At 65.8% G+C, this 56567-nt stretch carries 53 protein-coding genes (1 of these 53 only partly in view); 27 read left to right on the top strand and 26 right to left on the bottom strand.

Going from position 1 to position 56567, the window contains the following annotated elements; all coding sequences use genetic code 11:
• Positions 1 to 112: 112 nt before the first annotated feature.
• A complete protein-coding gene (locus tag A9J21_RS04665) occupies positions 113 to 784 on the top strand; it encodes a LysE family translocator (RefSeq protein ID WP_066732359.1) in 672 nt (223 codons plus the stop codon).
• A gap of 111 nt (positions 785 to 895) precedes the next feature.
• Positions 896 to 1528, top strand: coding sequence for a LysE family translocator (locus A9J21_RS04660; protein ID WP_066732358.1), 633 nt, complete (start codon positions 896 to 898; stop codon positions 1526 to 1528).
• A gap of 42 nt (positions 1529 to 1570) precedes the next feature.
• Here the strand turns inward: A9J21_RS04660 and A9J21_RS04655 are convergent, their stop codons facing one another.
• Positions 1571 to 2113 carry a hypoxanthine-guanine phosphoribosyltransferase gene (locus A9J21_RS04655; RefSeq protein ID WP_066732357.1) on the bottom strand — a complete coding sequence of 181 codons (543 nt, stop codon included), beginning with the start codon at positions 2111 to 2113 and terminating at the stop codon, positions 1571 to 1573.
• A gap of 50 nt (positions 2114 to 2163) precedes the next feature.
• Entirely contained in the window at positions 2164 to 3555 is a 1392-nt protein-coding gene (gene ffh, locus A9J21_RS04650) for a signal recognition particle protein (protein WP_066732355.1), read from the bottom strand.
• Between the two features lie 118 nt (positions 3556 to 3673).
• Here ffh and A9J21_RS04645 point away from each other — a divergent pair, with 118 nt between their 5' ends.
• From A9J21_RS04645 to A9J21_RS04615, 7 genes are all read left to right on the top strand, one after another.
• Positions 3674 to 4618 carry an inner membrane protein YpjD gene (locus A9J21_RS04645; RefSeq protein WP_066732354.1) on the top strand — a complete coding sequence of 315 codons (945 nt, stop codon included), beginning with the start codon at positions 3674 to 3676 and terminating at the stop codon, positions 4616 to 4618.
• 66 nt (positions 4619 to 4684) lie between these two features.
• Positions 4685 to 4951, top strand: coding sequence for a PP0621 family protein (locus A9J21_RS04640; RefSeq protein WP_066732353.1), 267 nt, complete (start codon positions 4685 to 4687; stop codon positions 4949 to 4951).
• A complete protein-coding gene (locus A9J21_RS04635; protein ID WP_066732352.1) occupies positions 4948 to 6969 on the top strand; it encodes a PAS domain-containing sensor histidine kinase in 2022 nt (673 codons plus the stop codon). Before A9J21_RS04640 ends, A9J21_RS04635 begins: the two co-directional genes overlap by 4 nt.
• 38 nt (positions 6970 to 7007) lie before the next feature.
• On the top strand, positions 7008 to 8687 hold the full coding sequence (locus A9J21_RS04630) for a sigma-54 dependent transcriptional regulator (RefSeq protein WP_066732350.1): 1680 nt from the start codon (positions 7008 to 7010) through the stop codon (positions 8685 to 8687).
• The gene (gene ampD, locus A9J21_RS04625) at positions 8680 to 9276 is read left to right on the top strand and encodes a 1,6-anhydro-N-acetylmuramyl-L-alanine amidase AmpD (RefSeq protein ID WP_066732349.1); all 597 of its coding nucleotides are present in this window, start codon (positions 8680 to 8682) and stop codon (positions 9274 to 9276) included. Before A9J21_RS04630 ends, ampD begins: the two co-directional genes overlap by 8 nt.
• A gap of 673 nt (positions 9277 to 9949) precedes the next feature.
• Positions 9950 to 12898, top strand: coding sequence for a ribonucleoside-diphosphate reductase subunit alpha (locus A9J21_RS04620; RefSeq protein WP_066732348.1), 2949 nt, complete (start codon positions 9950 to 9952; stop codon positions 12896 to 12898).
• Between the two features lie 131 nt (positions 12899 to 13029).
• A complete protein-coding gene (locus A9J21_RS04615) occupies positions 13030 to 14220 on the top strand; it encodes a ribonucleotide-diphosphate reductase subunit beta (protein WP_066732347.1) in 1191 nt (396 codons plus the stop codon).
• 186 nt (positions 14221 to 14406) lie between these two features.
• Here the strand turns inward: A9J21_RS04615 and A9J21_RS04610 are convergent, their stop codons facing one another.
• Positions 14407 to 15393 (bottom strand): tripartite tricarboxylate transporter substrate binding protein, encoded by a 987-nt coding sequence (locus A9J21_RS04610; RefSeq protein WP_404851344.1) that lies wholly within the window; start codon positions 15391 to 15393, stop codon positions 14407 to 14409.
• Positions 15394 to 15561: 168 nt separating this feature from the next.
• Here A9J21_RS04610 and A9J21_RS04605 point away from each other — a divergent pair, with 168 nt between their 5' ends.
• Positions 15562 to 16527 (top strand): zinc-binding alcohol dehydrogenase family protein, encoded by a 966-nt coding sequence (locus A9J21_RS04605; protein WP_066732511.1) that lies wholly within the window; start codon positions 15562 to 15564, stop codon positions 16525 to 16527.
• A 59-nt stretch (positions 16528 to 16586) separates the two neighbouring features.
• Here the strand turns inward: A9J21_RS04605 and A9J21_RS04600 are convergent, their stop codons facing one another.
• Entirely contained in the window at positions 16587 to 17522 is a 936-nt protein-coding gene (locus A9J21_RS04600; protein ID WP_066732346.1) for a recombination-associated protein RdgC, read from the bottom strand.
• A gap of 174 nt (positions 17523 to 17696) precedes the next feature.
• Positions 17697 to 18296, bottom strand: coding sequence for a YSC84-related protein (locus A9J21_RS04595; RefSeq protein ID WP_066732345.1), 600 nt, complete (start codon positions 18294 to 18296; stop codon positions 17697 to 17699).
• A 272-nt stretch (positions 18297 to 18568) separates the two neighbouring features.
• Between A9J21_RS04595 and A9J21_RS04590 the strand changes: the two genes are divergently transcribed.
• Positions 18569 to 19003, top strand: coding sequence for a hypothetical protein (locus tag A9J21_RS04590; protein ID WP_231906801.1), 435 nt, complete (start codon positions 18569 to 18571; stop codon positions 19001 to 19003).
• Positions 19004 to 19075: 72 nt separating this feature from the next.
• Here A9J21_RS04590 and A9J21_RS04585 read toward each other — a convergent pair whose 3' ends face one another.
• A complete protein-coding gene (locus A9J21_RS04585; RefSeq protein WP_066732342.1) occupies positions 19076 to 19909 on the bottom strand; it encodes an aldo/keto reductase in 834 nt (277 codons plus the stop codon).
• A gap of 130 nt (positions 19910 to 20039) precedes the next feature.
• A complete protein-coding gene (locus A9J21_RS04580; protein WP_066732340.1) occupies positions 20040 to 20438 on the bottom strand; it encodes a 4-oxalocrotonate tautomerase in 399 nt (132 codons plus the stop codon).
• A 152-nt stretch (positions 20439 to 20590) separates the two neighbouring features.
• On the opposite strand from A9J21_RS04580, the gene A9J21_RS04575 reads away from it, so the two are divergent.
• Complete coding sequence (locus A9J21_RS04575) at positions 20591 to 21481, top strand: LysR family transcriptional regulator (protein ID WP_066732337.1); 891 nt, start codon at positions 20591 to 20593, stop codon at positions 21479 to 21481.
• A gap of 36 nt (positions 21482 to 21517) precedes the next feature.
• On the opposite strand, the gene A9J21_RS04570 is transcribed toward A9J21_RS04575, so the two are convergent.
• The 4 genes from A9J21_RS04570 to A9J21_RS04555 form a co-directional block, all read right to left on the bottom strand.
• The gene (locus A9J21_RS04570) at positions 21518 to 22204 is read right to left on the bottom strand and encodes a Fe2+-dependent dioxygenase (RefSeq protein WP_066732335.1); all 687 of its coding nucleotides are present in this window, start codon (positions 22202 to 22204) and stop codon (positions 21518 to 21520) included.
• Positions 22205 to 22279: 75 nt separating this feature from the next.
• Entirely contained in the window at positions 22280 to 24565 is a 2286-nt protein-coding gene (locus A9J21_RS04565) for a TonB-dependent siderophore receptor (RefSeq protein ID WP_066732508.1), read from the bottom strand.
• Positions 24566 to 24975: 410 nt separating this feature from the next.
• Positions 24976 to 25947, bottom strand: a complete 972-nt coding sequence (locus A9J21_RS04560; RefSeq protein ID WP_066732334.1) for a tripartite tricarboxylate transporter substrate binding protein — start codon at positions 25945 to 25947, stop codon at positions 24976 to 24978.
• Positions 25948 to 26118: 171 nt separating this feature from the next.
• Positions 26119 to 26592, bottom strand: a complete 474-nt coding sequence (locus tag A9J21_RS04555) for a DUF2147 domain-containing protein (RefSeq protein ID WP_066732332.1) — start codon at positions 26590 to 26592, stop codon at positions 26119 to 26121.
• 560 nt (positions 26593 to 27152) lie between these two features.
• Here A9J21_RS04555 and A9J21_RS31365 point away from each other — a divergent pair.
• From A9J21_RS31365 to A9J21_RS04550, 3 genes are all read left to right on the top strand, one after another.
• Positions 27153 to 27677 carry a hypothetical protein gene (locus tag A9J21_RS31365; RefSeq protein ID WP_156545662.1) on the top strand — a complete coding sequence of 175 codons (525 nt, stop codon included), beginning with the start codon at positions 27153 to 27155 and terminating at the stop codon, positions 27675 to 27677.
• 526 nt (positions 27678 to 28203) lie between these two features.
• Positions 28204 to 28497, top strand: coding sequence for a hypothetical protein (locus tag A9J21_RS30640; protein ID WP_231906800.1), 294 nt, complete (start codon positions 28204 to 28206; stop codon positions 28495 to 28497).
• A 36-nt stretch (positions 28498 to 28533) separates the two neighbouring features.
• On the top strand, positions 28534 to 29196 hold the full coding sequence (locus tag A9J21_RS04550; RefSeq protein WP_066732330.1) for a histone H1-like DNA-binding protein: 663 nt from the start codon (positions 28534 to 28536) through the stop codon (positions 29194 to 29196).
• Positions 29197 to 29423: 227 nt separating this feature from the next.
• On the opposite strand, the gene A9J21_RS04545 is transcribed toward A9J21_RS04550, so the two are convergent.
• The 10 genes from A9J21_RS04545 to A9J21_RS04500 all read right to left on the bottom strand — a co-directional run bounded on the left by A9J21_RS04545 (position 29424) and on the right by A9J21_RS04500 (position 38532).
• Positions 29424 to 29891 carry a hypothetical protein gene (locus A9J21_RS04545; protein ID WP_066732328.1) on the bottom strand — a complete coding sequence of 156 codons (468 nt, stop codon included), beginning with the start codon at positions 29889 to 29891 and terminating at the stop codon, positions 29424 to 29426.
• A gap of 65 nt (positions 29892 to 29956) precedes the next feature.
• Complete coding sequence (locus A9J21_RS04540) at positions 29957 to 30904, bottom strand: carbohydrate kinase family protein (RefSeq protein ID WP_066732326.1); 948 nt, start codon at positions 30902 to 30904, stop codon at positions 29957 to 29959.
• Between the two features lie 105 nt (positions 30905 to 31009).
• On the bottom strand, positions 31010 to 31510 hold the full coding sequence (tpx, locus tag A9J21_RS04535) for a thiol peroxidase (RefSeq protein WP_066732325.1): 501 nt from the start codon (positions 31508 to 31510) through the stop codon (positions 31010 to 31012).
• Positions 31511 to 31586: 76 nt separating this feature from the next.
• Positions 31587 to 33464, bottom strand: coding sequence for a DUF3426 domain-containing protein (locus A9J21_RS04530; protein WP_066732323.1), 1878 nt, complete (start codon positions 33462 to 33464; stop codon positions 31587 to 31589).
• Positions 33465 to 33473: 9 nt separating this feature from the next.
• Complete coding sequence (gene prmA, locus A9J21_RS04525) at positions 33474 to 34385, bottom strand: 50S ribosomal protein L11 methyltransferase (protein ID WP_066732321.1); 912 nt, start codon at positions 34383 to 34385, stop codon at positions 33474 to 33476.
• 44 nt (positions 34386 to 34429) lie between these two features.
• Positions 34430 to 35797, bottom strand: coding sequence for an acetyl-CoA carboxylase biotin carboxylase subunit (gene accC / locus A9J21_RS04520; RefSeq protein WP_066732320.1), 1368 nt, complete (start codon positions 35795 to 35797; stop codon positions 34430 to 34432).
• 114 nt (positions 35798 to 35911) lie between these two features.
• The gene (gene accB / locus A9J21_RS04515) at positions 35912 to 36373 is read right to left on the bottom strand and encodes an acetyl-CoA carboxylase biotin carboxyl carrier protein (RefSeq protein ID WP_066732319.1); all 462 of its coding nucleotides are present in this window, start codon (positions 36371 to 36373) and stop codon (positions 35912 to 35914) included.
• A 141-nt stretch (positions 36374 to 36514) separates the two neighbouring features.
• Positions 36515 to 36994, bottom strand: coding sequence for a type II 3-dehydroquinate dehydratase (gene aroQ, locus A9J21_RS04510; RefSeq protein WP_066732317.1), 480 nt, complete (start codon positions 36992 to 36994; stop codon positions 36515 to 36517).
• A 240-nt stretch (positions 36995 to 37234) separates the two neighbouring features.
• The gene (locus tag A9J21_RS04505; RefSeq protein WP_066732315.1) at positions 37235 to 37789 is read right to left on the bottom strand and encodes a TlpA disulfide reductase family protein; all 555 of its coding nucleotides are present in this window, start codon (positions 37787 to 37789) and stop codon (positions 37235 to 37237) included.
• 59 nt (positions 37790 to 37848) lie between these two features.
• On the bottom strand, positions 37849 to 38532 hold the full coding sequence (locus A9J21_RS04500; protein WP_066732507.1) for a UDP-N-acetylmuramate--alanine ligase: 684 nt from the start codon (positions 38530 to 38532) through the stop codon (positions 37849 to 37851).
• A 149-nt stretch (positions 38533 to 38681) separates the two neighbouring features.
• Here A9J21_RS04500 and mpl point away from each other — a divergent pair, with 149 nt between their 5' ends.
• From mpl to mtgA, 8 genes are all read left to right on the top strand, one after another.
• Positions 38682 to 40061, top strand: a complete 1380-nt coding sequence (gene mpl / locus A9J21_RS04495; RefSeq protein WP_066732313.1) for a UDP-N-acetylmuramate:L-alanyl-gamma-D-glutamyl-meso-diaminopimelate ligase — start codon at positions 38682 to 38684, stop codon at positions 40059 to 40061.
• A 17-nt stretch (positions 40062 to 40078) separates the two neighbouring features.
• Positions 40079 to 40678 (top strand): YqiA/YcfP family alpha/beta fold hydrolase, encoded by a 600-nt coding sequence (locus A9J21_RS04490; protein WP_066732309.1) that lies wholly within the window; start codon positions 40079 to 40081, stop codon positions 40676 to 40678.
• Positions 40675 to 41325, top strand: coding sequence for a chorismate lyase (locus tag A9J21_RS04485; RefSeq protein WP_066732302.1), 651 nt, complete (start codon positions 40675 to 40677; stop codon positions 41323 to 41325). Before A9J21_RS04490 ends, A9J21_RS04485 begins: the two co-directional genes overlap by 4 nt.
• Complete coding sequence (fabG, locus tag A9J21_RS04480) at positions 41322 to 42062, top strand: 3-oxoacyl-ACP reductase FabG (protein WP_066732301.1); 741 nt, start codon at positions 41322 to 41324, stop codon at positions 42060 to 42062. The genes A9J21_RS04485 and fabG overlap by 4 nt, the downstream gene beginning before the upstream one ends.
• A 164-nt stretch (positions 42063 to 42226) precedes the next feature.
• The gene (locus tag A9J21_RS04475) at positions 42227 to 44365 is read left to right on the top strand and encodes a ribonuclease catalytic domain-containing protein (RefSeq protein WP_066732299.1); all 2139 of its coding nucleotides are present in this window, start codon (positions 42227 to 42229) and stop codon (positions 44363 to 44365) included.
• A gap of 150 nt (positions 44366 to 44515) precedes the next feature.
• Positions 44516 to 45421, top strand: coding sequence for an energy transducer TonB (locus tag A9J21_RS04470; protein ID WP_066732297.1), 906 nt, complete (start codon positions 44516 to 44518; stop codon positions 45419 to 45421).
• Positions 45421 to 46299, top strand: coding sequence for a shikimate dehydrogenase (gene aroE / locus A9J21_RS04465; RefSeq protein WP_066732295.1), 879 nt, complete (start codon positions 45421 to 45423; stop codon positions 46297 to 46299). The genes A9J21_RS04470 and aroE overlap by 1 nt, the downstream gene beginning before the upstream one ends.
• 82 nt (positions 46300 to 46381) lie before the next feature.
• On the top strand, positions 46382 to 47083 hold the full coding sequence (gene mtgA, locus A9J21_RS04460; protein ID WP_066732505.1) for a monofunctional biosynthetic peptidoglycan transglycosylase: 702 nt from the start codon (positions 46382 to 46384) through the stop codon (positions 47081 to 47083).
• A gap of 89 nt (positions 47084 to 47172) precedes the next feature.
• Here mtgA and corA read toward each other — a convergent pair whose 3' ends face one another.
• Together corA and A9J21_RS04450 are read right to left on the bottom strand one after the other, a co-directional pair.
• Complete coding sequence (gene corA / locus A9J21_RS04455) at positions 47173 to 48135, bottom strand: magnesium/cobalt transporter CorA (protein WP_066732294.1); 963 nt, start codon at positions 48133 to 48135, stop codon at positions 47173 to 47175.
• A gap of 475 nt (positions 48136 to 48610) precedes the next feature.
• On the bottom strand, positions 48611 to 49495 hold the full coding sequence (locus tag A9J21_RS04450) for a DMT family transporter (RefSeq protein WP_066732292.1): 885 nt from the start codon (positions 49493 to 49495) through the stop codon (positions 48611 to 48613).
• Between the two features lie 224 nt (positions 49496 to 49719).
• Between A9J21_RS04450 and pyrF the strand changes: the two genes are divergently transcribed.
• Positions 49720 to 50538, top strand: coding sequence for an orotidine-5'-phosphate decarboxylase (gene pyrF / locus A9J21_RS04445; protein ID WP_066732290.1), 819 nt, complete (start codon positions 49720 to 49722; stop codon positions 50536 to 50538).
• Between the two features lie 71 nt (positions 50539 to 50609).
• On the opposite strand, the gene A9J21_RS04440 is transcribed toward pyrF, so the two are convergent.
• The 3 genes from A9J21_RS04440 to thiL form a co-directional block, all read right to left on the bottom strand.
• A complete protein-coding gene (locus tag A9J21_RS04440; RefSeq protein WP_066732287.1) occupies positions 50610 to 51107 on the bottom strand; it encodes a CinA family protein in 498 nt (165 codons plus the stop codon).
• A gap of 51 nt (positions 51108 to 51158) precedes the next feature.
• Complete coding sequence (locus A9J21_RS04435; RefSeq protein ID WP_066732285.1) at positions 51159 to 51740, bottom strand: phosphatidylglycerophosphatase A; 582 nt, start codon at positions 51738 to 51740, stop codon at positions 51159 to 51161.
• Between the two features lie 102 nt (positions 51741 to 51842).
• On the bottom strand, positions 51843 to 52823 hold the full coding sequence (thiL, locus tag A9J21_RS04430; protein WP_066732283.1) for a thiamine-phosphate kinase: 981 nt from the start codon (positions 52821 to 52823) through the stop codon (positions 51843 to 51845).
• 233 nt (positions 52824 to 53056) lie between these two features.
• On the opposite strand from thiL, the gene A9J21_RS04425 reads away from it, so the two are divergent.
• The 3 genes from A9J21_RS04425 to A9J21_RS04415 form a co-directional block, all read left to right on the top strand.
• The gene (locus A9J21_RS04425) at positions 53057 to 55381 is read left to right on the top strand and encodes an NADP-dependent malic enzyme (protein WP_066732281.1); all 2325 of its coding nucleotides are present in this window, start codon (positions 53057 to 53059) and stop codon (positions 55379 to 55381) included.
• Positions 55382 to 55810: 429 nt separating this feature from the next.
• Positions 55811 to 56158, top strand: coding sequence for a ribonuclease domain-containing protein (locus A9J21_RS04420; RefSeq protein WP_066732504.1), 348 nt, complete (start codon positions 55811 to 55813; stop codon positions 56156 to 56158).
• Positions 56155 to 56567: the 5' portion of a barstar family protein gene (locus tag A9J21_RS04415; RefSeq protein WP_066732280.1), read on the top strand. Its footprint extends 196 nt past the window's final position; only the first 413 of its 609 coding nucleotides appear in the window; the start codon lies at positions 56155 to 56157; the stop codon falls past the right edge of the window. Before A9J21_RS04420 ends, A9J21_RS04415 begins: the two co-directional genes overlap by 4 nt.

Raw genomic sequence — 56567 nt, 5'->3', positions numbered from 1 at the left:
GGCTTCAGCCTTCGGGACCACCGCGCGCCCCGCGCAATTTTCTTCAATCCTTGCCGCGCCGGTGCCGCCAGACTGCCCGCCTCGACACGTGTTCAAAGGCAGGGAGGCTGGGATGGGATTCGATCAGGCGTCGTGGCAGCAGTTTGCGATGGTGGCCGGCGCGCATGGGCTGGCGTTGCTGAGTCCGGGGCCGGACTTTTTCCTGGTGGTCAGGGCGTCGATGGTCGACGGCGTGCGCAGCGCCATCGGCGTATGCCTGGGCATCGCGCTGGGCAACGGCGTCTATATTGCGCTGGCGCTTGCGGGACTGGCTGCCACGGCCGGCATGCACGGCCTGTTCGGCGCGCTGCAATGGGCCGGCTGCGCCTACCTGATGTGGATGGGGTGGAAATTCCTGCGTGCGCGTGGCGCCGTGCGGCTGCCCGCCGCGCCCGCGGATATTGCCGATGCACCACGGACATCCGGCGCCATGCCCGGCCCCGCGTATCTGGCGCAGGTTGGCTCGGGCTTTTTGTCGGCTGTCCTCAATCCCAAGAACGGGCTGTTCTACGCCAGCCTGTTTGCCGTGCTGGCGGGGCGGTCCACGTCGCTGACCACGCAGGCCGCCTATGGGGTGTGGATGTTCGCAGCGGTGCTGCTGTGGGATATCGCCGTGGCGGCCGCCGTGCGGCATCCGGTCGTGATGGGGCGTTTTGTGCGCTCGGTACGTACCGTCGAACGGGCTACCGGCGTGGTGCTGTGGGGAATGGCCGTCGCGGTCGCCATCCATGCCGCTGGCCGCTAGCGTGGCTGCGCGACCGATGCCGTACCGGCACATTTCGCCTCAACTGTATCGGTACTGTACTGAGCAGTGTCCCTAGACTGAGCGCCTGTTTCGATTTTCAGGAGCGCCGTCATGGCTCTGACCCTTCCCCTCGAACTTGCCGCCAGTACGGGCGCGTTGATGGCCTATAGCGCCTTCGTGCTGGTCTCGTCGATCACTCCCGGCCCGAACAACACGATGCTGCTGGCTTCGGGCGTCAACTTCGGCCTGCGCCGTACCGTGCCGCATCTGCTCGGCATCTGCATCGGCATGGTGGTGATGATGGTCATCGTGGGGTTGGGCCTGGGCTCGGTGTTCACGGCGATTCCGTGGACGTGGAGCGTGCTGCGCGTGGCGGCCACGGCCTATCTGGTCTGGCTGGCGTGGAAGCTGGCCACGGCCGGCGGGCTGCAGGACCGCGAGGTGGCGCGGCCCATGACTTTCCTGCGCGCGGCGGCGTTCCAGTGGGTGAATCCCAAGGCGTGGGTGATGGCGGTTGGCGCGTGCAGCGCCTATGTGCTGCATCCCAACCTGTGGACCAATGCGGCCCTGATGGCGGTGCTGTGCGGGGTGGTGAACCTGCCAAGCATCACCACGTGGGCGGTGTTTGGCGCGGCGTTGCGCCGCTGGCTGGCGAATCCGCGCGTGCTGCGCGTGTTCAATGTGACGATGGCGTTGCTGCTGCTGGCATCGCTCTGGCCTATCCTGGGCGCCCACCCGCACTGAGCGCAGCGCGGGCAGACGGGGCTTCAATGGCCCCGGTATCGTTCAGACCAGGGCGCGGATGGCGCCGAGGTTGCGCCAGTAGCCCTTGACGTCCATGCCGCAGCCAAAGACGTAGCGGTCGGGCACCTTGAAGCCGCAGAAGTCGGGGTGCATCGGCTTGAGCTTGGTCAGCGTCTTTTCGCACAGCACGGCGGCGTGGAATTCCCTGGCGCCCATGTCCATGATGCGCTGGCGGATGGCCGCCATGGTCTCGCCTTCGTCGAGGATGTCGTCAAGCACCAGCACCACACGGTCCTTGACCGATTCGCGAGGCGCCACGCGCCATTGCATCTCGCCACCCACCGTCTTGTTGTTGTAGCGCGAAAGGTGGATGTAGTCGAATTCCAGCGGAAACTGCAGCTTGGGCAGCAACATGCCCGTGAACACCACGGCGCCGCCCATCACGGACAGCACCAGCGGGAAGTCGTTGCCCATCTTGTCGGTAATCTCGCTGGCCATGCGGTCCAGCGATTGCTGCACCTCTTCGGCGCTGACGATTTCCTCGGAGCTGGCCCAGAGTTCGCGGGCCTGTTCGACGGTCATCATGATCGGTGTCCTGTTACTTGTCTTTTGCGGGAATCAGTGTCGGGAGCGGGTCAGCGGTTGAAGAGGCCCTTCATGCCGCCCTTCATGGCACCCATCTGGCGCATCATCTTCATCATGCCGCCGCCCTTGAGCTTCTTCATCATGCCCTGCATCTGGTCGAACTGGTTCAGCAGGCGGTTCACTTCCTGCACCGGCACGCCGGCGCCCGCGGCGATGCGGCGCTTGCGGCTGGCCTTGATCAGTTCGGGCTTGGCACGTTCGGCGGCCGTCATGCTGTTGATGATGCCCTCCATGCGGCGCACCTGCTTTTCGGCCTGGTCCATGTTGGCGCCCTGCGCCTGCTGCGCGAACTGGGCCGGCAGCTTGTCGACCAGGCTGCCCAGGCCGCCCATCTTCTTCATCTGGCCGATCTGCGCCTTGAAGTCCTCAAGGTCGAAACCGCCGGTCTTCTTGATCTTCTTGGCCAGCTTCTCGGCCGCTTCCATGTCCACGCCGCGCTGGGCTTCTTCCACCAGCGCGAGGATGTCGCCCATGCCCAGAATGCGCTGGGCCATGCGATCCGGATAGAAGGGTTCCAGGCCGTCGAGCTTTTCGGCCACGCCGACGAACTTGATCGGCCGGCCGGTGATGTGACGTACGGACAACGCGGCACCGCCCCGGGCGTCGCCGTCCAGCTTGGTCAGCACCACGCCGGTCAGCGGCAGGGCATCGTTGAACGCCTTGGCCGTGTTCACGGCGTCCTGGCCCAGCATGGCATCGACCACGAACAGGGTTTCGGCGGGCTTCAGTTCGGCGTGCAGCGCGGCGATTTCCTGCATCATCGCCTCGTCGATACCAAGGCGGCCGGCCGTATCGACGATCAGCACGTCGTGGTAGTGCTTGCGGGCCCAGTCCAGCGCCGCGCGGGCAATGTCCACCGGCTTCTGGTCGGGCTGCGACGGGAAGAAGTCCGCGCCCACCTGTTCGGACACGGTCTTGAGCTGGGCGATAGCGGCGGGACGGTACACGTCGCACGACACCGTCAGCACCTTCTTCTTCTTGTTTTCCTTGAGCCACTTGGCCAGCTTGCCGGACGTAGTGGTCTTGCCCGCACCCTGCAGGCCGGCCATCAGGATCACGGCCGGCGGCTGGACGTTCAGGTTCAGCTCGGTAATCTTCGGGTCGGCAATGGCGTCGTCGCCGCCGATGATTGCGGTCAGCTCGCGCTGCACCACGCCCACCAGGGCCTGGCCCGGGGTCAGGCTCGTGACCACATCCTCGCCAAGCGCCTTTTCCTTGACGCGGGAGATGAAGTCACGCACGACCGGCAGCGCCACGTCGGCTTCGAGCATGGCAAGGCGCACTTCGCGCAGCATCTCGGCAGTGTTGGCCTCGGTCAGTCGGGCCTCGCCGCGCATGGTCTTGACGACCCGCGCCAGGCGTTGTGTGAGGTTATCCAGCATGGCAGAAAAGGGGAGGAAATCGGCTTGAATGCGGGGCGCAGCCGGCTCGGGCAGGGGCGGTGTGGCGGGAATCCCATCGCCAGAACCACCCGTGATGGCACTAAGGTAAACTGCGCAAATGGCCATTGTACTGTATGCCTTGACGGCAATTCTCTACTGCGGCCTGGCCTTTCACGGCTGGGCGACGCGCAACCCGCAACTGGCGGCAGCCGGCGGGGCCACGGTCGGGCCATCCGGGCGTCCCGGAGCCGGCGCGACGGCCGTGCTGATGCCATCGCCCACGCCCAACGGCGGGCGCACCGACGGCCAGCCTGCCTGGTGGCATGGGCTGGTCATGGCCGCACTGGTCAGCCACGGCGTACTGCTGCACGAGACCATTTTCCCGGCAGACCACATGATGTTCGGGTTTGCCTTCGCGCTGTCGGCCATGCTCTGGCTGGGGGTGGGCATCTACTGGATAGAGAGCTTCTTCTTTTCGCTGGCCGGACTGGGGCTGATCGTGTTTCCGGTGGCGATGCTGGCAAGCCTGATGCCGCTGGCGTTTCCGGGGGCGCAGATCCTGGGCTACGCGGCGCGGCCGCTGTTCAAGCTGCATTTCGTGATTGCCAACGTGGCCTACGGGCTGTTCACGCTGGCCGCCTTCCATGCTTTCCTGATGCTGCTGGCCGAGCGCCGGCTGCACGGTTTTACCCGACCCGCGGCGGGCGAGCCCGCGTCCGGGCAGTGGCTGGGCCGCTGGCTCGACCTGCTGCCGCCGCTGCTGACGCTCGAAAAACTGCTGTTTCGCCTGATCGCTGCCGGCTTCGTGCTGCTGACGCTGACCATCGCGTCGGGCTTCCTGTTCTCCGAGCAGCTGTTCGCCCGGGCGTTCCGGGTGGATCACAAGACCGTTTTCGCGATCATTTCCTGGCTGATGTTCGGGGGTATCCTGATCGGCCGGCATTTCCGCGGCTGGCGCGGCCGCACGGCATTGCGCTGGGTCATTGCATCGTTCGGCATCCTGTTGCTGGCCTATGTGGGCAGCCGCTTCGTGATCGAGGTGGTGCTGCACCGGATCACCTGACCGGGGTCCGTCGCCCCTTCTCCATCGTCCCTTCCCCAGGCCAACCCGTTCCTGTATTTCCGATCCATGGCAAGAATCTTCATTTTGCTGGCCGTCGTGCTGGGCGTTCTCTGGTGGCTGCGCCAGCGCGCCAGTGCGCGCCAGGATTCCGGGCCGGCGCGGCGCAATGCCGCCGGCGGCCGCGAACCGGCCAGTCCGGACGCCAGCCAGCCGATGGTGCAGTGCGCCCATTGCGGCGTACACCTGCCGCGCACCGACGCCATTGCGTGGCAGGGGCAGCACTACTGCCGCCGCAGCCACCTTCCGGATTCGGCCGGCGAGGGCGGGGCATGATGCGCCGGGCGTCGGTCTGGTCCCGGCTGAGCGGCTGGCATACGCTGGTCGATCTCTGGCGCCAGCCCGAACCGCCCGACTTCCACTGGCGCCTGCTGCGCTATTTCTGCTGGACCCGCGCGGCCGTGGCCGTGCTGCTGCTGGGCTATGCCTGGCTGCCGCTGGAGCGCGCCGCTGCCGGCGTGACCGTGACCGACCTGGCGGCCACCGCGCGCACGGCCGCCGCCATCCCGGTGGTGGTGCCGTATCTGTGCATCGCGCTGGCGACGCTGCTGGGCACGCTCTGGCGGCGCCATTTCCATGTGCGCGTGCGGGTGCAGGTCATCGTGGACCTGGCGCTGCTGGCCGCCATCTATGTGGTGCTGGGCCGCAGCGGCAATCACGGCGAAGGTCTGGCGATGATCTTCCTGCTGCCCGCGCTGGAGGCCGGCGCGCTCACCAGCCTGATGTTCGCGCTGCTGACCGCCGCGGTGTCGGCCATGCTGGTCATGGCAAATCCGTTCGTCCAGACCCTGCTGGTGCGCCAGGCCGATGCCAACCTGCTGGGCTCCGGCCTGTTTGGCCTGGTGTTCATGATTGCCGCGCTGCTGATGTATATGCTGGCAAACCGCCAGATCGCGCAGGAGCAGCTGGCGCTGGCACGCGAGCAGGAACTGCGCATGCAGCAGCTGGTGAACCGGCTGATGGTCAACGACATGCAGGACGGCGTGATGCTGGTGCGGGCCCACGGTGCCGTGGTGGCCGCCAACCCGGCGGCATTCGTGCTGCTGGGCGTGCAGCCGCACGAGCGGGTCAGGCAGGGGCAGGTGCGGGCCGGCGAGCGCGAGAACGTGCTGTTCGACCTGCGGCGGATTCCGCGCCTGCAACCGCTGATGGAGATGTTGCGCGACTGGATCCAGCGCAAGGACGATGTGCCGCGCATCCTGCAATTGCTGCCGTTGCCGTCGCGCCCGTCGGCCAGCCGCGCGCCGATGCTGCACACCCGCCTGCGCCTGCGCTTCGTGCTGCCTGGCCTGGCGGGGTTGCGGGCCACCCTGAACGGCGTGTCGTCGCTGGGCGGCGATACCATGGGCCTGCATGACATGTCCGCCGAAGGCGCCGCGCGGCTGCGCCTGGCGATTGCCCAGAACGAGGCCATGGCCTGGAGCCCCGAGGACGAAACCCTGCTGCGCAGCGAAATGCGCGACACGGTGCTGGTGCATATCGAAAGCTGGGAACGGATCGCCGAACAGGTGCAGCAGGAAAAGCTGGCGGCGATGGGCCGGCTGGTGGCCAGCGTGGCGCACCAGATCCGCAATCCGCTGGCTGCCATCAGCCAGGCCAACGAACTGCTGGCCGATTCTGGCGGCGGCGAGGGCTCGTCGATCGATGCCCGGCTGCTGCGCATCATCAGCGACAACGTGCGCCGGCTGGACCAGGTGGTGTCCGACGTGCTGCAGCTGTCGCGCCGCCCCAAGGCGGGCCATAGCGCGGTGGATCTCGGCCAGGCGCTGCCCGAGATCGTGGACCGCTGGCGCCTGGAGATGCGCTCGCGCGCCGGTGCCCGCGCCGAGGTCAATCCCAATGCGGTGCGCGTGGTCGTGGACCTGCAGGGGCCGGTCATCTTCGATGCGTCCCAGCTGCAGCAGGTGCTGGGCAACCTGCTGGACAACGCCTGGCGCTACTGCAGCCGGCTGCCGGGATCGATCCGCCTGCTGGCCCACGCGCTGGACCAGCACCACGCCGAACTGATCGTCTGGAACGATGGGGCGGAAGTCACGCGCGAGCAGCAGCGCAGCCTGTTCGAGCCGTTTTTCACCAGCAATCCGCAGGGCACCGGGCTGGGCCTGTTCATGGCGCGCGAGCTGTGCGGCGCGAACGACGCCCAGGTGCGCTATGGCGCCATCGTGCTCGATGCGTTGCTGGACCGCACCGGGATGCTGGGCGGTGGGGCTCGCGATACACTGCCGGCCAAGGCATTCGTGCTGACGATGCGCATCGAGACCCCCGACGTGGTCGACGCGGCCATCGCCGGCTAGTTCGCATCGCAAAAACAACAACCGGACATTCCATCGTCATGCCACCCAGACCGCCCGCCCCCGCTCCGATCCTTGTCATCGACGACGAGGCCGACCTGCGCGAGCTGCTGGACATTTCGCTGCGCCGCATGGGCCATGACGTGGTGATGGCCGGTTCGCTGGCCGAGGCGCGCCTGCGCCTGGCCGAGCGCCGCTACAGCCTGGTGCTGACCGACATGCGCCTGGGCGACGGGTTGGGCATCGAGATCGTGCGCCAGTTGTCGGCGTCGCCCGAGCGGACACCGGTGGCGGTGATCACGGCCTACGGCAGCGCCGATAACGCCGTGGATGCGCTGAAGGCCGGCGCGTTCGACTACATCGCCAAGCCGGTCTCGCTGGAACAGCTGCGCACGCTGATCCTGAACGCGCTGGGCCGCCAGCAGCGCGCGCCGGCCGATGGCGGCAGCCCGGCCGAGTCGCCCGAACTGGCCGACCGCGCGGCGCAATTGCTGCCAGGCGTGTCGGCGGCCGTCAACGAGGTGCGGCGCTCGTTGTCACGGCTGGCGCGCAGCATGGCGCCGGTGGTGATCAGCGGGGAGTCAGGCAGCGGCAAGGAACGCGCCGCACGGGCCATCCACGCCATCAGCGCCCGGTCGGCGCATCCGTTCGTGGCCGTGAACTGCGGCGCGATTCCGGAAACGCTGATGGAGTCGGAATTCTTCGGCCATGTGAAGGGCGCCTTCACCGGCGCCGACGCCGAGCGCGGCGGGTTCTTCCAGGCCGCCCACGGCGGCACGCTGATGCTGGACGAAGTGGCGGACCTGCCGCTGGCCATGCAGGTCAAGTTGCTGCGCGCGCTGCAGGAACGCCGCGTGCGCAAGATCGGCGCCAGCAGGGAAGACAGCGTCGACGTGCGCGTGATGTGCGCCAGCCACAAGGACCTGGCGGCAATGGTGGCGGCCGGACTGTTCCGGCAGGATCTGTATTACCGGCTCAACGTGCTGGAACTGCGCATGCCCACGCTGCGCGAGCGCGGCGAGGACGTGCCCGTGCTGGCGCACGCGATCCTGGAACACCTGGCTACCCGCTATGGCGACGCGCATCCCAAGCGGCTGTCGCGTGCCGCGCTGGAACGGCTGACGGCGTACCCGTTCCCGGGCAACGTGCGGGAACTGGAAAACCTGCTGGAGCGCGCCTACGCGTTTGCGGAGACCGACGAAATCGCCGTGGCCGACCTTGGGCCGCTCGACGCCGGCATGGAGCGCGCAAGCCTGTTGCAGACCGGCATGTCCCCCATGCCGGCTGGCGCGCCCGTGGCCGCACCGGCCGGCTATCACGCCTGGGGCAGCCCGACGACATGGCCGGCCACCGGCGCTGCGGCGCCGGGTGGCGTATTCCCGGAACTGGCGCCCGAACCGGGCTCGGATGACGGCGAGGCCGGGCAGGGCGGCGACAGCGTGGCGACCGACCCGCTGGGTGCGGCGCTGGCCGACCTCGATTTCCCGATCGACCTGCCCGCACGGCTGGAAGCGGTGGAGCGCGAGCTGATCCTGCGCGCGCTGCGCCAGACCGGCTTCAACCGCACGGCGGCCGCGCCGCTGCTGGGCCTGAACTTCCGTCAGCTTCGGTACCGCATCCAGCAACTGGGTATTCGCGACGAACGCGATGGCCGGGACGGCCGCGATGCCGCCGACGATGGCGAATCGGTGGCCGAGGGCGAGGGACGCGGCGATGCGTGACGCTACCGGCGCCCACGACTTCATGCCTGACGCAGACGGCTGGGTGCCCGCCGCCCGGCGCGTGCCGTCGCCGAATTTCGATGCAAGGCCCGATGGCGCGCCGCTCGACGTGCTGGTCATCCACAACATCAGCCTGCCGCCCGGTCAGTTCGGCACCGGCGACATCGAGGCGTTCTTCCAGAACCGGCTCGATGCGTCGCGCCATCCGTTCTTCGAGACCATCCGCGATGTGCGCGTGTCGGCCCACTTCCTGATCGCCCGCGACGGCGAACTGGTGCAGTTCGTGGCCTGCACGCAGCGCGCGTGGCATGCGGGGCAGTCTGCGTTCTGCGGACGCCAGCGCTGCAACGACTTCTCGATCGGCATCGAAATCGAGGGCGCCGACGACCAGCCGTTCACGCTGGCCCAGTACGACACCGCCGCCGCGCTGGTGACCGCGCTGCGCGCCGCCTACCCGATCCAGGGCATTGCCGGGCACAGCGATATCGCGCCCGGACGCAAGACCGATCCGGGCCCGCATTTCGACTGGCACCGGTTCGCGGCGCAGGCGGACCTGCCTGCGGAACTGCTGCCGTATCGGCACGGATGACCCAATCTGTGTAGGGATAATCACTGTGTTGCACAAACGCCGCAAAACGCGCGGTGGCATCAAAACGGTGAATGTGGCGCCAACAAAACCCCGCGTCCCGCAGGTTGTCATCGCACTGAAAAATACCTGTGCAGTTACGTGAACGCCGCTTCATTTCGGCGCAATGGCGGCTACAATCGCGCCCCGGCGGTCGCAGGCGCGCCCCATCCTGGGTCACCTATCGGTGATCCATTCCCATTAAAAAATTTTCGAAATTTTGTGCGCCACCGAACGTGACGCCGCGAAGCCTTGAGGCAGCGCGCTTTGCGGGAATGTGGCGCCGCCGCACCGGCCCGCCCAGACCCCGCGCCGCGCTTGTCAAGACTGGTCTTGCTGTCTCTTTTCACTATACTTAGGCCCAGTTTTGAACGGCACCACAACATCTAGTGGTGCCGCCGGGGGTCCGGCCCGGAAGTGCAGAAAACGTCGCGGCAGCATGCGGCATCTACTGCAGATGGGTTAGCGGGGCCGGCGCAGCACCGAAAGTCCCTAGCAAAGTGTTCGCACGAGCAGTTTGGTTCGCATCTGGCATGGCCTGAATCAAGTGACTAGTACAGCGCATTTTGCTAGGGACTTTGTCGTCTCAGTACAAGAACAGCAATATTCATTTCAGGGTTAATACCGGAGTTACCTCATGCAAACGGCCCAAAACGAACAACAAACCACCGGCGTGACTGGCGCAACTGGCATTGGTGGCGCAGCAGCCGGTAGCTCGCAGCAGAGCCCTGCCGCCGCAGGCGTTTCGTACCAGGACTACAAGCTGATCCGCCGCAACGGCTCGGTGGTGGCGTTCGAACCGAACAAGATTGCCGTGGCCGTGACCAAGGCCTTCCTGGCCGTCAACGGTGGCCAGGGTGCGGCATCGGCCCGCGTGCGCGAGCTGGTGGAGCAACTGACGCAGTCCGTGGTGCGCGCGCTGGTGCGCAGCCGCCCGAACGGCGGCACCTTCCATATCGAAGACGTGCAGGATCACGTGGAACTGGCGCTGATGCGCTCGGGCGAGCATGAGGTGGCCCGTGCCTACGTGCTGTACCGCGAAAAGCGCACGCAGGAGCGTGCCCAGGCCAACGCGCAGGCCGTGGCCCGCGTGCAGGAAGCCGGCGCGTCGTTCAACGTGACCGACAATGGCGCCACCCGTCCGCTGGACCTGGTGGCGCTGCACGCGCTGATCGACAACGCCTGCAGCGGCCTTGGCAATGCTGTCAGCGCCGAGCCGATCCTGAAGGAAACGCTCAAGAACCTGTACGACGGCGTGCCGATGACGCAGGTCTACGACTCGGCCATCCTGGCCGCGCGTACGCTGATCGAGAAGGACCCGGCCTACAGCCAGGTGACCGCCCGTATCCTGCTGCACACGATCCGCAAGGAAATCCTGGGCGCCGAAGTGACCCAGACTGAAATGTCGACGAAGTACGCCGAGTACTTCCCGAAGTTCATCGCCCGCGGCATCGAAGCCGAGCTGCTGGACGAAAAGCTGGCCACGTACGACCTGACCCGCCTGGGCGCCGCGCTGGATGCCTCGCGCGACTTCCAGTTCAACTACCTGGGCCTGCAGACGCTGTACGACCGCTACTTCCTGCACGTTGACGAAGTGCGCATCGAAATGCCGCAGGCCTTCTTCATGCGCGTGGCGATGGGCCTGGCGCTGGAGGAAAAGGACCGCGAAGCCCGCGCCATCGAGTTCTACCAGCTGCTGTCGTCGTTCGACTTCATGTCGTCCACGCCGACGCTGTTCAACTCGGGCACGCGCCGCTCGCAGCTGTCGTCGTGCTACCTGACCACGGTCTCGGACGACCTGGAAGGCATCTACGAAGCCCTGAAGGAAAACGCGCTGCTGTCGAAGTTTGCCGGCGGCCTGGGCAACGACTGGACCAACGTGCGCGCACTGGGCTCGCACATCAAGGGCACCAACGGCAAGTCGCAGGGCGTGGTGCCGTTCCTGAAGGTGGTCAACGACACGGCCGTGGCCGTGAACCAGGGCGGCAAGCGCAAGGGCGCGGTCTGCGCGTACCTGGAAACGTGGCACCTGGACATCGAGGAATTCCTGGAGCTGCGCAAGAACACCGGCGACGACCGCCGCCGCACGCACGACATGAACACGGCCAACTGGATTCCGGACCTGTTCATGAAGCGCGTGATGGAAAACGGCGAATGGACGCTGTTCTCGCCGGCCACCTGCCCGGACCTGCACGACAAGGTCGGCAAGGCATTCGAGCAGGCCTACCTGGGCTATGAAGCCAAGGCTGCCAACGGCGAACTGAAGCTGTTCAAGAAAGTGCCGGCCATGCAGCTGTGGCGCAAGATGCTGGGCATGCTGTTCGAGACCGGCCACCCGTGGATCACGTTCAAGGACCCGTGCAACATCCGCAGCCCGCAGCAGCACGTGGGCGTGGTGCATAGCTCGAACCTGTGCACGGAAATCACGCTGAACACGAACGAGAGCGAAATCGCCGTGTGCAACCTGGGTTCGGTGAACCTGGTGGCCCACCTGAAGCAGCAGGCCGACGGCACGTACGTGCTGGACCACACCAAGCTGCAGAAGACGATCCGCACCGCGATGCGCATGCTCGACAACGTGATCGACATCAACTACTACGCGGTGGAGAAGGCGCGCAATTCGAACCTGCGCCACCGTCCGGTGGGCATGGGCATCATGGGCTTCCAGGACTGCCTGCACGTGCTGCGCACGCCGTACGCCAGCGACGCCGCCGTGAAGTTTGCCGACACGTCGATGGAAGCGGTCTGCTACTACGCTTACCACGCGTCGACCGAACTGGCCGAAGAGCGCGGCCGCTACAGCACCTACCAGGGTTCGCTGTGGGACCGTGGCATCCTGCCGCAGGACTCGCTGAAGCTGCTGGCCGACGAGCGCGGCGGCTACCTGGACGTGGACCTGTCGTCGACGATGGACTGGGACAGCCTGCGCGCCCGCATCAAGCAGCACGGCATGCGCAACTCGAACTGCATCGCGATCGCCCCGACCGCGACCATTTCGAACATCATCGGCGTGTCTGCCTGCATCGAGCCGACGTTCCAGAACCTGTACGTGAAGTCGAACCTGTCGGGTGAATTCACGGTGGTGAACGACTACCTGGTGCGCGACCTGAAGGACCGCGGCCTGTGGGACGAAGTGATGGTTGCCGACCTGAAGTACTTCGACGGTTCGCTGGCCCGCATCGACCGCATTCCGCAAGAACTGCGCGACGTCTACGCCACGGCCTTCGAAGTGGAGCCGACCTGGCTGGTGGAAGCCGCAAGCCGCCGCCAGAAGTGGATCGACCAGGCCCAGTCGCTGAACATCTACATGGCCGGCGCATCGGGCAAGAAGCTGGACGACACGTACAAGCTGGCCTGGCTGCGTGGCCTGAAGACCACGTACTACCTGCGCACGATCGCTGCCACGCACGTGGAGAAGTCCACCGTGACGCGCGGTTCGCTGAACGCGGTGTCGTCGGGTGCCGACGGCCAGTCGGGCATCGACGCGGCTGCCGCCTCGGCCCCGGCCATGCCGGAAGCCGAAGGCGCGGTCTGCACGATGCGTCCGGGCGACCCCGGCTTCGAAGAGTGCGAAGCCTGCCAGTAAGACATTGAGTCACCCTCGGGCTGCTCCCCTTTCCCGCCGTGCGGGAGAGGGGCCGGGGGAGAGGGCGAGCGTATCGGATGCCGACGCGCAGCCGCCAAGCCGCCCCTAATCGAATTTTCGGAGAACACAACATGCTGAGCTGGGACGACGACGTTCAAGCCACGCCGCAAGCTGCCCCGCAGCCTGCCCTGCAACCCGCCGTGCCGTCCGCCACGGTCGACCAGCAAGGCGTACTGCCGCCGGCCGCCACGGCGCCGTCGGGCATCCTCGGCAACAACCCGAACGCCGCCGCCGCCCAGAGCACGCGCCGCGTGAACGCCGCCGACAAGCGCGTGATCAACGGTGCCACCGACGTGAACCAGCTGGTGCCGTTCAAGTACAAGTGGGCGTGGGAAAAGTACCTGGCCGGCTGCGCCAACCACTGGATGCCGCAGGAAATCAACATGTCGCGCGACATCGCCCTGTGGAAGGACCCGAACGGTCTGACCGAGGACGAGCGCCGCATCATCAAGCGCAACCTGGGCTTCTTCGTGACGGCCGACTCGCTGGCCGCCAACAACATCGTGCTGGGCACCTACCGCCAGATCACGGCGCCGGAATGCCGCCAGTACCTGCTGCGCCAGGCCTTCGAGGAGGCCATCCACACGCACGCGTACCAGTACATCGTGGAATCGCTGGGCCTGAACGAGGCCGAGATCTTCAACGCGTACCATGAAGTGCAGTCGATCCGCGACAAGGACGAGTTCCTGATCCCGTTCATCGACACCCTGACCGATCCGTCGTTCAAGACCGGCACGCCCGAGAACGACCAGAAGCTGCTGAAGAGCCTGATCGTCTTCGCCTGCATCATGGAAGGCCTGTTCTTCTACGTGGGCTTCACGCAGATCCTGGCGATGGGCCGCCAGAACAAGATGACCGGTGCCGCCGAGCAGTACCAGTACATCCTGCGCGACGAATCGCTGCACTGCAACTTCGGCATCGACCTGATCAACCAGATCAAGCTCGAGAACCCGCACCTGTGGACGCCCGAGTTCAAGGCCGAGATCACCGAGCTGTTCAAGAAGGCCGTGGACCTGGAATACCGCTACGCCGAGGACACCATGCCGCGCGGCGTGCTGGGCCTGAACGCGCCGATGTTCAAGGGCTACCTGCGCTACATCTGCAACCGCCGCTGCCAGCAGATTGGCCTGGAGCAGCTGTTCCCGAACGAGGAAAACCCGTTCCCGTGGATGAGCGAGATGATCGACCTGAAGAAGGAACGCAACTTCTTCGAAACGCGTGTGATCGAGTACCAGACCGGCGGCGCGCTGTCGTGGGACTGATTGGTACTACGTACCAAGCACCATCGATTGAAGGGTCGGCTGCACGGCGGTAACTACATGCATTGAACAGTCCACGCAGCCAGGACGGGTGAGGAGCGGCCATCGGGTGAGAACCCGGTGGCCGTTTTTCTTTGGGGGCGGGGTATGGCTTGGCGGAAACCGGGCAAGCCCCCGGTTTCCATCGGCTCAATCGGCCGTCGCGCCCGACCGCTTCACCACGGCCGACCACTTCCGGATTTCGCTGTCGACGAACTTGCCGGTCTCGGCCGGCGTCATCGGCATCGGCTCCGAGCCGCGGTCGGTGATGAACTTGTGCAGTTCGGGCGATTGCAGCGCCTTCACCGTCTCGGTATTGAGCTGGGCGACGATGGCCGGCGGGGTGGCGGCCGGAGCCATCATCACGGCCCAGCCAAGCGCCTCGAAGCCCGGCACGCCCTGTTCGCGCACGGTGGGCACCGATGGCAGCTGCGGCACGCGCCTGGCCGTGGTCACGGCCAGCGGCAGGGCCTTGTTGGTCTGGATCAGCGGCATGGCGGCCGTGACCGAGTCCACCATCAGCGGAATCTGGTTGCCCAGGAAGTCGGCCTGCGCCGGGCCGCTGCCCTTGTACGGGATATGGACGATAAAGGTGCCGGTCTGCGCCTTGAGCATCTCGGCGGACAGGTGCTGGGTGCCCCCGATGCCCGCGCTGGCGTAGCTGTACTTGCCTGGCGCGGCCTTGGCCTTGGCGATCAGGTCGCGCAGCGACGTGAAGCCCGATTGCGGCGTGGCAAGGAACACCAGCGGCACCGAGAACACGCCCGACACCGGCGCAAAGTCCTGGCGCGGGTCGTAGTTGAGCTTCTTGTACAGCGTCTGGTTGATCGCCATGGCGCTGCCCGCCATCACGATCGTGTAGCCATCGGCCGGGGCCTTGGCGGCCACTTCCATGCCGATATTGCCGCCGGCACCGGCGCGGTTTTCCACGATCACCGACTGGCCCAGCTGCTTGCCGAGCTTCTCGGCCAGGGCGCGGGCAAAGATGTCGGTGGCCTGCCCGGGCGGGAACGGCACGATGAGCTTGATGGGGCGATCCGGCCATGCGGCGTGGGCGGTGCTGGCGGCGGCCAGCAGCAGGGCGGCCAGCGCACGGGGGGCGAATGCCGGGATGGCGAGGGGGCGCAACGACTTCAAGGGGGATCTCCTCAACGGGTTGGAAAGGCTGTGACGTCTTTGTCCGTGGCGTCTTGTTGCGCTTTTGACCAGATTCTACGCGTGCTTCGCTTTCAGAATTGGCTCAAAGACGCCCGGCAAATGGCCGCATACGATCGTTCGCGGATCTCAACCAAGGAGAACGACACGATGCAAGCCGTTGTAGTGCAGCAGTTGGGCGATGTCCCGCGCTTTACCCAATTCCACGATCCGGACCTGCGTGCCGGGGAAATCCTGGTGCGCGTGTGCGCGGCGGTGATCCGGCCGGCGGACCTGGCTATCGCGCGCGGGCACCATGCCTGCATGCCGCTGGAACTGCCCTATGTCTGCGGGCGCGATGGCGTTGGCTACCTGGCCGATGGGCGGCGCGTGTATTTCCGCGCCGGCCGCAGCCCGTTCGGTGCGATGGCCGAGTACGTGCCGGCCGAATGGGTGGTGCCGGTGCCCCACGCGGTGGATTCCGCCGCCGCTGCCGCGCTGGTGGGGCCGGCGCTGGCGGCCTGGCTGCCCCTGGGGGCGCGCGCGGACCTGGCCCCCGGCGAGACGGTGCTGATCCTGGGGGCGTCGGGGCTGGCCGGCAGGCTCGCGGTGCAATCGGCGCGGCTGCAGGGCGCCGGGCGCATTATCGTGGCGGCGCATCGGATCGATCTGCCGGCGATGACCGAAGCCGACGCGCAGATCGACCTGGGCCAGGCGCCCAGCCTGCTGCAGCATGCGTTTGCCACCCATGCCGCCGATGGCATCGACGTGGTTCTCGATTTTGTCTGGGGCGAGACGCTGGAGCTGCTGCTGTCCGCGCTGGTCCAGGCCGGTGGAGAGCCGGCCCTGCCGGCCGACCATGGCACGCGGGTGGTGTCGGTCGCCGACAGGCGGGCGGGCAGCGTGATGCTGGCGCCTGCGGCGCTGCGTGACTCGCGTGCGGTGCTGATGGGATGCGGCCCCGCCAATCATCCGCCGGCGGAAGACCTGCGGTTCCTGGTGGAGGATGTGCTGGGCTGCATGCACGCCGACTACCTGTCGATCGACGCGCCCGAGCAGGTGCCGATGCGCGACGTGGCGGTAGCCTGGCGGCGCGCGGGCGAGCCCGGATTGTGTGTGGTGCTGACGCTCGACTGAGCGGGCCGCCGGCCAGGCGGGGGGCCGGGCGGTGGCTCAGGGGATGCGCACAGGTGCGATCAGGCTGCCTTGCGCTGATCGGCCTGGGCGGCGCCTTCGGCCTTGCGCTCGCCGCCGAGCGCATCGGTCAGGTCGGCCAGCATGCCTGCGAGTTCGCCGGCCATCAGCGCGAAATCGGCGTCAAAGCGCTCGTTCTCGTCGTGAAGCGTGGCGTCGGCCTGTTCCTTGATCACGTCGAGCGGATTGACGCGCTTGACCGCCAGCGCATCGGTCAGCACGAACGACACGCGGTCGTTCCAGGTCATGGCCAGGCGCGTGCAGCGCTTGCCCGCTTCGATATGGCGACGCAGGTCCTCGGGGTCCAGCGGATGGCGCACATAGCGCACGGTTGCCTTGGTCTCGCTGCTCGATTGCAGTTCGATCTCCTGGTCGACCGTGAAGCCGGCCGGCGCGGTGTCGGTGGCGAGCCACTCGGTCATGGCCGCGACGGGCGAGAGGTTGACCTGCAGGCCCACCACGGGCAGCGGATCGATGGCCTTGAACAGCATGCCGCGCACTTCATCGGCCTTGGCCGTGCCGGCCGCGTCGATCGCCAGCCAGCCGTTGACCGGGTCGATCCACACGCGCGTGTCGCGGCGGATGGCGAAGGCGCGCGGCAACAGTTCCTCGGTGACCTGTTCCTTCAGTTCCTTCAGCTGCTTGCGGCCCGGCTTGAAGCCCTGCTGCTCTTCGATCTCGGCGGCACGCGCCTTGGTCACCTGATTGACCACGGTGGCGGGAAGCAGCTTCTTTTCGGTGCGCAGCACCAGCAGCATCTGCTTGTTGACGCAATGCACGAGCTGGTCGTTGTCGCGCGGCGACGCCCAGCCCTGGGTCTGCATTTCAAGGCTGGTGCCGGGATAGAACGCGTGTTTGGCCAGGCAGGCCTCCACATCTTCGGCACTCAGCGTCCACGGGGCGGAGAAACGATGAATCTGGAGATTCTTGAACCACATGAGAATTCGGCCTCGCGTACGGGTTGAAAATTGGCAAGGGACGAATTCTAACGGTTGGGGGCGGGGGTGAAAGCAAGAAAAACGGCGCCCATGTTACGGAATGAAAGCGTTCCGCAACATGGGCGCCTTGTGATAGGCCGCCGGTTGGCGCACGGCTGGCGCCAGGCCCGTCTGTCAGATATTCAGCTTCGAGATCTTCGTGCCTTCCAGGCTCAGGCCGGCCATCAGGCCAGCGTTGGTCATGGCAAAGCCGATGATGGGCTGCTGGGCCGTATTGGTGTCGATCTGGCCGTTCGCGCCAATCGTGGCCAGTGCCACGGTGGCGTCGGCGCCAACCTGCCAGCCGCTGCTGCGCACGAACTTGTCGTAGGCATCCTGCGTCATGAACATCAGGATGAAGGCCTTGGACTGTGCGCCGATCTGCCAGCCGACCGATCCCGAAATGGCCCGGTAGTAGCCGCGATCCGCGCCGCCTGCACGCAGCACGCCGTCGCCGTACTCGCCACCCACGATAAAGCCCGCGGACAGCAGTTTCGGGAAGATCAGGATGCCCTTGGCCTTGGCGCCCAAGTCCCGCGCGCCGTTGGCGGTGGAATAGAGGCGGTTCAGCGTGTCAGTGGCGCCCGTGTCGATTTCGCGCCGTTTGGACGCCGCGTCGCCCGAGTCTTTGGGGCCGGTGAAGCTACATCCTGTAAGCGACAGGGCGCCCACGGAAAGACCGGTGAGGCCGACAAGCCCAGCGCTGCCGGCGGACAGGAAGGTTCGACGTTTCATTATTTCCTCCAGGAGGGTTCATGTGTTGCAACCGCCTCTAAAGCATAGGCGCGCAAGGCACATCCGCAAATGCGATTTTGTCTGACAAGGAGGGTAGGGGACTCTGACATGACCTCGTCATACTTTCTTGCAAATCCGGGGAACTTGTTCCGGAACCGGGCCGTTAACATACCGGTCTGTCGAGCATGCATAGGCCAACCGCGTTCAAACTCATGTCCTTCCCGAAGTCCCCCCGCCAAGCCAATTCCCAATCGTCGATTTCGCGTGCTGCAGTGCAACGCCCCCGTGCCTGGGTGCGTGCCGGCGCGCTCGCCACGCCCCTGGCCGCGTTGCTGCTGGCCGCATGTGCTTCCCAGCCCGCGGTAGAGACGCCCGAGGCCCAACAGGCAACCGCGCAGATGAATTCCGGCTGGCAGGCCGAGCGCGCCAAATATATGGATTGCGTGCAGGACCGCGCCAATGACGGCGCCAAGGGCAAGGGCACGTCGAAGGATGTGGCGGCCGGGGCGATCGATGCGTGCAAGGGCCAGCTCAAGGTCATGCACGATGCCTTCCAGTCGTACCTGTCGGCGCAGATGAGCAGCGCCCACGGCCAGACCAGCGCCCGCCAGGCCGCCGAGCGCGTGACCACCGATACGCGTGAAAAGGCCCGCACGTACCTGACGCGCTACGTCGAAGTGGAGCGCTACAAGGCCGGCCAGCGCTGAGCCGGCGGCATCTTTCCCGTCATCTCTCCTTGAGACGCGCCCTGCGTTTCAAGGATTCAACGTTTGCACGATCTACAGCATTGCCAGCGGCTGCGCGTGACGCGGCGGCGGAAACAGCTTGTCCAGTTCGGCCAGCTGTTCCGGCGTCAGCGTGATGTCCAGCGCGCCAATGTTGTCGCGCAGCCGGTCGCGGTGGCCGGTCTTCGGAATTGCAATGATGTCGTCCGATGCCAGCAGCCAGGCCAGCGCGGCTTGCGCCGGGGTCATGCCATGCTGCTCGGCAAAGCGCTTCAGGCCGGCGTTGCGTAGCAGCCGGGCCTGCTCGATGGGCGAGTAGGCCATGACCGGCACGTTGCGCTCGCGCAACCATGGCAGCAGGTCGAACTCGATGCCGCGCCGGGTCAGGTTGTAGAGCAGCTGGTTCACCGCCACGGCGTCGCCGCCGGGGGTGTCCCAGAATTCCTCCATATCGGACAGGTCCAGGTTGCTGACGCCGAAATGGCGGATCTTGCCGGCGGCCTGCAGCGCCTGGAACGCCTCGATGGTGTCCTCGAACGGCACGTCCCCGCGCCAGTGCAGCAGGTACAGGTCCAGATGGTCGGTGCCCAGCCGGCGCAGGCTGCGCTCGCACGCGGCCACTGCGCCCTTGCGGCTGGCGTTGTGCGGATAGACCTTGCTGACCAGGAACGCGTCGTCGCGGCGCCCGGCCAGCGCCTCGCCGATCAGCGATTCCGACAGCCCTTCGCCATACATCTCGGCGGTGTCCACCAGCCGCAGCCCCATGTCCAGGCCCATCTGCAGCGTGGCGATTTCCTCGGCGCGCGTGGCGCGGTGGTCGCCGATATTCCAGGTGCCCAGGCCCAGCGCGGGAACGCGCTCGCCGCCGGGCAGCGTGACTTGCTTCATGCGATGCCTCCGGTATCGGGAAACTTGCCCTCCACACTAGTGAACATCGCCACGCGGCACAAGCACGCCGCCCGCACGGCACTTTTTACCTGGCTGCAGCAATCGCCGCCGCGCGGGCGCGCCCGGGGGATCAGCGGTGCTGGTGCCGGAACTCCTGCGTCTTGCCGCCATAGCCGTAGGCGGCCGCGCGCGCGTCGATCACATGGATATACGACACCGGGTTGACGTCGCCGATCAGTTCCGACAGCGCCGCGTACGACTGGCGCAGGTACTCGGCCTTCTCGGCCTTGGTGTTGGTCTCGTCGGTCACGCTGATGTCGAGCTGGAAGGCGTTGCGCCCAGTGTCGTATTCGGATAGCGGCTTGCCGCCGATAAACCACTGCTCGCGCGGAATGAACGTCACGGTGGTGGCAATCACGGGGGCTTCCTTGCCCAGCACGCGCTGGGTCAGTTCACCCACCACGGCCACGGCGCGGCGCGTCAGTTCGGTATCGGGATGGCCGGAAATCTGCAGGGAAACGTGGGGCATGACAGGCTCCTTTCGGGTTGGGATTCACGTTGCGGCGCGCGTGTGTATCTGGGTGTTTGCGTGCTGCGGTGATGTCATCGTAGGTGCTGCCTTGAAATCGGAAAAGCGGGAATATACGATGTCATCTATCGGAATAGCCGAAACTTTAAATCATGCGTGGATTCGAAACGGACCAGCTCCGGACCTTTGTTGCCGTGGCCGAAAGCGGCAGCCTGTCGGCCGCAGCGCCCCGGCTGTTCCTGTCGCAATCGTCGGTCAGCGAGCAGTTGCGCAAGCTGGAGGAGCGTGCCGGCGTGCCGTTGCTGACACGCGGCAAGAAAGGCGCGGCCGTGACGCCGGCGGGTGCGCGGCTGCTGGACTATGCCCGGCGGATCCTGTCGCTGAACGAGCAGGCGCTGGCGAAACTGCGTGGTCAGACGCTCGATGGCGAGTTGCGGCTGGCGGTGACCGACTATTTCCGCCCCGGCGAGATCGCCGGCATGCTGCGGCGGCTGCGCGACCGCTATCCCTACCTGAAGCTGCACGTCACGGTCATGAAGAGTGCCGCCATCGAGGCGGCGGCCGAGATGGATGCGTTCGATATCGGCCTGAGCATGCGGTTGATTGGCGCGCGCGGCGCGGAGAAGACCGCCGGCGGTGCGCGTGGCGGCACGGTGCTGCGGCGCGAGGCGCTGGCCTGGGTCGCCGCGCCGGAAATCTCCGAAATCCCACAGGCCACGCTGCCGCTCGTGCTGTTGCCCGATACCTGCTCGATGCACCAGTTCGTCGTGCAGTTGCTGATGCGGCGCCGACGCGAATTCGAGATCGCGCACTCGGCCTCGGGCGTGGCGGGCCTGCATCTGGCGCTGGCCGCCGGGCTCGGCGTGTCGTGCCTGAACGCTTCGGCCATCGGGCCCGGCGTGACACCGCTGGATGCCGCGGGCGTGGCCGGCTGGAAGCTGCCGGCACTGCCGGCGGCGGAGTTCTATCTATTAGGGGCGCGCCGGGGCGAGAGCGCATTCATCGGCCAGGCACGGCAGGCGCTGGCAGAGCAATTTGGCTGAACGGCTACGTCAATATGACGGGCCTGGGCGGTGTGCTCAGGTCTCGCTCCACTGCCGCAGCAGGTTGTGATAGCAGCCGACCAGGCTGCGGCGCGCGCGCTCGTCGGCATTGGTCTGGTTGAGGGTCTGGATGGCGTTGTCCATGTCGAACAGCAGCGTGCGCTGGCCGTCGTCGCGGATCAGGCTCTGGATCCAGAAGAAGCTGGCTACCCGCGTGCCGCGCGTGATCGGCGTCACCTGGTGCAGGCTCGTGGCGGGGTAGATCACCATATCGCCAGCGGCCAGCTTGACCGCATGCACGCCGTAGGTGTCTTCCACCTGCAATTCGCCGCCGTCGTAGCTGGCGGGGTCCGACAGGAACAGCGTGGCGGACACATCGGTGCGCAGCTTGCGCCCAGTGTGCGGATGGATGCGCACGCCGCCGTCCACATGGGCGCCGAACGTCATGCCCTCGCTGTACCGGTTGAACATCGGCGGATAGACGATGTTCGGCAGCACCGCACTAATAAATAGGGGATGGCGTTCCAGCGCGGACAGGATCAGGTGCTGGCACTGCGTGGCCACCTCGGATCTTTCGTCGATCTGCTGGTTGAACTTGACCGCCGCGCCGGAATAGCCGGCCGACACGCGGCCATCCACCCATGCATCGCCGGCATGCTCCAGCTGGGCCAGCACCACGGCCACCTGCTCGACGTTGAGAACTTTCGGAATACGAACCAGCATCTGAGGAATCCGGTTGAAGCCGCCGGGGCCGGCCGTGGCAGGGTAGCCAGGCGCGGCGTGCGGCTCCGGCGGCGCTTACATGCGATAGGTGAACGACAGCATCGCGGTACGGCCCGTGCCCGGCACCGACCGGCCGCCGTCCGACTGGATCAGCGCATCGTAATACTTCTTGTCGAAGATGTTGAACAGATTCAGGCGCACGTCGTACTTGGGCTGGTGATAGGCAATCATGCCGTCCCAGCGCACAAAGCCGCCAACCTGCACTGTATTGGTATTGTTGGCATAGCGCTGTGACATGTAGAACGCGCCGCCGCCCACTTCCCAGCTTGGCAGGATGGAATAGCTGGTCCAGGCCGTGGCGGTGTGCTTGGGCGTGTTGGTCGGCACCATGCCCTGGGTGCCGGCCGCGATGCCGCTCTTGATCTCGGCGTCCAGGTAGGTATAGCCCGCGAACACCTGCCACTTCGGCGTGATGCGGCCGGTCACGCCGGCACGGAAGCCATCCACCTGGATCTTGCCGGTCAGCGCGTACGTGGTGGCGTCGATCTGGCTGCGCGCGTTGTCCTTGGTGATGCGGAAGATGGCCGACGTCACCGACAGGTTGCCGCTCATCAGGTCCCACTTGCCGCCAGCCTCGTAGGCCTTGTTCTTCTCGGGGTCCAGCGATTGCTGGCCCACCGTGCCCACCAGCTGTTCCAGCGACGGGTTGAACGAGGTGCCGTAGGAAATGTAGTACGACTGTGCCTCGGTCGGCTGCCAGATGCCGCCCAGCCGCACACTGGTGAAGTGGACGTCCTGGCTGGCGTTGGGCAGCACCGTGCTGCCGGCCGTGTTGCCGGAATTGATCGAGTTGCTGATGCTGGCGATGTACTTGTCGTAGCGCAGGCCGGCCACCGCCTTCCATTGCTTCGAGAACTCGATCGAATCGTTCGCGTAGACCGCCACGGTGTTGGCCGAGCCGCCCTGCAGGTTGCCGGTGCTGGAGGCCACGTTGCCCGGCGAGTCGCGGTACGGCGGGTCGATGACCGGCGTGCAGGCCACGAAGCCGGACGTGCCCGTGGCCGGGTTCAGCGCCGTGCTGCCGCAGCTGCCGTTGCGGTAGTAGTTCTGGTTGTTGTAGCCGTCGTGGCCGAACTCCAGGCCGGTCAGCAGCGTGTGCTTGACCGGGCCCGTATCGAACTTCGCGGTCAGCTCGGTCTGGTTGAAGATCGAGTAGTCGCGGATGTTGCGGTCATGGCTCTGCTGGCGCACGTACAGCTGCGACAGCGGCAGGTTGGTGGTGGTCAGCGCGGTAAATGCGCCGGCTGCGTTGATCGATCCCACGGCGTTCGGCGCGGTCTCGCGCGCATCGGTTTCCACATAGTTGAACGCCGTGACGTTGCGCAGGCGCAGGTTGGGCGAGAACTTGTGGTCGATGGCGCCATTGAGCGACACGATGTTCTGGCGCGTGCGGTCGTTGTTGAAACCGTAGTACGTATTGCGGTCGACATTGACCGGATGGCCGTTGATGGCGGGCAGGCCGTAGTCGGGCATGTCCTCGTTGTGCTGGAGCAACGCCGAAAGGGTGATCTCCGTCGAGGTACCGATGCCAAAACGCCACGACGGCGCGATGCCGAAATCCTGCACGGTCATCTCGTCGCGCGTGCTCGGCTTGCCGTCCTGGGCCATGGCCGAGATGCGGAACGCCGAGGTGTCGCCGGTGGGCGTGTTCACATCCGCCGTGGCGCGCACCAGGCCGTTGGTCGTGACCGATCCGGTGACCTCGGTGGCGGCCTGCAGCTTCGGCTTCTTGGTGACCTGGTTGATCACGCCGCCCGTGGAGCCGCGCCCGAACAGCATCGACGACGGACCCATCAGCACTTCCACCTGGTCCAGCGCGAAGGTGTCGCGGTAGTACTGGCCGCGGTCGCGGAAGCCGTCCAGGTAGATGTCGGTGCGCGCCGAGAAGCCGTTCAGGTTGATGTTGTTGCCGATCTGGCCGCCTTCGGCGCCGCCGATGGTGATGCCGGGCACGTTGCGCAGCGCATCGGCCAGCGAGCTTGCCCCCTGCGATTCCATCAGCGCGCGGTTCACGATCGTCACCGATTGCGGCACGTCGCGCAGGTCAGCCGGCAGCTTCGACAACTGGCTGCCCGTGGGGTTGAAGTCGTCGCGGGCGGAGGATCCCTGGACAGTCACCTCGCGCAGCGTCTGGGGCACCGATTCGCCCTTCTGCGGCGTCGATGTGGCGGTCGAGGGGGCAGGGGCTGCGGAGGGTGCTGCGGGCGCCTGTGCGGCGGGCTGGACGGCCTGCTGCGCGAAGGCTGCGGGTGAGGCAAAGAGGGCCACCAGCGCGGCGGCCACAGGGGTGCGACGGAGCATTGTCAGTTCCAGTGCGCCCCGTACTGCCGGGCCCTTTACCGGCTTCACCACCGGGGCTGAATGTTCGGGCGATCGGGAATATAAATAGGAACCATTCTCGTTGCAACCGCGCTGCAAGCACGTTGCGCCGCGCTCACAGACACGCTGCCGCCCGCTCAGATGTCTGCAAGTTCAAACATCGGATGCGAGGCACTATCTCTTGTGGGGCAGTAACGCGCACATTGCGCGCGCGATATGTCAGATCTGACAAGATTTGGACATCATGCAAACGGCCCGCATGTCGCGGGCCGTTTGCAGACATTTGACCATCCGGGCGGGTGATCTCATCCAAAAAAGTTTTGGACGGTGCGCTGGCGGAGCCGTGGGCCGGACCTGAAGCCCGGGCCACCCGCGCGGCTGGCCCCGGCCGATTAATCGGCCGTCATGTTGGCGTTCTTGGCGATACGGCCAAGACGTTCGCGTTCCGACTTGATGAAGGCCACGAAGCTCTCCACCGAACCACCGGCCGGCTCGATACCGTTCTGGATCAGGCGTTCGCGAATCTCGGGGTTCTGCATGCCGGCCGTCAGCTCGGCGTTGAGCTTCTTGATGATCGCGGGGTCGGTGCCCTTCGGCGCGAAGATGCCGGCCCAATGGCCGATGCGCACTTCAGGCAGGCCCTGCTCGGCCGTGGTGGGGATGTTCGGTGCCGCGGGCATATGCTTGTCCCACGTCGCGCCCAGCGCCTTGAGCTTGCCGGCCTTGATCTGCGGCAGTACCACGATCGATGCTTCGGACGTGGCGGCCACCTGGTTGCCGATCACGGCGGTGATGCTCTCCGATCCGCTCTTGTACGGCACCACGGTCAGCTGCGCGCCTTTTTCCTTAAGCATTTCTTCGACGAAATGCGGCGTGCTGCCGCTGCCGGCGGTGGCAAACGGTACGCCACCCTGTTTCTTCGAATACTCGACCAGTTCCTTCACGTTGTTCACCGGCAGCGACGGCGATGCCACGATCACCGACGGGCTGACGGCGATCAGGCCCACGGGCACCAGGTCGTCGGGCTGGTAGGGCATCTTCGTGCGGATCAGGCTGTTGGTGACCGTGCCCACGGCACCCACCAGGAACGTGTAGCCATCGGGCTTGCTCTTGGCCACGTAGTCGGCGCCTACGATGCCGCCCGCACCCGGACGGTTCTCGATCACCACGGGCTGGCCAATCCGCTTGCTGACGGCCTCGGCACCGGCACGTGCCACGAGGTCGTTGGCGCCACCGGCCGTGAACGGCACGACGAACTTGATGACGTGGTTGGGCCACGCATCGGCAGCGTGTGCCGTGGTGGCGATCAGCGAGGTGGCGGCGAGTGCCAGCGCCAGCGTACGGGCGCGAGGGAAGAAATGCATGTTTCGTCTCCGGTAGTTGTTGTAAAGAGGATCGGAGGATCGATCTTACCGAAGGAAGCTGTCAGTTTGCTGAATGGGCGGGTGGCGTCTTTCTTGCTGCCTTTCTTGCCTGGCCTGCGGGGCCTCTCTCCCATGTGCGGGAGAGAGGCCGCCCCTGGTGGCATCAGAACGTCACTGCTGGCGCACCCAGGTCTGTGTCCGGCCGATCAGGCTGATGCCGATGAAGCCGCGCACATTGAGCTTCTTGCCGTCGTCGGCCATCGACATCTTGCACTTGTAGAGCTTGCCGGTTTCGGGGTCCAGGATCTCGCCGCCGGTCCATTCGTTGTCGCCGGTCTTGCGCAGGCCGGTGAGCAGGGTCATGCCGATGATGGGCTGGTCCTTGCGCGCGTCGGTACATTTGTCGCAGACCTTGGGCGGGCCTTCGGTCGGCACCAGGCTCTTCACGAGCTTGCCGCTGTACACGCCGTCCTTCTCGGCAATCTCGATCACGCCGCGCGGCTTGCCGGTGGTGTCATCGATCGTGTTCCATGTGCCTGCCGGCGTGGCTTGTGCCATCGCGAAGGTGCTGGCGGTGAGTGCGGCGGCGAACGCGGCGGCACGGGCGGTGTGGCGAAGCAGGGCGCGGGGGTCGGTCATGCGCATGAAGATCTCCAGTTCAATGTCGCGATGGCGGATTCACCAGATCGCGGCGCGGTTTTTTTTCCGGTCGGCAAGGTTGCATGCAGCCAGCCTGCAGGTCTGACACGCAAGTCATACACGACGTGCAGGATGTCGGCACCGGGCCAGGAGGATTGCAGCGGTTCGCAATGAACCGCGTTCCTGCTGGCCGGCATCGGCATCGCGCGACGCCAATCTACTGGCGCCCGTCGTTCGCTGCAATCTCCCGCATCCGTTTGCGTACGCACCAGAGCGTACCGCACCACCACCTGCAATCGCCCGCCGGGCGGCGGCTGGCCTGGATTTTGTCCTGCAACAAGCACCGCGCGGGAAGCGTACCCGAGACATTCCTCTAGCGGCGTGTGCGATGGCGCAACCGCGCCACACCGGCACGTCACCGACTCCGGTGGCGTTGCGGCGAAGCCGTGGCGACGGCATCGGTAGGAACCCGCATACGCGTGTGGCACAGCGCCCCAATGTTCGTGCCCGGCAATCGTTGACCTGGCAGCGGATTGGCTGCGACGAGCGAGGCGCGCCAGACGCCGATGATCGATCTGCCGACCGATCCGTCGCGCGATGCGATGGCCGATGGGAGGACGATGCCAGGTTGGATCGACGGCTGGCGCGACGAGCATCGCGGTGGTGGTGCCGCGCGGCGATCGTTCGACCAGCGACACGACGCGATGTTGGACGAGCGCGGTGTCGCGACCACCGGTTCGTACGTGCGCCGACACATCATCGATCGTGCGACTGACATCAAAACGCAGGTGTCGATGCACGTCGAACAGAGAAACCGTTGCGTAGGCGCATCACTCTTTCGTCGTGCTCGCGCAACTGTCGGATCGACGCACGCGAGACCGGCCGAAGCGTTGACGCGATCGTCGCGCGATCAGTCTGTCGCAGTGGCCGCGTGCGTCGAGCAATCGCACCGAAGTGTGATCGCCGACGTCCGTGCTTACGCTGCGCGATGCGGCTGTCGGATGCGTCTTCGTGTGCGTGCGTGTGCGTCGGAAAGCCACTATTCATGCGGGTTTCCAGTCAGTGTCAGGCAATGCGAAGCGGTGCGATGACGTCGTGGACGGGCACGGCAAGCATGCCGTTGGAGGACGCGCACGCAGGGTGCTGGCACGCGTTGCACAGCGCCGTCGCGAGGTGGTCTCCGACCATCGAAACACACGCGTGACGGAACTTCGTTTGGTGTGCGCGCGTCATGATGAGAGAGCGTATCGATGGTGTCGTGATCGCAGTGCTCGCGTGAATTAGATCGATTCGTTCTTGCGCGCAAGTTTTTTTGCACTTTTTTCTTAACATCATCGAACAAACGAATTATGATTCGCCTTGACAAGAGTCTCACTTCATTGCATCGATGTGTTTGACGAAGCGAGCGTTGCAAGAAGGCAAGCAAGAAGCAACGATGACGCGATGCTTCGTCGCAGTGAATGCGGGTAGCCGAGGAGCACCAGAACTTTGACGCAGACCGGGCCGATCAGGCTTCTTACAACGCGTGCAGTCTCCTGTAGCCCAGTGACGGGATGGGCAAGCTACCCCCGTGGAATTGATGTCTGCAGTGCGCGAGGCCAAGCCCGTGCTGCAGGCTTGCTGACCGATATCTCCTCTATTCAGGCAGCGCGCCGTCACGATGGGCGGCGCGGGCCAATCGAATATTCCAGGGCACGGCATGCCCCGGAAATCCGCCTGTACGCTGGCTTTGCAGCCAGCGCGCGGATTTCGCGCTGCCGTGAAGACACCGCGCTGCGCGACACGGGTCGCGGCGGTATCCCTGCTACCGAATTCATTAGCGTGCGGTTCAAGCTGTCGTGCGCCGATGAATCGCTCGCTCGATTGGGGCATGTATCCATGCGCCTCGGATCGGTCGGGTCGTCCATTTAGGTCATTCGATATTTCACGCTAGTGAAGGAGTTATCCATGGCAACTGCTGCAAAGAAAAAGCCGGCCGCCAAGAAGGCTGCCAAGCCGGCCGCCAAGAAGGCCGCTGTGAAGAAGGTCGCCGCCAAGAAGGCTGCTCCGGCTGCCAAGAAGGCTGCTGTGAAGAAGGTTGCGACGAAGAAGGTTGCTGCCAAGAAGGCTGCTCCGGCTGCCAAGAAGGCCGCAGTGAAGAAGGTTGCCGCCAAGAAGGTCGCAACCAAGAAGGTCGCCGCCAAGAAGGCAGCACCGGCCAAGAAGGCTGCAGTGAAGAAGGTTGCCGCCAAGAAGGTTGCAACCAAGAAGGTCGCCGCCAAGAAGGCAGCACCGGCCAAGAAGGCCGCAGTGAAGAAGGTTGCTGCCAAGAAGGCCGCACCGGCCAAGAAGGCTGCTGCCAAGAAGCCGGCTGCGAAGAAGGCTGCCGCCAAGCCTGCTGCCAAGAAGGCCGCTGCCAAGCCTGCTGCCAAGAAGGCCGCCGCCAAGCCTGCTGCGAAGAAGGCTGCTGCCAAGCCTGCTGCGAAGAAGGCTGCCGCCAAGAAGCCGGCTGGCAAGAAGGCTGCCAAGCCTGCCGCTGCTCCTGCCGTTGCACCGGCTGCTGCTGCACCCGCCAAGACCGCGCTGAACCCGGCAGCGGCCTGGCCGTTCCCGACGGGCAACCGTCCGTAATTGCCTCGCCTTCGTGCGAGCGATCACTACCGGGAAGCGCCTGGGCACGCATGGCGTGCCACACTGACCGGATACGCCGTATCCGGTCCGCAAGACAGCGAGTCTTGCCAACCCGCCGATGGCATCCGTGCCCGGCGGGTTTTTTATTGGCCCTTGAGCCACGCCAAATGAAAAACGCCGCGGCCCAAGGGCACGCGGCGTTTCTTTCTGACAGGCGTGTAATGTTTTCAGTGCGAGACGCGTGTCACGCCACCGGAAGACAGCAGGCGCACGCGGTCGCCGGGACGGAACACCTCGTCGGCTTCCTGCGTGATGGCGCGCATGTCGCCGTCTTCGAGCTGCACCGTGATCTCCAGGCCGCGGCGCTGCGTGATGCGGTTCTCCGCCGCGCTGCCGGCAATGCCCCCAAGCACGGCGCCCAGCAGGCCCGCTGCCACCGAACCTCCGCCGCTGCCGATGGTGCTGCCCGCCGCGACACCGCCGATGGCGCCGCCGGCCAGCGTGCCGGCACCCGTGGAGCCGCCCTGAATCATGACTTCGCGCACACCCTGGACCACGCCATAGCGCACCGTCTGCTCGCGCTGCGCCTGGCCCGGTGAATAGACGCTGCCGGAATTGGAGTAGTTGGCACAGCCGCTGACCAGGGCCGCGGTGGCCAGCACCACGAAACCGCCGATTCGAAGGATCTGATTCATCGCAACTCCCGTCTGAATGCCGCGCCCTTCATCGTCGTCCGGTGTGCGCGGTTCACCGTTTCATCTTAGGCGTATTGGTAACCGAACGCCGCCGCAAAGCGGCTGCCGATTTCCTCACGCGAAATCCAGTGATTCTGGGGGCCCTGCTGGGCAATCTTGAGCGCACCCATCAGCGATGCGAGGCGGCCGGTGGTTTCCCAGTCCATGCCCTGCTCGATGCCGTAAAGGAGGCCGCCACGGAAGGCGTCGCCACAGCCGGTGGGGTCCACCACGCGCTCGGCCTGCACGGCCGGGATGGCGTACTGCTGGCCATCGGCAAAGACGCTGGCGCCACGTTCGCCGTGCGTCACGATGAACGCGCGAACCTTGGCGGCCACTTCCGCGCTGGTCCAGGCGGTGCGCGACAGCATGACCTGTGCTTCGTAGTCATTGACCGTCACGTAACTGGCGAGTTCAATGAACGCCCGCAGGTCCTCGCCGTTGAACAGCGGCATGGCCTGGCCCAGATCGAAGATGAACGGAATGCCCGCCTCGGCGAACTGCTGTGCATGGTGCAGCATGCCTTCGCGGCTGTCCGGCGCCACGATGCCCAGTGCCGGGCGCTTGCCGGCACCAAGCGCGTCCTGCACGCTGTTGATCTGCGACTGGCCCATGGCGCCCGGGTGGAATGCGGTGATCTGGTTGTTGTCCAGGTCGGTGGTGATCATTGCCTGCGCCGTGAACGTGTCGGGCAGCGTGCGGATGTGGTCGGTGGCAATGCCCAGATCGCGCAGGTACTGCAGGTACGGGCCAGCGTCCTGGCCCACGGTGGCCATCACGAACGGATCGCCGCCGAGCATCTTCAGCGTATATGCGATGTTGCCGGCGCAACCGCCGAACTCGCGCCGCATGCCGGGAACCAGGAACGAAACGTTCAGCATGTGGATCTGGTCCGGAAGAATGTGTTCACGGAACCGGCCGTCGAACGTCATGATGGTGTCGTAGGCGACGGAACCGCAGATCAGGCTGGACATCTCTTCTCCAAATGGCCCGGCGACGGGCCGCAACAGATACGTTAAATAATTCCGCCCGTGCATGACGGGCGGAAGTGCTTGTGCAACTGTGTTCTACCGCACAGATTATTTCAGTGCAGCCAGAGCAGCGTCGTAGTTTGGCTCCTGCTTGATTTCAGGCACCAGTTCGCTGTACGTGACGGCGTCGTTCTCGTCGACGACCACCACGGCACGCGCGCAAACGCCGGCCAGCGGGCCGCTCTTGATGTCCACGCCGTAGGCGTTCTTGAAGTCGGCGCCGCGCATCGTCGACAGCGTCACCACGTTGGCCAGGCCTTCGGCCGTGCAGAAGCGGCCCATGGCGAACGGCAGGTCGGCCGAGATGGTCAGCACCACGGTGTTTGCCAGGCTGCTGGCGGCCTCGTTGAACTTGCGGGCCGATGCCTGGCAGACGGGCGTGTCCAGGCTCGGAACGATGTTCAGCACCTTGCGCTTGCCTGCGAAGTCAGCCAGCGTCACGTCCTTCAGGTCCTTGCCGACCAGCGAGAAGGCCGGGGCCTTGTCGCCAGCATGGGGAAACTTGCCGCCAACTTCGATGGCGTTGCCGCCAAGGGTCACATTGCTCATGGTTGCTCCTGTCAGAAAAGTACAGCCCGCCGGCCCGGTACATTGCCGGCCGGCGTGGCGAGGGGGGCGTTGGAATTCAGGGGTAGAAGATCAGCACGCGGTAATTGGCAGCCGCCTGCTGCGTTCGGAATCGTACCCGAACCGGCAGTTCGCTGCCCGCGCGCAGGCCCGTGGCGGCAAAGCCGCGCTGGACGGGCTCCAGGTATTCGGCTGGCAGCAGCACGCGGCGCAGCAGCAACTGGTCCTGCAGATCGGTCATGACAAGCTCGATCGCCGGCAGCGCCGTGGTGGCGCGGCCCTGGTTGCGCAGCGTCACCGCCAGCAGGTAGACGTCGCTGGCCTCGTCCTGCTTCTGCAGTTGCGAGCTGTCGATGCGTAGGGCGTCAAGATCGCGCCACGGCGGCACATCGCAGCCGAACGGTGCGCAGGCTGCCTCAAGTACCGGACGCAGCACCGGCATGCTGCCGGCAATCTGGCTGCGGGCCAGATAAATGCCCTGCACCAGGATGCCGAGGCCAAGCACGGCGGCTGCCGCGCGCATCCAGGTGCGCCGGCTGCCCGGCATCGACACCTTTGCGCTGGGCGCGCGCGCCTGGTCGCGATCGCGCGTATGGCGCAGGAAGTCGGGCGCGAAGACCGGCCCGCTGGCTGCCGTGCCGGCCGCCGTGGCAGGCGAGCCCTGGTTCAGCCAGTGGCGCGTGGTGGTCTCGCGTGCCACGGCGTCGGGCGTGCCATCGCGCAACGTGACGCCAAGGTCGTGTTCGATGACGTCCTTGGCCTGCGCCGCCCAGGCTTCGGCCTCGGGGTCGGCTGGATCTTCGGCACGCAGGAAACCGCTGGCGCTGGGCACCGGGTCGGCCTGCGGAAACGGCTCGGGCGCCGGCAAGGCATCGGCGGACGTGTCGGGCGATGTGTCGGCAGGCACATGGGACACATCGGATGCTTCCGATGTGTCAGTGCTATCAGTTGAATCAGTCGAATCAGTCGTTTCTTTCGCGCGCGCGCCATCCGACACGGTATCGGGCGACGCTTTCGCATCTGCGGACGCAGTTGCGTCGGGCGTTGCGGCACCGGCTTCGGCCATGGGCCGGGTCGATGGTGCGTCGGCGGGGCGCAGCGGCGGCCAACTGGCCCTGGCGCTGTACGCGCCGTAGGGCGGCATGCCGGACGGGTTCTTCGGCGCGAATGCCGCGGCCGGGTCCAGCGAGGAGTGCGATGCCTGGGATGCGTGCGATGCGTCTGGCGCTGGCGACTGCGGCGCCAGCACCGGCTCGTCGTCGAAGGCCGAGTGATCGAGCGTCGGCCATGGCAGCGGCGGTTCGGTCAGTGGGGTTTCCGCTTCCGGCGCTGTATCGGCTGATGCGGGTGTGGATGTTTCGGACACCGGTTCCACGTCGGCTTGCGGCGCTTCTGTCTCGACGGCCGCAGCATCGGCGGTTTCCGGCGCGACGGCATGCCCGACTGCCGGTTCCGATTCGGGTTCCGATTCGACTTCGGGCGAGATTTCGGGCGAGATTTCAGGGCTGGCGGCGCCGGCATCGGCAACCGCTTCCGCCGCATCGGGATTCGCGCCAGCCTCTTCATCGGGTGACGGCTCCGACATCATCGTCGTCGGCGAATCAAGCGCGGGGACTTCGTAGCCCGGATCAAAGCCCGGTTGGAACGGAGCGTCGTCTTCGCGCGCGCGGGCCGTTGCCTGCGTCCGCTCGGCATGGGCCAGCGCGGCGGCCATCGTCACGGCAGGTGCTGTCGGTGCTGTCGGCGTAGCCGCTGTGGATGCCTTGGCCGAAGCCGCAGCGGGGGCGGGCACCTCGATCAGGTGTTCACGCGCATCGAAGACGGTGTCGCATTGTCCGCAGCGAACCAGGCCCTGGCGCAGCCGCAACTGATCCGCAACGAGCCGGAACGCGGTGCGGCAGGCCGGGCAGCGCGTGACGAGCTTGGCGGCGGCCATGATGACGAATCAGGAACGGTTGGCAGTCAACGGGCGCGTGCCGTGCAGGCAGACCCAGCCTTCCTCGCTGCGCCAGACCGACATGGCGAGCCACGGCGCGTAGGCGGCGGCCACTTCATCGGCCTGCCGTTCCAGCACGCCGGACAGCACCAGCCGGCCGCCCGGACGCACGCGCGCCGACAGCATCGCGGCCATCAGCTTGAGCGGATTCGAAAGAATGTTGGCTACCACCAGGTCGTAGGTGGCTTCGGATACCGATTCCGGCAGCGCGAAGCTGGCTTCCACGTGGTTGCGTTCGGCGTTGTAGCGCGATGCCTCGACTGCGTTCGGGTCGATGTCGATGCCGATCGTCTCGCCCGCGCCGAGCTTCCTGGCCACGATGGCCAGAATGCCCGAACCGCAACCGTAGTCGAGCACCGTCTCGCCGGCCTGCACGTGCTGCTCCAGCCATTGCATGCACAGGCGCGTGGTCGGATGGCTGCCCGTGCCAAAGGCCAGGCCCGGATCGAGTTCCAGGATGACCGCGTCGGGCTCCGGCGCCTCGTGCCACGACGGCACGACCCAGATCTTTTCGCCCACGCGGATCGGTTCGAATTGCGACTGGGTCAGGCGTACCCAGTCCTGGTCTTCCACCGCACGCAGCGTGAACGCCGGCACGGGGTCGACATCGAGCGCGTTCGCGGCAGCGGTCACCACCAGCGCGGGGTCGGTCTCTTCGTCGAAGAGCGCCACCACGCGCGAGCGGTTCCATGCCAGCCGCGTCGGCTCCAGTCCGGGCTCTCCAAAGAGCGGTTGCTCGTCGGGCGTATCGGCGTCGGCGTCTTCCACCGATACCGACAGCGCGCCGAGGTCGAACAATGCATCGGACCAGGCTTCAGCCTGATCCTGCGCAATTTCGATCACACATTCCTGGAATGCCACGGATTTCCTTTAAGACTGCAAGCCGGGCCGGTCTGGCCCCCGCTTCAGGGCTTCTCGCCCTGGGCGTTGGCCTTCTGGGCCAGGCGGTGTTCAAGATAATGGATGCTGGTGCCGCCTTCCACGAAGTTGGCGTCGAGCATCAGTTCGCGGTGCAGCGGCACGTTGGTCAGGATGCCGTCCACCACCATCTCCGACAGCGCGATGCGCATGCGGGCGATGGCCTGGTCACGCGTGGCGCCGTACGTGATGATCTTGCCGATCATGGAGTCGTAGTTGGGCGGCACGAAGTAGCCATCATACGCGTGCGAGTCCACACGGACACCGGGGCCGCCGGGCATGTGCCAGGCGGTGATGCGGCCCGGCGACGGCGTGAACTTGAACGGATCCTCGGCGTTGATCCGGCATTCGATCGCGTGACCGCGCAGTTCCACGTCCTTCTGGCGGAAGCGCAGCTTCTCGCCGTAGGCGATGCGGATCTGTTCCTGCACGATGTCGATGCCCGTGATCATCTCGGTGACCGGGTGCTCGACCTGCACGCGCGTGTTCATCTCGATGAAGTAGAACTCGTTGTTCTCGTACAGGAATTCGAACGTGCCGGCGCCACGGTAGCCGATCTTCTTGCAGGCATCGGCGCAGCGGTCGCCGATGCGCTCGATCAGGCGGCGCGGAATGTGCGGTGCCGGCGCTTCCTCGATCACCTTCTGGTGGCGGCGCTGCATCGAGCAGTCGCGCTCGCCCAGCCAGATGGCCTGCTTGTGCTGGTCGGCCAGGATCTGGATTTCCACATGGCGCGGGTTCTCGAGGAACTTCTCCATGTAGACCTCGGGGTTGCCGAAGGCCCGGCCGGCTTCCTCGCGCGTCATGTTGACGGCGTTGATCAGCGCAGCCTCGGTATGCACCACGCGCATGCCGCGGCCACCCCCACCACCGGCAGCCTTGATGATCACCGGGTAGCCCACGCGGCGCGCGGTTGCCAGGATTTCCTTGGGATCGTCGGGCAGGGCGCCTTCCGAACCCGGCACGCACGGCACGCCGGACTTGATCATGGCCTGCTTGGCCGACACCTTGTCGCCCATCAGGCGGATGCTGTCGGACGTCGGGCCGATGAACACGAAGCCGGATTTCTCCACGCGCTCGGCAAAGTCGGCGTTTTCCGACAGGAAGCCGTAGCCCGGGTGGATCGCCTGGGCGTCGGTGACTTCGGCGGCCGAAATGATGGCCGGCATGTTCAGGTAGGACAGCGGCGACGGGGCCGGGCCGATACAGACGGCTTCGTCGGCCAGCTTGACGTACTTGGCTTCCTTGTCGGCTTCCGAGTACACCACCACGGTCTTGATGCCCAGCTCGCGGCAGGCGCGCTGGATGCGAAGGGCGATTTCGCCGCGGTTCGCGATCAGAATTTTTTCAAACATGGTCTCTCTCTGCGAGAACAGGGGCGGGCCCGCGCACGCCTGGATGGCGTACCGGGCCAACGCATGCGGCAGGAGCCCCCGGGGGCCCGCCTGCCGCGCCAGCCGGCTGACGGCTTAGCCGATCACGAACAGCGGCTGGCCGTATTCCACAGCCTGGCCGTTTTCGACGAGGATTTCCTTGATCACGCCAGCCTTGTCGCACTCGATTTCGTTGAGCAGCTTCATGGCTTCGATGATGCAGACGGTCTGGCCTTCCTTGACGGTATCGCCCACGTTCACGAACGGCGCGGCGCCCGGCGACGGCGCGCGGTAGAACGTGCCGACCATCGGCGACGTCACCACGTGGCCGGCCGGCAGTTGCGGGGCGGCTTCGGCGGCGGCGGCCGGGGCGGCAGCGCCGGCCATGGGAGCAGCGGCGGGCGGCAGGGCCTGAAGCTGGGGCATGGCAACCGGCGCCAGCACCTGCGGCGGTTGCTTGACGATGCGAACCTTGCCGTCGCCCTCGGTCACTTCGAGCTCCGAAATGCCGGATTCGGCCACCAGGTCGATCAGCGTCTTCAGCTTGCGCAGGTCCATCTTCTTATCCTCCAGAATCGGGTTGTCCGGTCACCTTCATGTCAGGGAAGGGGACGGCGGCGGTCAGTCATTGTTGATTTGGCCTGTCACGCAAGCGCGTCAGGCCGCGGTTGTCTCGCTCTTGCAGATGCGGTGCGGGCGTCAGCTGTCCTGTTCCTGCGCCAGCGCGTATTCCAGCGCCAGCAGGTATCCCTGCCAGCCCAGGCCGCAGATCACCCCGATCGCCTGATCGGAAAAATACGAGTGATGGCGGAACGGCTCCCGGCGATGCACGTTGGACAGATGTACCTCGACAAAGGGGATTGCCACGCCGGCCAGCGCATCGCGCAGCGCCACGCTGGTATGCGTGAAGGCCGCGGGATTGATGATGACGAGATCTACCCCTTCGCCGCGCGCAGCATGAACGCGGTCCACCAGGGCGCCCTCATGGTTGGACTGGAACGTGTCCAGCCCGATACCTGCGGACGCCGCGCGTTTTGCCAGCGCGTCGTTGATGTCGGCCAGCGTGGTATGTCCGTAAGTCTGCGGCTCGCGCGTGCCCAGCAAATTCAGGTTCGGACCATGCAGAACCAGCACTTTGCGGTAGCGGGCGGAGCGGCTGACGGTAGGGGTAGAAGACACGGCGGCTCGACCAGTTCAACGAAATTGCGCGGAGATTACCGTAGCTTAGAGGGATTTGTCTAGCTCGGGATACAAGGCTGGATGTCGCCCTTAAGACATTTCCGACCCGGAAAGCGCCCTTTTAGCCCCAAAACCGGTGTGGATGGGGGTTTGCCCGCACGTTGGCGGTGGGTTGGGCGGGTTTTGGCCGGAGATCGGCTCAAATTCCCGCTATTTGGCTAACCCGTCGGTGCCGGGCTATCAGGCGCCCGGCAATTCCTTGCGCAGTTCGTCGGCGTGGACGCGGCCCATCTTGCGGTACTTCACACCGCCCTCGGGCGTGATGATGACCGTATAGGGCAGGCCGCCCTGCGCATTGCCGAAGCTCTTTGCCAGTTCGGTGCCGGTAAAGCCCGCCACGGCAAGGGGGTACTTGACCGGTACTTTCTTGAGAAATTCCTGGATGTTGCTGGCCGAATCGATGCCGATGCCGATGAATTCGACATTGCGCTGGGCGTATTCGCCATGCAGGGCGGTCAGTTCGGGCATCTCTTCCACGCAGGGACCACACCAGGGGGCCCAGAAGTTGACCACCAGTGTCTTGCCACGAAACTTCGACAGATCCAGCTCGGTGCCTGACGGATCGGGCATTTTTGCCTGAAACAGCGATTCAACGGCCTGGTCGGACGCCTGTTTGGGCGCCAGCGCAAAATTTGCCACCAGCACCCCGGCGGCCGCCGCCACGATGGCTACGACGATCCAGATAACAAGCGATGAGCGGGGAGCGGGTGTGGAGCCGGGTGTCGATGCAGTCATGTTCGGGTGGCGTTGATGACAGTTCTATATAGATAGGGGGCGATGGGCCTGTCCGGGAATCACTGGCCGCCGGTGGTCCCGCCGGCCAAGTTGCGCACGGCGTTGGCGTCGGCCCGGGTCACGCGGCCGCTGGCATCGGCCCGCGCCGCGCCGCGTTCATCGTTGGCATCATACAGCGCGATATGGATGCCGACCGGCGCACCCAGCGTGGCGCGGATCTCGCCGGCCAGCTGGCGCGCCTCGCGCAGGGCCGGCCACTGGCCGCGCCACAGGAAACTCAGCGTCTCCACGTCGGCCCGACCGGCAAAATGCCGGCTCTCGCTGGTCTCGAAATCCACGCCGGCGTTGAGCAGGTGCAGCGCCACGTCCTTGGGGCTGTCGCAGAAGCACTGTATATAGACGTCGGAATGCTCGGTGGCCGTGCCGTTGAGCACGGCGCCCACCAGGTACGGACGGAACGGGGCCAGGTCTTCCATGGCAAACAGTGCCAGCTGGCGCAGCAGGGCCAGGATGCGCGGCTGCTCCTCGCTGTGGAACAGGGCCTGATAGGCGCGCACCTCTTCCTCGATCATGTCGTTGTCGGGTAGCCATTCGCCGGCCACGCGGGTGTCGCCAAGCAGCTGGCGCGCGGCCTTGCGCTTGGCGGTGGCGTAATCGGCGCCATCTTCGGCGATCATGCGCGCAGCGGCCTGGGCGATTTCCTCGCGCAGGCGGGCGGGGTCGGAGGGGGTACGTCTGGACATGGTGTCGATGATACCCGCATGGCCGTTCGACGAAGTCTGTGGCACGGTGGCGCAGCCCGGGGAACCCCGCGCATGCAGGTACAATCAGAGCCTTCTTTCCAGTGCCGCGCGGCCCGGCCGCCGCGGCCCCACGCATTCCCGAAGCTCCCATGCATATTCATATCCTTGGCATCTGCGGTACGTTCATGGGCGGCCTTGCGGTCCTGGCGCGACAGGCGGGTCACCGCGTGACCGGCTGCGACGCCAATGTCTACCCGCCCATGAGCACCCAGCTCGAAGCCCAGGGCATCGAACTGATCGAGGGGTTCGATCCGGAGCAGCTGTCGCTGAATCCCGACCTGTACGTGATCGGCAACGTGGTGTCGCGCGGCAACCCGCTTATGGAAGCCATCCTCGACCGCAACCTGCCGTACGTGTCGGGCCCGCAATGGCTGGGCGAACACGTGCTGAACGGCAAGTGGACGCTGGCCGTGGCTGGCACGCATGGCAAGACCACCACCACGTCGATGCTGTCCTGGCTGCTCGAGGACGCAGGCTACAACCCGGGCTTCCTGGTGGGCGGCGTGCCGCAGAACTTCGGCATCTCGGCCCGGCTGACCGAATCCGACTTCTTCGTGATCGAGGCCGACGAGTACGACACCGCTTTCTTCGACAAGCGCAGCAAGTTTGTCCACTACCGCCCGCGCACGGCCATCCTGAACAACCTGGAATACGATCACGCCGACATCTTCCCCGATCTTGCGGCGATCGAGACCCAATTCCACCATCTGGTGCGTACGGTGCCGGGGCAGGGCCGTCTGGTCGTGAACGGCAACGAGCCGGCGCTGGCCCGCGTGCTGGAGCGCGGCTGCTGGAGCGAGGTGGAGCAGTTCGGCATGGGCGACTGGCGCGAGGGCGATGCTCGCACGGCCGCGCCGGCTGGCAAGGACGCCTTCGACGTGTACTTCCGCGAGGAACTGCAGGGCACCGTGGTCTGGGACCTGCAGGGCACGCACAACCGCATGAACGCGATTGCCGCGATTGCCGCCGCGCGCCACGTGGGCGTGCCGCCGGCCCAGGCCATCGAGTCGCTGGGCCGCTTTGCCAACGTCAAGCGCCGCATGGAAGTGCGTGGCGTGGCTGACGGCATTACGGTCTATGACGATTTCGCGCATCATCCCACCGCCATCCAGACCACGCTCGACGGCCTGCGCCGCCGCGTGGGCAACGCCCGCATTCTGGCCGTACTGGAACCGCGTTCCAACACGATGAAGCTCGGCGTGATGGCCGCCCAGCTGCCGGCCAGCCTCGAAGCCGCCGACCTGGTGTTCGGCTATGGCGCGCCGTCCGGCAAGGATGCGCTGGGCTGGAACCTGGGTGACGCACTGGCGCCGATGGGCGACAAGGCCGCCGCCTTCCAGGACCTGGGCGAGCTGGTGGCTGCGGTCACCGCCGCCGCGCAGCCCGGCGACCAGGTACTGGTGATGAGCAACGGCGGCTTCGGTGGCGTCCACCAGAAGCTGCTCGACGCCATCAAGGCGCGCGCCTGACAACGGTAGGACATCACATGCTGCTGTACCTGCACGGTTTTCGCTCCTCGCCGCAGTCTATGAAGTCGCGGCTGGTGCAGGACCGGATGCGCGCGTGGGGGCTGGAGAAGTATTTCGCCTGCCCGATGCTCAACGTGTCGCCGTCCGAGGCGATTGCCCAGGCCGAGGCTGCCATCCGCGGCGCCCGCGCCGGTGGCGAGACCGATATCGCCATTGTCGGGTCGTCGCTGGGCGGCTTCTACGCGCGCTGGCTGGCCGAAAAGCACGGCTGCCGCGCCGTGCTGCTCAATCCGGCCATCCATCCGTGGACCGACCTGGAGAAATACCTGGGCGAGCAGCCGCTGTACCACGGGGGCGGCTCGGTCGTGGTCCGCCCCGAACACCTTCAGGAACTGCTGGCGCTGCGCGTGGACGCCATCACGCGGCCCGAACGCTATTACCTGCTGGCCGCCACTGGCGACGAGGTGCTCGACTATCGCGAGATGGTAGATGCCTGCCCGGGCGCCAATATCCGCATCATCGAAGGCAGCGACCACGGCATCAGCGAATTCGAGGACTACGTCGACGATGTACTGTCCTTCTGCGGCTATGTACCGGTCGGAAAACTCCAGGTATGACGGCCGCGAGCGGCCTCCAGGGCCTGCGCGCCGCCTGGCACGCCCATCTGCCGCATGACGCGGCCATTCCGCTGAACCAGCGCCGCTGGATTACCGGCGAGGGCTCGCTGACGGCGCGGTTGATGTCGGCATCGTCACGCTTTTGCGTGCAACGTCTGGCGCAGGCGCCGCAACTGCCGTTTGCCGACGAATGGCAGGCGCTGGGCCTGATCCGCCCGGTACCGGCCATTACACGTGAAGTGCTGCTGATCTGCGACGATGTGCCCGCGGTGTTCGCCCATACCATCGTCGATCCTTGGCGGGCGAGGCGAGACTGGCCCTTCCTGCGCGGGCTGGGCAACCGTCCGCTGGGCGGTGCGCTGTTCGTGGACCCGCGTGTGCGGCGCGATCCGTTCCAGTTCGCGCGACTTTCCATCAACCACCCGCTGCGCCAGGCGCTGCAGCGGGTGTTGCCGGCGTTTGCGTCGGTGCCGATGCTGCCTGCGCGGCGTTCGGTATTCCGGCGCGGCGGCGGCGCCATGCTCGTGACAGAGGTCTTTCTGCCAGACCTGCTGGCACGGGCCGCGCCTGCCAACATTGGCGCGGGCGGCACCAGACTGCCCCGCCGTATCGACACACACAGCAAGGAAGAGAGACAAGCATCATGAAATTGGAAGGACGGGTCGCCATCATCACCGGTGCAGCCGCCGGTATCGGGTTTGCCACGGCGGAGCGTTTTGCTGCCGAGGGCGCGAAGCTTGTGCTTTGCGATGTGAATGAAACACGTGTGCGCGAGGCCGCCGAACGCCTGGCCGCCACCGGCGCCAGCATCGACGCGCACAAGGTTGACGTGACCAGCCGCGACGAAGTGGATGGCGTGGTCGCCGCCACGCTGGCGCGCCATGGCCGCATCGACATCCTGGTCAACAACGCCGGCATCACCAAGGACGCGCGGCTGGCGAAGATGACCGAAGCCCAGTTCGACGCCGTGATCGACGTCAATCTCAAGGGCGTGTTCCACTGCGCCCAGGCCGTGGCCGCCGTCATGACGGAGCAGGGCAAGGGCGTGATCCTGAACGCGTCGAGCGTGGTTGGCCTGTATGGCAACTTCGGCCAGACCAACTACGCGGCGAGCAAGTTCGGGGTGATCGGCTTCACCAAGACCTGGGCCCGCGAACTGGGCCCCAAGGGCGTGCGCGTGAACGCGGTCTGCCCGGGCTTTGTGAACACCGAGATCCTGCAGAGCGTGCCGGAAAAGGTGCTGGACGGCATGAAGGAACATTGCTGGATGCGCCGCCTGGCCGAGCCGTCCGAGATTGCCGCCATCTACGCATTCCTTGCCAGCGACGACGCCAGCTATGTGAACGGCACGACGATCGAGGCCAGCGGCGGCATGTCGCTCTGACCCGCCCGGCCCGGCTGGCCTTTTCTGGCCCGGGAGTGCCGCCGTTGCCGCAAGGCGCGGTGCGGTATCATCCCGGGTCGTATATCCGCCTGGACAGGTGGCGTTTTGCGCACGGTAGCGCACTCCACGCCAGCCTGTCCCGGCACTTCTGAAAGTACCGATCCATGCAGTTGCTGTTCGAAGAAGGCGGCGAGATTCGCGCCGGCACCGTACTTGCCCAACAGGGCGAGGCCTACCAGGTAGAGTTGCCTGCGGGCAAGCGCACCAAGGTCAAGGCCAAGGACGTGCTGCTGCAGTTTGCCCAGCCTTCGGCAATCGAAATGGTGCGGCAAACCGGCGAACTGACCGCCGAGATCGATCTCGACTTCCTCTGGGAATGCGCGCCGGCCGAGGAATTCGGCTTCGGCGAGCTGGCCGCCGAATACTACGGTGCCGATGCCGGCGCCGTGCAGCAGGCCGCGCTTGCCATGGCGCTGCATGGCAATCCCGTCTATTTCCGCCGCAAGGGCCGCGGCCGCTACATGCGCGCCCCGGAAGACCAGCTCAAGGCCGCGCTGGCCGCGGTGGAGCGCAAGAAGCAGCAAATGCTGGTGCAGGCCGAATACGAGGAACAGCTCAAGGCGCGCAAGCTGCCCGACGCGTTCCGCGGCAAGGTGCTGCAGCTTCTGTTCAAGCCGGACAAGAACAGCCTCGAATACAAGGCCATGGATGCCGCCTGCACCGCGCTGGGCATGACGCCGATGCGGCTGATGGTGGCGGTGGGCGGCGTGGAAAGCCCGCGCGCGCTGCACGAGGCCAAGTTCCTGGCCGAATGCTTCCCGAAGGGCACGGGCTTCCCCGACGTGGACGTGCCCCAGCCCGCCGGCGACCTGCCCGTGGCCGACGTCCAGGCATTCTCGATCGACGATGTCACCACCACGGAAATCGACGATGCGCTGTCGGTGACGCACACCCCCGACGGCAAGCTGCGGGTGGGTATCCATATTGCCGCCCCGGGGCTCGGTATCCGGCGCGGCGAGCCGCTCGACGCCATCGGGCGCCATCGCCTGTCGACCGTGTATTTCCCGGGCGACAAGATCACCATGCTGCCCGACAGCGTGGTGGACAAATACACGCTGCAGGAAGGACGCACCTGCCCGGCCCTGTCGCTCTATGTGACGGTGGACATGGACGGCCCCGACGGCGTGACCATCGTTGGCAGCGAAACGCGCGCCGAGCTGGTGCCGATCGCTGCCAACCTGCGTCACAACCTGCTTGAGGACGTGGTGACCGAGCAGGCGCTGGCCGCCGGCACGGGCGACTACCCGTTCCGCGAGGCGCTGACCGAGCTGTTCCGCCTGGCCAACCACCTGCATGACGAGCGCCAGAAAGCGCGACTGGCAAGCGGCCTGCGCCCGGAAACGCACAATCGCGCGGACTTCAACTTCTATATCGACCCCGTGGCGGGTGGCGGCGAGCGCGTGCGCATCGAGCAGCGCCGCCGCGGATCGCCGCTGGACAAGATCGTGGCCGAGCTGATGATCCTGGCGAACAGCACGTGGGGCAAGCTGCTGGCCGACCACGGCGTGCCGGGCATCTATCGCACGCAGAAGGCCTGGGGCATGCACCGTACGCGCATGCAGACCTACCCGGCGCCTCACGAAGGCCTGGGCGTGGCGCAGTACGCATGGAGCACGTCGCCGCTGCGGCGCTATGTCGATCTGGTCAACCAGTGGCAGATCCTGGCGGTGGCCCAGCATGGCGTCACGGCGAAGCTGGTGGCGCCGTTCAAGCCCAAGGACGCCGACCTGCTGGCGGCCGTGGCCGATTTCGAAGGCACCTATGCCGCCTATGCCGACCACCAGTCGACCATGGAACGCTACTGGTGCCTGCGCTGGCTGGCCCAGGAGAACCGCGACAAGCTGATGGCTACCGTGCTGAAGGACGGCGCGGTGCGCTTCACCGAGATTCCGCTGGTAACGCGCGTGCCGGAGCTGGCGCAGGCCAACCGCGGTACCCAGGTGCTGCTGGAAATTGCGTCGACCGACGAGATTTCGCTCGAAGTGTCGTGCCGTGTGCTGGAAGTCTTCGCCGGCGAGGGCGAGGTACCCGAGGAAGAGCTCGAGGGCGACAGCGACGACGACCAGCAGGAAGGCCAGGAGGAAGGTCAGGAACTGGCCGAGGTTTCCGCCGAAGCCGCAGCCGATGCGGCTGCCGAAGATGCCTCGGAAGCCGCAGTCGAGGGTGGCGCCAGCGCGGAGGCGGGCCTGGATGGCGACGATGCGTCGGCGCCACGCGACACCGGCGCCAACCCCCCCGCCTGAGTCCTTCGGTAAACGGGGCGGCTCCCGTACAATCGAAGTCGGTTCCGGCCCCCCTCTGCCGTGGGGTGGCCGGTGTTCGAGCGAGCCCCCCATAACGACCGTCCAGGTTCCTGACCCATCGTGAACGCCGTTCTCCCAGCTCCCCGCCACATGCATCCGCGCGACTGGTGGCAATCCAGCAGCACGCTGGTCAAGGCGCTTGCCGTGTCCGTGGCCATCCATGCGGTGCTGCTGATGGTGCGGATTGCCGCGCCGGAGGTGTTCGAGATCAAGCGTTCCGATCCGCAGCTCGACGTGGTGCTGGTGAACTCGAAATCCGCCGAGAAACCGCGCAACCCGACCGTGCTGGCGCAGGCCAACCTCGATGGCGGCGGCGACCACGATGCCCAGCGCGCCACCACGCCGCTGCCGGCGCAGACCGAATCGAAGGAGGGCGACCTCGTCAAGCTGACGCAGCGCCGGCTGCAGGAGCTGGAGGAAGAGCAGCGCCGCCTGATGACGCAGGCCCGCGAGGCCGCGCCATCGGTACGCAGCCAGCCCATGAAGCCGGGCGAGCAGCGCGCCGACACCCCGACGCGCGGGCAGGACGAGCGCACCTCCACCGACGAGATGGCCAAGCTCGAAGCCGAGATCGGCCGCAACCTGGAGCACTACGCCAAGCGGCCCAAGCGCATGCAGCTGACGGCCACCAGTGCACAGAGCGTGGATTACGCGCAGTATTACGACCGCCTGCGCCGCAAGATCGAGGCGCGCGGCACGAGCGATTTCCCGCAGAAGAGCGGCAAGCCACTCTACGGCCAGCTGATCCTGGTGATCAACGTGAACCGCCAGGGCAAGCTGGGCTACAACCGCGACGGCTACAACATCGAGTCCATCGACGTGGCAAAGAGCTCGGGGGATCCCGCGCTCGACCGCCAGGCCGTGGCGATCGTCCGCGCTGCCGCACCGTTCGGCGCCTTCACGCCGGAGATGCAGGCGAAGCAGGACATCCTCGAAGTCATTTCCACTTTCAAGTTCACGCGCAGCGGGCTCGACGTCCGGCTGCAAGGACGCTGATGACCGCAGAACAGCAATCCGCCGACCGCTATGTCGTGGTTGGCAACCCCGTATCGCACAGCCGCTCGCCGGCCATTCATGCCGCGTTCTCGCGCCAGACCGGCGAGGCCGTCGAATACGACCGCCTGGAGGCGCCGCTCGACGCGTTTGCCGACACCGTGCGCAAGTTCCTGGCCGACGGCGGCCATGGTTTCAACGTCACCACGCCGTTCAAGCTCGAAGCCTATGACCTGGCGGATCGCCTGACGCCGCGTGCGGAAGCCGCCGGCGCGGTCAACACGATGTGGATCGAGGACGGGCTGATCCATGGCGACAATACCGACGGCGTCGGCCTGGTGCGCGATATCCAGGACAACCTCGACGTGCTGCTGGAAGACAAGCGCATCCTGGTGCTGGGCGCCGGTGGCGCGGCCATGGGTGCGCTGCTGCCGCTGATCGAATGCCGCCCGGCGCGGATCGTGGTTGCCAACCGCACGGCGCAGAAGGCCAGCGACATGGTCGAGCAGTTCGTGGAAGCGGCCGACCAGTACGGCGTGGAACTGTGGGCGGGCGGTCTGGACGCGTTGAACGCACTGTCCGAGGACGAGGGCTGCGACGTGGTCATCAACGCATCGGCCAGCAGCCTGCAAGGCGAACTGCCGCCGGTGCCCGACTACCTGCTGGGCGAGGGCGTGCTGGCCTACGACATGATGTACGGCGCCAGGCCGACGGTGTTCCTGGCCTACGCGGCCAAGTGCGGCGCCCGCACGTCCGACGGGCTGGGCATGCTGGTGGAGCAGGCCGCCGAGGCGTTCTACAACTGGCGCGGCGTGCGTCCGAGCACCGCCCCGGTCCTGGCCGAGCTGCGCGCCGCGCTGCAGGCCGAAGCCGCCCGCTGATCCCCGCGCGGAGCCGTACTTGGCACGCCAGCGAAGCGGCGCCGCGCGCGCACCGGCCAGGGTATCCGGCGCGGCCAGTCCGCTGCGCTGGGTCGGCTATCTGGGCGAGTGCCTGATCATCGGCGTGCTGGCCCTGCAGCTGTACTTCTTCCTGCAGATTGCCGCCTGGCAGTATCTGAATCCGTCATCCACGTCGTTCATGCGCGCCGAACGCTGGCGCCTGTGCGGCTTCAATTTCTGGAGCTGCTCGATCGACCACAAGTGGGTGGGCTATGACCAGATGTCGCGCAACATCAAGCGCGCGGTGATTGCCAGCGAGGATGCCGACTTCGTCAACCATCCCGGCTACGAACTCGACGCGATGCTGGACGCGTGGGAGCGCAACAAGAAGCGCGGCCATATCGAACGTGGCGGATCTACGATTACCCAGCAGCTTGCCAAGAACCTGTTCCTGTCTTCGGAGCAATACTACGTTCGCAAGGGCCAGGAGCTGGCGATCACGTGGATGCTCGAATTCTGGCTCGACAAGCAGCGGATCTTCGAGATCTACCTGAATTCGGTGGAATGGGGCGAGGGCGTGTTCGGCATCGAGGCCGCCGCGCAGCACTACTTCCACACCTCGGCGTCGAAGCTGACCGTGGGCCAGGCCGCGCGGCTGGCGGCGGCGCTGCCTGCGCCGAAGTGCTTCGACAAGAAGGAATACTGCGCCAACGTGCGCGTGAACTTCCGCGTCAAGGCATCGATCATCGCCCGGCGCATGGGCGCGGCCACGCTGCCGGATTAGCGGCGCGGGGGAGAGGCCGGCAGGCAGAACGGCCCTGCCCGCGCCCCCAACCCCGGTCCCGCGTTGCGGGACGGGGGGCAGGCGCCCGCTCAGCTGAGCCAGCCCTTGCGCTTGAAATACACCAGTGGAATTGCCGCCGACACGGCCATCAGCGCGATGGCCCACGGGTAGCCGATGGCCCAGTCCAGCTCCGGCATGAGCTTGAAGTTCATGCCGTAGATGCTGGCAATCAGCGTGGGCGGCATCAGTGCCACCGACACCACCGAGAACAGCTTGATGATCTTGTTCTGGTTGATGTTGATGAAACCGACCGTGGCATCCATCAGGAAGTTGATCTTGTCGAACAGGAACGCGGTGTGGTTCTCGATCGAATCGATGTCGCGCAGGATCTGGCGCGCCTCGTCCTGCTGTTCGGCAGACAGCAGCTGGCTGCGCATCAGGAACGACACCGCGCGGCGCGTATCCATGACGTTGCGGCGGATGCGGCCGTTCAAGTCTTCCTCGCGCGCGATGGTCTCGAGCACGTCAGCCGCGGCGGCATCGGTCACGTTCTCGGCCAGCACGCGGCGGCTGGCTTCTTCCAGCCGCTCGTAGATCTCCTCGATCGAATCGGCCGAATACTCGGCGTCGGTCGCGTAGAGATCCATCAGCACGTCCTTGGCGTTGCGCACCGAACCGGGTCGCATCCGGGCGCGCAGCCGCACCAGGCGGAACACGGGCAGGTCTTCGTCGTGGATCGAGAACAGGACGTCGCGCGTAAGCACGAACGCCACGCGCACGTTGCGCGAGGCCTCGTCTTCCGCCAGCAGGAAGTCCGTACGGATATGGATATTCTCGTCCTCGCCCTCGAAATAGCGCGCCGATGCCTCTAGGTCACCGAGGTCTTCGAGTTCCGGCAGGACTACGCCGTAGGCTTCCTTGATCCATGCCAATTCCTCGTCGTCGGGGCTGACCACGTCGATCCAGATGGGCTTGTGCTGCAGCAGCTCATTGCGCTCGTCGACCTGCTCCTGGGCGAGCCGACCTTTCTGCAGGACGAACAGATTGATCATCCCTTGGATTCCTTGTTACTGATTGCGCGATGTCCGGAAACAGGCGCAGGCAAGGCATCGCCAGCAAAGCGACCATGGGGCGGCCGGCAAGCGTGATCGCGCTGCGTGCGGACGGCGGATGCCGGGTCCGTTGCAAGGCGATGACGTTTGCCTGTTGCCTGTATCTGGCTGGCAAGCCGGGGGGAGGGAAGATCCGCAGCGCGCGGCAGCCTGTAGGCGGCCGCAGGAGGAACGGAAAGACACACTCACCCGCAGGTGTCTGCGGGCAAGTACGGCGACGAGCGGGGCAAAAAGCCCTGCGCGGATCGGCGTTACGCAGCCCGCAGTGACATGGCATCCGGCGATGACGCGGCCTGGCCGCTACAACCCGAACACCCGATGCTACTGCCCACGTAGGTTCTCCGGGATTCTGATGGCCGCGAGTGTAATCCAACGCGGGGGGGCTTGTTAAGCGAAATCTCTGCGCCGGTGTTGCTCACAGGCGCCGCCGCAGCAGCGGGGCCAGCATCACGGACGACAGCGCCGCGAACATCAGCACGATGGCCGCGTAGTCCTGCCAGTGGGGCGTCTCGCCCAGCAGCCACATGCCCGAGAACACGCCCACCACCGGAATGAACATGATCGACAGGCTCGATACCACGGGCGGCAGGCTGCGCGCCAGCGCGAACCAGACCAGGTGGCAGTACGCGAAGACCACCACGGCGTTGTAGGCGATGGCGGCCCATTCGATGCCGGTGGGCATGCGCCAGCCGGTCTCGAACAGCAGCGAGCCGACGGCCAGGAACGGTAGCGTGACGGCCAGCATCCAGAAGGTCAGCGCGCCGATCGGCACATCGATCTGCGTGCGCTTCATCAACTGGGTGCCGAAGCCCCAGCCGGCGGCCGCCACCAGCATCAGCAAGGTGCCGGCCGGGCTGCCGGTCAGCGCGGCGATCTCGCCCGACAGCAGCAGCACGGTGCCGGTCAGCGCGCAGGCAATGCCGATCCACGCCGACAGCGCGATCCGCTCGCGGAAGATCAGCAGCCCCCATACCACGGCCCAGATCGGCATGGTGTAGCCCAGGATGGCGGCCCGGCCCGACGACAGCAGCTTGACCGCGCAGATTGCGAACAAATGCCAGATCACCATGTTCGGGATGGCCAGCTTGACCACCGTTGCCCAGGCCTGGCGCGGCACGTGCAGCGAATCGCCGCGCAGCTTCAGGGCAAGGCCCAGCGCCACCAGGCCGCCGGCCATGCAAAGCAGCCGGAATCCCATGGCCGGGAAGTGCGCGACGCCGACTTTCATGATCGGCCAGTTCAGGCCCCAGGCGATGGTCAGGATGACGAGCAGGATGAGACCGCGGCGGTCGAGATGCATGGCTCTGGTGATATGGCGACCTGGATGTGACGGGGTCGCTTCTTTTAAGCGGAAGCTCCAGACAATAGCACGCCAGCAGGTAGAATGCCGCCCACGCCATACGGCGCGCCGCGGAATGCCTCGTTCGCCCCGCCGCGCCAACCGGCCGGTGCCTACCCGCGTTATGCTGTGAAGACTGTCGAACACAGCCGGGCCGCCGGCTTCACCCGAACACCGAGCATCCCATGACCTTTACCGAGCTGCTGTCCAATGCCTGGCAGCGAAACGATTCCCTGCTGTGCGTCGGGCTCGATCCGGACCCGGCCAAGCTGCCGCTGTCGATGACCGGCACTGGCGGCGCAATCTTTTCGTTCTGCCGGGAAATCGTCGATGCCACGGCCGATTTGGTCTGTGCCTTCAAGCCGCAGATTGCCTATTTCCACTCGCAGCGTGCCGAGGACCAGCTCGAGCAGCTGATCGAGTACATCCACGACGCCCATCCCGGGATTCCGGTGATCCTCGACGCCAAGCGCGGCGATATCGGCTCGACGGCCGAGCACTACGCAATCGAGGCCTTCGAGCGCTACAAGGCCGACGCGGTGACCGTCAGCCCGTACATGGGTTTCGATTCGATGTCGCCGTACCTGGCGCATCCGGGCAAGGGTGTGATCGTGCTGTGCCGTACGTCGAATCCCGGCGGGTCGGACGTGCAGTTCCTGCAGGTCGACGGCAAGCCGCTGTACCAGGTGGTGGCCGAGGCCGCGCGCGAGCGCTGGAATACCAATGGCCAGATGGGCCTGGTGGTGGGCGCGACGTTCCCGAACGAAATCGCCAAGGTGCGCCAGATCGTGGGCGACATGCCGCTGCTGATCCCGGGCATTGGCGCCCAGGGCGGCGACATCGAGGCCACCGTCAAGGCTGGCCGGACGGCCGACGGCACCGGCATGATGATCAATTCCTCGCGCGCGATCCTGTACGCCAGCCGTGACAAGGATTTTGCCGCCGCAGCCCGCAACGTGGCGCTGCAGACGCGCGAGACGATCAACCGTTACCGCCACGGCTGATCGCTGACGCCCGTTCCCTTGCCCGGCCGGGTGAGGGGAGAAACGCCGCGGGTATTCCGGCGGTACTGCCTTTATTCCTCGTTCCGGATCATCTCGATCAGCCCGCGCATCGCGTGCTCGGCCGCCTGGCGGCGGATCTGGGCGCGGTCGCCCTTGAAGCGCTGGGTTTCGGTGCGGGTGGTGATGCGGTTGCTCCAGCCGAAGCACACCATGCCCACCGGCTTTTCGGGCGAGCCCCCGTTTGGCCCGGCCACGCCGGTAATCGACAGCGAGACCTGCGCGCGGCTGTTCAGCAGCGCGCCCTCGGCCATGGCATGGGCCACTTCCTCGCTGACCGCGCCATGGTCGCGAATCAGCTTGGCGGGCACGCCGATCATGGTGGTCTTGGCTTCGTTCGAATAGGTCACGAAGCCGCGCTCGAACCAGCCCGACGACCCCGAGACATCGGTGATGGCCGCCGCCACCAGCCCGCCCGTGCAGGACTCGGCGGTAGCCAGCATGAGCGAACGTTCCGCGAGGGTGACTCCGGCCTGGATGGCGAGCTGGTCAAGCAGGCGGCTGACGGACATGGCGACGGTTCCCCGGGATCCTGGTGATGTGATGACGAAAGGGATGGGCGCTCAGAACGAGCGCCACAGGGCAAAGACCAGCAGCGTATAGAACGCCGCGAAGATATCGTCGAACATCACGCCGAACGCCCCCGTGAAGCCGGGCCCCTTGAGCGTGCGGTCGTAGTAGCGGATCGGCGCCGGCTTGACGATATCGAAGAAGCGGAACCACAGGAAAGCGGCGAACTGGCCCCAGAAGCCGGTGGGCATGACAAACACCAGCACCAGCCAGAAGGCGACGATCTCGTCCCAGACCATGCTGCCGTGGTCGTACACGCCCATGTCCCGCGCGGTGCGCAGGCAGGCCCAGATGCCGACCAGGAACCCGCCGGCGATGATCCACAGCCACGTATTCGGCTCGATCCACATCGAGATCACGACATACGACAGCCAGCCATACAGCGTGCCGACCGTGCCCGGGCTCACCGGCGACAGGCCGGAGCCAAAGCCCAGCGCGATCAGGCGGGCAGGATGGCCGAGCATGAAGCGGGCGGTCGGGCGCATGACCCTGGCGGTCTGGCCGGCTTCCAGCGTGACGGGCTCGGCAGGATTGGCGGGGTCGCGCGGCGCGGCCCCGGGGGGGTAAGCGGACATCAAGAACCTGGCTCGACTTTCTAGTGATATATGGCGCGCAAGCTTGCAACTCTCCCTGTTGCACGCATGGCTGGAATCATGACACGGCTTGCACGCGATGTGTCAGGGGGCGCTGAAATGATCGAACGACGTGCCAGTGAACGTGAACGGGTCGCCATTGGCGTCGACGAGGCGCAGGCCGGGCTCCGATGTGATCGAACCGGCACGGGTCAGCGGCAGGCCGAGTTGCCGGCCAATGGCGGCGATGGCCTCGCGGTTGCCCATCGGGGCGGTGAAGCACAGTTCGTAGTCGTCGCCGCCGGCCAGCACGCATTCGCGCTGCAATGGCAACGGCTGAGCGCCAAGAATCTCGGATCGGGGCAGCGCGTCGACATCCACGATCGCGCCCACCGACGAGCGCGCCAGGATATGACCCAGGTCCCCGATCAGGCCATCGGAAATATCAAGTGCAGCATGGGCCACACCACGCAGCGTCATGCCCAGCGCCACGCGCGGGGCGGGCGTGTCCATGCGTGGGCGGATCACCGTGAAATCAGGCTCTGGCAGCAGCCATTCGCCGCGGCAGTCGCCCAGCGCAAGGCGTGCATCGCCGAGCGTGCCGGAAATCCAGATGTCGTCGCCAGGGCGCGCGGCGTCGCGGCGCAGCGCCTGGCGCGGCGGCACATCACCAAATACCGTGATCGACAGCGTCAGCGGCCCCTTGGTGGTATCGCCGCCGATCAGCTCGCAGCCGTGGTCGTCGGCCAGTGCCAGCATGCCGCCGGCAAATGCTTCGAGCCAGGCCGGATCCGCTTCCGGCAACGCCAGCGCCAATGTGAACGCGCGCGGCTCGGCACCCATGGCGGCCAGGTCCGACAGGTTCACGGCCAGCGCCTTGTGTCCAAGTGCGCGAGGCGGCACGTCAGGGAAGAAATGGCGGCCGCTGACCAGCATGTCGGTGCTGATGGCGAGCTGGTGGCCCGGCCGGGCATCGATCAGCGCGCAGTCATCGCCCACTCCCAGCGCGGCCTTTTGGACGGGACGCGTGAAGAACCGGCGAATCAAATCGAATTCGGACAGGGAAGCGGGGGTGGGATCTGGCATGAGGTGGGAGCATACCGGCTGGTCAAGCCCATCGGCATGCGGCATATTGTACCGAAACGCAAAGGTGCCCCGCGCAAAACGCCCATTGTGAAATAGTTTTTCACAATATAAAATGCGCCATCCTTTAGCGTGCAAATCAAAAGCGCGTACAAGCGGAGACAACGGGTTCGTGGAGCCGGCCCGTGATCTCCCAGCGTTATTCAGTGCGGCTCCACCGATCGGAAGATGCGCAGATGACAAGCCCTCAGCAGTCCCCGTCCCAAGACGATCTGAAACAGCAGCAGCGTGAGGCGCTGCGCAAGGCCGCACTCGAATACCACGAGTTTCCGACCCCCGGAAAGATTTCCGTCACCCCGACCAAGCCGCTGTCGAACCAGCGCGACCTGGCCCTGGCCTATTCGCCGGGCGTGGCCGCCGCTTGCGAGGAAATCGTGGCCGACCCGGCCAATTCGTTCCGCTATACCGCGCGTGGCAACCTGGTGGCCGTGATCACCAACGGTACCGCCGTGCTGGGCCTGGGCGACATCGGCGCCGCGGCGTCGAAGCCGGTGATGGAAGGCAAGGGCGGCCTGTTCAAGAAGTTCGCCGGCATCGACGTCTTTGACATCGAGATCGACGAAAAGGACCCCGAAAAGCTGGTGGACATCATCGCGTCGCTGGAGCCGACGTTCGGTGGTATCAACCTCGAAGACATCAAGGCGCCGGAATGCTTCTACGTGGAGCGCAAGCTGCGCGAACGGATGAAGATTCCCGTCTTCCACGATGACCAGCACGGCACCGCCATCGTGGTGGGCGCGGCAGTCATCAACGGCCTGAAGGTCGTGGGCAAGGACATCTCCAAGGTCAAGCTGGTGGCCTCGGGCGCTGGCGCGGCCGCGCTGGCCTGCCTGGACCTGCTCGTCGACATGGGCCTGCCCATCGAGAACATCTGGGTGACCGACCTGGCTGGCGTGGTCTATGAAGGCCGCACCGAACTGATGGACCCGGAAAAGGCGCGCTTCCAGCAGAAGACCGACAAGCGCAAGCTGGCCGAAGTCATCGATGGCGCCGACATCTTCCTGGGCCTGTCCGCCGCCGGCGTGCTGAAGCCCGAGATGGTGCAGAAGATGGCCGAGAGCCCGCTGGTGCTGGCGCTGGCCAACCCGAATCCGGAAATCATGCCGGAACTGGCCAAGGAAGTGCGTCCGGACGCCATCATCGCCACGGGCCGTACCGACTACCCGAACCAGGTCAACAACGTTCTCTGCTTCCCGTTCATCTTCCGTGGCGCGCTCGATTGCGGCGCCACCACGATCACGCGTGAAATGGAGATCGCCGCCGCCAATGCCGTGGCGGAGCTGGCGCGCCAGGAACAGAGCGATATCGTGGCCTCGGCCTACGGTATCCAGGACCTGTCGTTCGGCCCCGAATACCTGATCCCGAAGCCGTTCGACCCGCGCCTGATCGTCAAGATCGCACCGGCCGTGGCCGAAGCCGCCGCCAAGTCGGGCGTGGCCGCGCGTCCGATCGAGGACATGGACGCCTACCGCCTGCAGCTGCAGCAGTTCGTCTACCACTCGGGCACGCTGATGAAGCCGATCTATGCGGCCGCGCGCAAGGTGGAGATGGAAAAGAAGCGCATCGTCTTTGCCGAGGGCGAAGAAGAGCGCGTGCTGCGTGCCGTGCAGGTGATCGTCGACGAAAAGCTGGCGAACCCGATCCTGATCGGCCGTCCGGCCGTGCTGGCGCACCGCATCGAACGCTTCGGCCTGCGCCTGCGCATGGGCGTCGACTTCACCGTGGTCAACCCCGAGCACGACGACCGCTTCCGCGATTACTCGGACGCCTACTACCGCATGATGGCCCGCGAAGGCATCACGCAGCAGTACGCCAAGCTGGAAATGCGCCGCCGCACCACGCTGATCGGCGCGATGCTGCTCAAGAAGGGCGAGGCCGACGGCATGATCTGCGGTACGGTCAGCACCACCGCGGCCCATCTGCGCTACATCGACCAGGTGCTGGGCGGTACCAACTGCGTCTACGCCGCGATGAATGGCCTGGTGCTGCCGGGCCGCCAGATCTTCCTGGTGGACACGCACGTCAACATCGATCCGACCGCCGCCGAGCTGGCCGAGATCACGCTGATGGCCGCCGAGGAGCTGAAGCGCTTTGGCATCGAGCCGAAGGTTGGCCTGCTGTCGCATTCGAACTTCGGTACGTCGGAAGCCCCGTCGGCCCGCAAGATGCGCGACACGCTGGCCATCCTGCGCGAGCGCGCGCCCGACCTGGAAGTGGACGGCGAAATGCACGGCGACAGCGCGCTGGACGAAAAGCTCCGCGATTCGCTGGTGCCGGATGGCTCGCTCAAGGGCGAAGCCAACCTGCTGGTCTGCCCGAACATCGACGCGGCCAACATTTCGTACAACCTGCTCAAGGTGGCAGCCGGCAACAACGTTGCCATCGGCCCGATCCTGCTGGGCGTGAAGGCGCCGGTCCACATCCTGACGCCGTCGGCAACGGTGCGCCGTATCGTCAACATGACGGCGCTGGTGGTGGTGGACGCCGCCGCCAAGGCCTGATCGGCCGTTTTACCGGCGGCCATTTGCGGCCGCCGGAGCCAAGTGGTGCAAGAGCCGGGTTCGCCCGGCTTTTTTCATGCCCGTGTCAGATCGCCGTCTGCACGGTTAGTATGCGCACACATATCAATAACATGTTGAAACAATTGAGGAAATTCGGGGCGCCGGGGTGCGGGGATTGATTAATGATGGACTTGCGCGTAACCTTACGGCTTTGAATGCGGACGCTCGCCTGGGCGTGCCGGCAGCCGCTGGGAGTCCATAAAGAGACTGAAGCGATGCCGGAATGACCCGCCATCAACTTTCGCCAACGATTCATTCACTATCGTGGGTTCCCGGATTTCACAAAGCCAGTCGCAGCGGCAGTCACATTGGCAGTCCCTGAGCCTGGCGCGAAGCCTGGGCCACGTGTTGGCCGGCGCGGCGCTGTCGATGGCGCTGGCCCTGTCGCCGCAAGGCGCGATGGCAAGGCAGTCGCCCGACGTGTCCGGGGTGGGAACCATCCAGGCACAGCAGTTGCCCAACGATGCGCGGCAAACGATGGATCTGATACAGGCAGGCGGCCCGTTCCCGTATGACAAGGATGGTTCGCGGTTCGGCAACTACGAACGCATCCTGCCGCAGCAGCCTCGTGGGTATTACCGCGAATACACCGTCAAGAACAGCAAAAGCCGGAATCGGGGAGCCAGGCGGATAGTTTGCGGTGGTGATCAACGCGCCGCCAACGACTGCTATTACACGGAAGACCACTACAACAGTTTCAAACGGATAACCAAATGATGACTGACATTTTCGGATTGGGCGACGCCCTTGCCGCCCGCGAGGAGCGCGGCGCCGGAGATGGCTGGCAAAGGGCTCACCATCAGGCCCAGAACCTTTATGACAATGTGCTGATGATGCCGCGCCAGGATCTGACGCCCCGACTTCCGCCCACCTGTGCCCCTGTCATGGCTACATGGGCTGACGACGGCACCAACGAGGGAGCCATGAATCTGTTCAAGACGGTGCGCCCTAACATCGTCCAGTCGATCCGCGCATTCCGCGTGCCCGAGCTGGCCCAGGCAGCCGCCGCGCTGAATCAGCATTTCCTGTACGCAAACTGTGCCGACTGCGCCAGCAAGGCCGAGATCCTGGAACGCATCGCCACCGAATTCACGTTCCCGAAGCATTTCGGCAAGAATTTCGATGC

The organism is Cupriavidus sp. D384 (assembly GCF_001652915.1).
In the GTDB taxonomy this organism is placed as follows: Bacteria; Pseudomonadota; Gammaproteobacteria; order Burkholderiales; family Burkholderiaceae; genus Cupriavidus.
This window is presented reverse-complemented; position numbering and strand designations above follow the sequence as displayed.

Coding starts and splice junctions, on each gene's coding strand:
- A9J21_RS04565 (WP_066732508.1), bottom strand. CDS start 24,565: ATGCTCCGTCGCACCCCTGTGGCCGCCGCGCTGGTGGCCCTCTTTGCC.
- accC (WP_066732320.1), bottom strand. CDS start 35,797: ATGTTTGAAAAAATTCTGATCGCGAACCGCGGCGAAATCGCCCTTCGC.
- A9J21_RS04640 (WP_066732353.1), top strand. CDS start 4,685: ATGGCAAGAATCTTCATTTTGCTGGCCGTCGTGCTGGGCGTTCTCTGG.
- A9J21_RS04595 (WP_066732345.1), bottom strand. CDS start 18,296: ATGAAACGTCGAACCTTCCTGTCCGCCGGCAGCGCTGGGCTTGTCGGC.
- A9J21_RS04615 (WP_066732347.1), top strand. CDS start 13,030: ATGCTGAGCTGGGACGACGACGTTCAAGCCACGCCGCAAGCTGCCCCG.
- ffh (WP_066732355.1), bottom strand. CDS start 3,555: ATGCTGGATAACCTCACACAACGCCTGGCGCGGGTCGTCAAGACCATG.
- A9J21_RS04555 (WP_066732332.1), bottom strand. CDS start 26,592: ATGCGCATGACCGACCCCCGCGCCCTGCTTCGCCACACCGCCCGTGCC.
- A9J21_RS04490 (WP_066732309.1), top strand. CDS start 40,079: ATGCTGCTGTACCTGCACGGTTTTCGCTCCTCGCCGCAGTCTATGAAG.
- A9J21_RS04575 (WP_066732337.1), top strand. CDS start 20,591: ATGCGTGGATTCGAAACGGACCAGCTCCGGACCTTTGTTGCCGTGGCC.
- tpx (WP_066732325.1), bottom strand. CDS start 31,510: ATGAGCAATGTGACCCTTGGCGGCAACGCCATCGAAGTTGGCGGCAAG.
- A9J21_RS04580 (WP_066732340.1), bottom strand. CDS start 20,438: ATGCCCCACGTTTCCCTGCAGATTTCCGGCCATCCCGATACCGAACTG.
- A9J21_RS04635 (WP_066732352.1), top strand. CDS start 4,948: ATGATGCGCCGGGCGTCGGTCTGGTCCCGGCTGAGCGGCTGGCATACG.
- A9J21_RS04500 (WP_066732507.1), bottom strand. CDS start 38,532: ATGTCCAGACGTACCCCCTCCGACCCCGCCCGCCTGCGCGAGGAAATC.
- A9J21_RS04545 (WP_066732328.1), bottom strand. CDS start 29,891: ATGAATCAGATCCTTCGAATCGGCGGTTTCGTGGTGCTGGCCACCGCG.
- A9J21_RS04605 (WP_066732511.1), top strand. CDS start 15,562: ATGCAAGCCGTTGTAGTGCAGCAGTTGGGCGATGTCCCGCGCTTTACC.
- fabG (WP_066732301.1), top strand. CDS start 41,322: ATGAAATTGGAAGGACGGGTCGCCATCATCACCGGTGCAGCCGCCGGT.
- A9J21_RS04600 (WP_066732346.1), bottom strand. CDS start 17,522: ATGTGGTTCAAGAATCTCCAGATTCATCGTTTCTCCGCCCCGTGGACG.
- A9J21_RS04655 (WP_066732357.1), bottom strand. CDS start 2,113: ATGATGACCGTCGAACAGGCCCGCGAACTCTGGGCCAGCTCCGAGGAA.
- A9J21_RS04585 (WP_066732342.1), bottom strand. CDS start 19,909: ATGAAGCAAGTCACGCTGCCCGGCGGCGAGCGCGTTCCCGCGCTGGGC.
- ampD (WP_066732349.1), top strand. CDS start 8,680: ATGCGTGACGCTACCGGCGCCCACGACTTCATGCCTGACGCAGACGGC.
- corA (WP_066732294.1), bottom strand. CDS start 48,135: ATGATCAATCTGTTCGTCCTGCAGAAAGGTCGGCTCGCCCAGGAGCAG.
- A9J21_RS04530 (WP_066732323.1), bottom strand. CDS start 33,464: ATGGCCGCCGCCAAGCTCGTCACGCGCTGCCCGGCCTGCCGCACCGCG.
- A9J21_RS04425 (WP_066732281.1), top strand. CDS start 53,057: ATGACAAGCCCTCAGCAGTCCCCGTCCCAAGACGATCTGAAACAGCAG.
- A9J21_RS04540 (WP_066732326.1), bottom strand. CDS start 30,904: ATGTCCAGCCTGATCTGCGGTTCCGTCGCCTACGACACCATCATGACG.
- aroE (WP_066732295.1), top strand. CDS start 45,421: ATGACCGCAGAACAGCAATCCGCCGACCGCTATGTCGTGGTTGGCAAC.
- pyrF (WP_066732290.1), top strand. CDS start 49,720: ATGACCTTTACCGAGCTGCTGTCCAATGCCTGGCAGCGAAACGATTCC.
- A9J21_RS04620 (WP_066732348.1), top strand. CDS start 9,950: ATGCAAACGGCCCAAAACGAACAACAAACCACCGGCGTGACTGGCGCA.
- A9J21_RS04630 (WP_066732350.1), top strand. CDS start 7,008: ATGCCACCCAGACCGCCCGCCCCCGCTCCGATCCTTGTCATCGACGAC.
- A9J21_RS04470 (WP_066732297.1), top strand. CDS start 44,516: ATGCATCCGCGCGACTGGTGGCAATCCAGCAGCACGCTGGTCAAGGCG.
- A9J21_RS04420 (WP_066732504.1), top strand. CDS start 55,811: ATGGCGCTGGCCCTGTCGCCGCAAGGCGCGATGGCAAGGCAGTCGCCC.
- A9J21_RS04475 (WP_066732299.1), top strand. CDS start 42,227: ATGCAGTTGCTGTTCGAAGAAGGCGGCGAGATTCGCGCCGGCACCGTA.
- A9J21_RS04660 (WP_066732358.1), top strand. CDS start 896: ATGGCTCTGACCCTTCCCCTCGAACTTGCCGCCAGTACGGGCGCGTTG.
- A9J21_RS31365 (WP_156545662.1), top strand. CDS start 27,153: ATGATCGATCTGCCGACCGATCCGTCGCGCGATGCGATGGCCGATGGG.
- A9J21_RS04450 (WP_066732292.1), bottom strand. CDS start 49,495: ATGCATCTCGACCGCCGCGGTCTCATCCTGCTCGTCATCCTGACCATC.
- A9J21_RS04560 (WP_066732334.1), bottom strand. CDS start 25,947: ATGCATTTCTTCCCTCGCGCCCGTACGCTGGCGCTGGCACTCGCCGCC.
- A9J21_RS04570 (WP_066732335.1), bottom strand. CDS start 22,204: ATGCTGGTTCGTATTCCGAAAGTTCTCAACGTCGAGCAGGTGGCCGTG.
- A9J21_RS04550 (WP_066732330.1), top strand. CDS start 28,534: ATGGCAACTGCTGCAAAGAAAAAGCCGGCCGCCAAGAAGGCTGCCAAG.
- mpl (WP_066732313.1), top strand. CDS start 38,682: ATGCATATTCATATCCTTGGCATCTGCGGTACGTTCATGGGCGGCCTT.
- A9J21_RS04435 (WP_066732285.1), bottom strand. CDS start 51,740: ATGTCCGCTTACCCCCCCGGGGCCGCGCCGCGCGACCCCGCCAATCCT.
- accB (WP_066732319.1), bottom strand. CDS start 36,373: ATGGACCTGCGCAAGCTGAAGACGCTGATCGACCTGGTGGCCGAATCC.
- thiL (WP_066732283.1), bottom strand. CDS start 52,823: ATGCCAGATCCCACCCCCGCTTCCCTGTCCGAATTCGATTTGATTCGC.
- A9J21_RS04665 (WP_066732359.1), top strand. CDS start 113: ATGGGATTCGATCAGGCGTCGTGGCAGCAGTTTGCGATGGTGGCCGGC.
- A9J21_RS04485 (WP_066732302.1), top strand. CDS start 40,675: ATGACGGCCGCGAGCGGCCTCCAGGGCCTGCGCGCCGCCTGGCACGCC.
- A9J21_RS04505 (WP_066732315.1), bottom strand. CDS start 37,789: ATGACTGCATCGACACCCGGCTCCACACCCGCTCCCCGCTCATCGCTT.
- A9J21_RS04645 (WP_066732354.1), top strand. CDS start 3,674: ATGGCCATTGTACTGTATGCCTTGACGGCAATTCTCTACTGCGGCCTG.
- A9J21_RS04440 (WP_066732287.1), bottom strand. CDS start 51,107: ATGTCCGTCAGCCGCCTGCTTGACCAGCTCGCCATCCAGGCCGGAGTC.